Source organism: Haladaptatus sp. AB618 (assembly GCF_024136965.1).
Classification (GTDB): Archaea; Halobacteriota; Halobacteria; order Halobacteriales; family Haladaptataceae; genus Haladaptatus.
This window is the reverse complement of sequence record NZ_JAMYJX010000004.1, coordinates 1-57671: the sequence shown is the minus strand read 5'-3', so window position 1 is coordinate 57671 and position 57671 is coordinate 1. Positions and strand designations below refer to the sequence as shown.

General features: G+C 60.7%; 50 protein-coding genes and 2 pseudogenes. 27 read left to right on the top strand and 25 right to left on the bottom strand.

Annotation, left to right across the window (positions count from 1 at the left end):
* Positions 1–487 precede the first annotated feature (487 nt).
* Together NKF26_RS13645 and NKF26_RS13640 are read left to right on the top strand one after the other, a co-directional pair.
* Complete coding sequence (locus tag NKF26_RS13645) at positions 488–1321, top strand: proline dehydrogenase family protein (protein WP_253225636.1); 834 nt, start codon at positions 488–490, stop codon at positions 1319–1321.
* A gap of 1281 nt (positions 1322–2602) precedes the next feature.
* Positions 2603–2812 carry a hypothetical protein gene (locus NKF26_RS13640; protein WP_253225635.1) on the top strand — a complete coding sequence of 70 codons (210 nt, stop codon included), beginning with the start codon at positions 2603–2605 and terminating at the stop codon, positions 2810–2812.
* Positions 2813–2818: 6 nt separating this feature from the next.
* On the opposite strand, the gene NKF26_RS13635 is transcribed toward NKF26_RS13640, so the two are convergent.
* A complete protein-coding gene (locus NKF26_RS13635; protein ID WP_253234447.1) occupies positions 2819–3157 on the bottom strand; it encodes a DsrE family protein in 339 nt (112 codons plus the stop codon).
* Positions 3158–3400: 243 nt separating this feature from the next.
* On the opposite strand from NKF26_RS13635, the gene NKF26_RS13630 reads away from it, so the two are divergent.
* The 6 genes from NKF26_RS13630 (at position 3401) to NKF26_RS13605 (ending at position 11567) form a co-directional block, all read left to right on the top strand.
* Positions 3401–4684, top strand: a complete 1284-nt coding sequence (locus NKF26_RS13630) for a TIGR00341 family protein (RefSeq protein ID WP_253225633.1) — start codon at positions 3401–3403, stop codon at positions 4682–4684.
* Between the two features lie 104 nt (positions 4685–4788).
* Positions 4789–5388, top strand: a complete 600-nt coding sequence (locus tag NKF26_RS13625) for a nitroreductase family protein (RefSeq protein WP_253225632.1) — start codon at positions 4789–4791, stop codon at positions 5386–5388.
* A 490-nt stretch (positions 5389–5878) separates the two neighbouring features.
* Positions 5879–7291, top strand: coding sequence for an esterase-like activity of phytase family protein (locus tag NKF26_RS13620; RefSeq protein WP_253234446.1), 1413 nt, complete (start codon positions 5879–5881; stop codon positions 7289–7291).
* Between the two features lie 157 nt (positions 7292–7448).
* A complete protein-coding gene (locus tag NKF26_RS13615) occupies positions 7449–8978 on the top strand; it encodes a 2-isopropylmalate synthase (RefSeq protein WP_253225630.1) in 1530 nt (509 codons plus the stop codon).
* A 158-nt stretch (positions 8979–9136) separates the two neighbouring features.
* Complete coding sequence (locus tag NKF26_RS13610) at positions 9137–10123, top strand: bile acid:sodium symporter family protein (RefSeq protein WP_253225629.1); 987 nt, start codon at positions 9137–9139, stop codon at positions 10121–10123.
* A 145-nt stretch (positions 10124–10268) separates the two neighbouring features.
* On the top strand, positions 10269–11567 hold the full coding sequence (locus NKF26_RS13605) for an SGNH/GDSL hydrolase family protein (RefSeq protein ID WP_253234445.1): 1299 nt from the start codon (positions 10269–10271) through the stop codon (positions 11565–11567).
* Here the strand turns inward: NKF26_RS13605 and NKF26_RS24125 are convergent.
* The 6 genes from NKF26_RS24125 to NKF26_RS13580 all read right to left on the bottom strand — a co-directional run bounded on the left by NKF26_RS24125 (position 11539) and on the right by NKF26_RS13580 (position 15968).
* Complete coding sequence (locus tag NKF26_RS24125) at positions 11539–11667, bottom strand: hypothetical protein (protein WP_256487131.1); 129 nt, start codon at positions 11665–11667, stop codon at positions 11539–11541. The genes NKF26_RS13605 and NKF26_RS24125 overlap by 29 nt on opposite strands.
* Before the next feature lie 40 nt (positions 11668–11707).
* Positions 11708–12382, bottom strand: coding sequence for an ABC transporter permease (locus tag NKF26_RS13600; RefSeq protein ID WP_253225627.1), 675 nt, complete (start codon positions 12380–12382; stop codon positions 11708–11710).
* Between the two features lies 1 nt (position 12383).
* On the bottom strand, positions 12384–13391 hold the full coding sequence (locus NKF26_RS13595; protein ID WP_253225626.1) for an ABC transporter ATP-binding protein: 1008 nt from the start codon (positions 13389–13391) through the stop codon (positions 12384–12386).
* Entirely contained in the window at positions 13388–14116 is a 729-nt protein-coding gene (locus NKF26_RS13590; RefSeq protein ID WP_253225625.1) for an ABC transporter permease, read from the bottom strand. The genes NKF26_RS13595 and NKF26_RS13590 overlap by 4 nt, the downstream gene beginning before the upstream one ends.
* 46 nt (positions 14117–14162) lie before the next feature.
* Positions 14163–15116, bottom strand: coding sequence for a glycine betaine ABC transporter substrate-binding protein (locus NKF26_RS13585; RefSeq protein ID WP_253225624.1), 954 nt, complete (start codon positions 15114–15116; stop codon positions 14163–14165).
* 90 nt (positions 15117–15206) lie between these two features.
* Positions 15207–15968, bottom strand: a complete 762-nt coding sequence (locus NKF26_RS13580) for a carbon-nitrogen hydrolase family protein (RefSeq protein ID WP_253234444.1) — start codon at positions 15966–15968, stop codon at positions 15207–15209.
* Between the two features lie 176 nt (positions 15969–16144).
* Here NKF26_RS13580 and NKF26_RS13575 point away from each other — a divergent pair, with 176 nt between their 5' ends.
* The 13 genes and pseudogenes from NKF26_RS13575 (at position 16145) to NKF26_RS13515 (ending at position 30236) form a co-directional block, all read left to right on the top strand.
* Positions 16145–17251, top strand: coding sequence for an amidohydrolase family protein (locus NKF26_RS13575; protein WP_253225622.1), 1107 nt, complete (start codon positions 16145–16147; stop codon positions 17249–17251).
* Positions 17252–17261: 10 nt separating this feature from the next.
* Positions 17262–17732, top strand: a complete 471-nt coding sequence (locus tag NKF26_RS13570; RefSeq protein WP_253225621.1) for a Rieske (2Fe-2S) protein — start codon at positions 17262–17264, stop codon at positions 17730–17732.
* Position 17733: 1 nt separating this feature from the next.
* The gene (locus tag NKF26_RS13565; protein ID WP_253234443.1) at positions 17734–19053 is read left to right on the top strand and encodes an MmgE/PrpD family protein; all 1320 of its coding nucleotides are present in this window, start codon (positions 17734–17736) and stop codon (positions 19051–19053) included.
* 101 nt (positions 19054–19154) lie between these two features.
* Positions 19155–19859 carry a helix-turn-helix domain-containing protein gene (locus NKF26_RS13560; protein WP_253225619.1) on the top strand — a complete coding sequence of 235 codons (705 nt, stop codon included), beginning with the start codon at positions 19155–19157 and terminating at the stop codon, positions 19857–19859.
* A 231-nt stretch (positions 19860–20090) separates the two neighbouring features.
* Complete coding sequence (locus NKF26_RS13555) at positions 20091–20681, top strand: CoxG family protein (protein WP_253225618.1); 591 nt, start codon at positions 20091–20093, stop codon at positions 20679–20681.
* Positions 20678–21544 (top strand): xanthine dehydrogenase family protein subunit M, encoded by an 867-nt coding sequence (locus NKF26_RS13550; RefSeq protein WP_253225617.1) that lies wholly within the window; start codon positions 20678–20680, stop codon positions 21542–21544. Before NKF26_RS13555 ends, NKF26_RS13550 begins: the two co-directional genes overlap by 4 nt.
* 1 nt (position 21545) lies before the next feature.
* The gene (locus tag NKF26_RS13545; RefSeq protein WP_369682145.1) at positions 21546–22253 is read left to right on the top strand and encodes a (2Fe-2S)-binding protein; all 708 of its coding nucleotides are present in this window, start codon (positions 21546–21548) and stop codon (positions 22251–22253) included.
* Positions 22250–24739: an aerobic carbon-monoxide dehydrogenase large subunit gene (locus tag NKF26_RS13540; protein ID WP_253225616.1), complete on the top strand. Its 2490-nt coding sequence runs from the start codon at positions 22250–22252 to the stop codon at positions 24737–24739. Before NKF26_RS13545 ends, NKF26_RS13540 begins: the two co-directional genes overlap by 4 nt.
* A 66-nt stretch (positions 24740–24805) precedes the next feature.
* The gene (locus NKF26_RS13535) at positions 24806–25963 is read left to right on the top strand and encodes an XdhC family protein (RefSeq protein ID WP_253225615.1); all 1158 of its coding nucleotides are present in this window, start codon (positions 24806–24808) and stop codon (positions 25961–25963) included.
* Positions 25960–26751 (top strand): annotated as a pseudogene (locus NKF26_RS13530) (AAA family ATPase); the annotation flags it as partial. The gene NKF26_RS13535 and the pseudogene NKF26_RS13530, both read left to right, overlap by 4 nt.
* An 880-nt stretch (positions 26752–27631) precedes the next feature.
* Entirely contained in the window at positions 27632–28237 is a 606-nt protein-coding gene (locus NKF26_RS13525) for a VWA domain-containing protein (protein WP_253234442.1), read from the top strand.
* Complete coding sequence (locus NKF26_RS13520) at positions 28234–29097, top strand: DUF364 domain-containing protein (protein WP_253225614.1); 864 nt, start codon at positions 28234–28236, stop codon at positions 29095–29097. The genes NKF26_RS13525 and NKF26_RS13520 overlap by 4 nt, the downstream gene beginning before the upstream one ends.
* Entirely contained in the window at positions 29094–30236 is a 1143-nt protein-coding gene (locus NKF26_RS13515) for an XdhC family protein (protein ID WP_253234441.1), read from the top strand. The genes NKF26_RS13520 and NKF26_RS13515 overlap by 4 nt, the downstream gene beginning before the upstream one ends.
* 47 nt (positions 30237–30283) lie before the next feature.
* Here the strand turns inward: NKF26_RS13515 and NKF26_RS13510 are convergent, their stop codons facing one another.
* From NKF26_RS13510 to NKF26_RS13500, 3 genes are all read right to left on the bottom strand, one after another.
* Positions 30284–31681: an ATP-binding protein gene (locus tag NKF26_RS13510; RefSeq protein WP_253234440.1), complete on the bottom strand. Its 1398-nt coding sequence runs from the start codon at positions 31679–31681 to the stop codon at positions 30284–30286.
* Between the two features lie 351 nt (positions 31682–32032).
* The gene (locus NKF26_RS13505; protein WP_253225611.1) at positions 32033–32845 is read right to left on the bottom strand and encodes a hypothetical protein; all 813 of its coding nucleotides are present in this window, start codon (positions 32843–32845) and stop codon (positions 32033–32035) included.
* A gap of 101 nt (positions 32846–32946) precedes the next feature.
* Positions 32947–34029 carry a hypothetical protein gene (locus tag NKF26_RS13500; RefSeq protein ID WP_253225610.1) on the bottom strand — a complete coding sequence of 361 codons (1083 nt, stop codon included), beginning with the start codon at positions 34027–34029 and terminating at the stop codon, positions 32947–32949.
* Between the two features lie 194 nt (positions 34030–34223).
* On the opposite strand from NKF26_RS13500, the gene NKF26_RS13495 reads away from it, so the two are divergent.
* Positions 34224–34529: a MoaD/ThiS family protein gene (locus tag NKF26_RS13495; protein WP_253225609.1), complete on the top strand. Its 306-nt coding sequence runs from the start codon at positions 34224–34226 to the stop codon at positions 34527–34529.
* A gap of 15 nt (positions 34530–34544) precedes the next feature.
* Here NKF26_RS13495 and NKF26_RS13490 read toward each other — a convergent pair whose 3' ends face one another.
* Complete coding sequence (locus NKF26_RS13490) at positions 34545–35852, bottom strand: acetamidase/formamidase family protein (RefSeq protein WP_253225608.1); 1308 nt, start codon at positions 35850–35852, stop codon at positions 34545–34547.
* A 135-nt stretch (positions 35853–35987) separates the two neighbouring features.
* Positions 35988–36401, bottom strand: coding sequence for a cupin domain-containing protein (locus NKF26_RS13485; RefSeq protein ID WP_253225607.1), 414 nt, complete (start codon positions 36399–36401; stop codon positions 35988–35990).
* A 137-nt stretch (positions 36402–36538) separates the two neighbouring features.
* Here NKF26_RS13485 and NKF26_RS13480 point away from each other — a divergent pair, with 137 nt between their 5' ends.
* On the top strand, positions 36539–37372 hold the full coding sequence (locus tag NKF26_RS13480) for a phosphoenolpyruvate hydrolase family protein (protein ID WP_253225606.1): 834 nt from the start codon (positions 36539–36541) through the stop codon (positions 37370–37372).
* Position 37373: 1 nt separating this feature from the next.
* Positions 37374–38594, top strand: a complete 1221-nt coding sequence (locus tag NKF26_RS13475) for a Tm-1-like ATP-binding domain-containing protein (RefSeq protein WP_253225605.1) — start codon at positions 37374–37376, stop codon at positions 38592–38594.
* A 271-nt stretch (positions 38595–38865) separates the two neighbouring features.
* On the opposite strand, the gene gfo6 is transcribed toward NKF26_RS13475, so the two are convergent.
* From gfo6 to NKF26_RS13450, 5 genes are all read right to left on the bottom strand, one after another.
* Positions 38866–39936, bottom strand: coding sequence for a D-xylose 1-dehydrogenase Gfo6 (gene gfo6 / locus NKF26_RS13470; protein WP_253225604.1), 1071 nt, complete (start codon positions 39934–39936; stop codon positions 38866–38868).
* 429 nt (positions 39937–40365) lie between these two features.
* Entirely contained in the window at positions 40366–41463 is a 1098-nt protein-coding gene (locus tag NKF26_RS13465; RefSeq protein WP_253225603.1) for an ABC transporter ATP-binding protein, read from the bottom strand.
* Positions 41464–41496: 33 nt separating this feature from the next.
* A complete protein-coding gene (locus NKF26_RS13460; RefSeq protein ID WP_253225602.1) occupies positions 41497–42327 on the bottom strand; it encodes a carbohydrate ABC transporter permease in 831 nt (276 codons plus the stop codon).
* 1 nt (position 42328) lies between these two features.
* Entirely contained in the window at positions 42329–43249 is a 921-nt protein-coding gene (locus NKF26_RS13455; protein WP_253225601.1) for a carbohydrate ABC transporter permease, read from the bottom strand.
* Positions 43250–43260: 11 nt separating this feature from the next.
* Complete coding sequence (locus NKF26_RS13450) at positions 43261–44601, bottom strand: extracellular solute-binding protein (RefSeq protein ID WP_253225600.1); 1341 nt, start codon at positions 44599–44601, stop codon at positions 43261–43263.
* 315 nt (positions 44602–44916) lie between these two features.
* Between NKF26_RS13450 and NKF26_RS13445 the strand changes: the two genes are divergently transcribed.
* Positions 44917–45687, top strand: a complete 771-nt coding sequence (locus NKF26_RS13445) for an HpcH/HpaI aldolase/citrate lyase family protein (RefSeq protein WP_253225599.1) — start codon at positions 44917–44919, stop codon at positions 45685–45687.
* 236 nt (positions 45688–45923) lie between these two features.
* Here the strand turns inward: NKF26_RS13445 and dgoD are convergent, their stop codons facing one another.
* Positions 45924–47102, bottom strand: coding sequence for a galactonate dehydratase (gene dgoD / locus NKF26_RS13440; protein ID WP_253225598.1), 1179 nt, complete (start codon positions 47100–47102; stop codon positions 45924–45926).
* Between the two features lie 178 nt (positions 47103–47280).
* On the opposite strand from dgoD, the gene NKF26_RS13435 reads away from it, so the two are divergent.
* On the top strand, positions 47281–48045 hold the full coding sequence (locus tag NKF26_RS13435) for an IclR family transcriptional regulator (protein WP_253225597.1): 765 nt from the start codon (positions 47281–47283) through the stop codon (positions 48043–48045).
* Between the two features lie 29 nt (positions 48046–48074).
* Here the strand turns inward: NKF26_RS13435 and NKF26_RS13430 are convergent, their stop codons facing one another.
* From NKF26_RS13430 to NKF26_RS13400, 7 genes are all read right to left on the bottom strand, one after another.
* Positions 48075–49796, bottom strand: coding sequence for a glycoside hydrolase family 2 protein (locus NKF26_RS13430; RefSeq protein WP_253234439.1), 1722 nt, complete (start codon positions 49794–49796; stop codon positions 48075–48077).
* 25 nt (positions 49797–49821) lie between these two features.
* On the bottom strand, positions 49822–50520 hold the full coding sequence (locus NKF26_RS13425) for a hypothetical protein (RefSeq protein WP_253234438.1): 699 nt from the start codon (positions 50518–50520) through the stop codon (positions 49822–49824).
* Entirely contained in the window at positions 50517–51377 is an 861-nt protein-coding gene (locus NKF26_RS13420; RefSeq protein WP_253225594.1) for a carbohydrate ABC transporter permease, read from the bottom strand. Before NKF26_RS13420 ends, NKF26_RS13425 begins: the two co-directional genes overlap by 4 nt.
* Positions 51374–52297, bottom strand: a complete 924-nt coding sequence (locus tag NKF26_RS13415) for a carbohydrate ABC transporter permease (RefSeq protein WP_253225593.1) — start codon at positions 52295–52297, stop codon at positions 51374–51376. The genes NKF26_RS13420 and NKF26_RS13415 overlap by 4 nt, the downstream gene beginning before the upstream one ends.
* A complete protein-coding gene (locus NKF26_RS13410; protein ID WP_253225592.1) occupies positions 52287–53615 on the bottom strand; it encodes an extracellular solute-binding protein in 1329 nt (442 codons plus the stop codon). The genes NKF26_RS13415 and NKF26_RS13410 overlap by 11 nt, the downstream gene beginning before the upstream one ends.
* Positions 53616–53795: 180 nt before the next feature.
* Positions 53796–54935, bottom strand: coding sequence for an ABC transporter ATP-binding protein (locus tag NKF26_RS13405; RefSeq protein WP_253225591.1), 1140 nt, complete (start codon positions 54933–54935; stop codon positions 53796–53798).
* 162 nt (positions 54936–55097) lie between these two features.
* The gene (locus NKF26_RS13400; RefSeq protein ID WP_253225590.1) at positions 55098–56597 is read right to left on the bottom strand and encodes an alpha-N-arabinofuranosidase; all 1500 of its coding nucleotides are present in this window, start codon (positions 56595–56597) and stop codon (positions 55098–55100) included.
* A 554-nt stretch (positions 56598–57151) separates the two neighbouring features.
* Between NKF26_RS13400 and NKF26_RS13395 the strand changes: the two are divergent.
* A pseudogene (locus tag NKF26_RS13395) lies at positions 57152–57671 on the top strand (fumarylacetoacetate hydrolase); the annotation flags it as partial.

The window sequence follows — 57671 nt, the reverse complement described above, 5'->3', positions numbered from 1 at the left end:
AGCGTTCGCATTATGGGAACCACGTGTCGGCGGACACTCACGCCCGGGAAACCGCAGTCACATCTGGACACACGATCCGTGTAGTTCACAATGTTCGAACCAACCGTTCGCCCCATCAATTACAGACATATGTCTGTAATACCTATCGCGATACTCCCCCATTACCATTACAACCATATGTTTGTAATTATATCTGCGTTGTCCCACTGGAGTGCGTCGTGAGAGGGGACAATAACTGCACCATCCCGGTCATTCCCCGTGTTATTTCATACTATGTGAAAAGCCGTCGTCGAAGGGTGAACTCGACACCCTCGTCGGTGTCGGAACGAACCATCCAATGGTGAGTAGTACCATACCCCATGTGAACAGCTAACTAACTGAGTTCTATTATTGTGAACATCATGGTTTTACGGAGTTTCGTGGCAGTTATCGACCAATATTCGGTGAAATAGAATCATTTTTGCCACCCGAACGTCGAGTGGTGCACGTGATTCCACCGATAGCGAACAACTTCGTTGCTGGCGAGTCGCCCGAAGGAGCGCTGGAGTACGCCGCTGAGCTCAACGATCGAGGCATTAGCGCCATTCTCAACCTTCTCGGAGAACATTACCACGAGCGCTCGCCCGCGTTCGAGGACACCGAAGAGTATTGTCACCTGGCCGCGGAGATCGATGACCGCAACCTCGATGCGTCTATCAGCGTCAAGCCCAGTCAGGTCGGTCTCGACGTCGGCACGGGCGTCTTTGCCGAGAACTTAGAGCTCATCGTCGACCACGCCATCGACCACGACGTCTTCGTCTGGGTCGATATGGAGGACCACACGACGACTGATGCGACACTCGACGCCGTCGTGGAGAACGCCGACCGCGACGGGGGCGACGTGGGTGTCGCCATCCAGGCGAACCTCAAACGGACCGGCGACGACCTGGAGCGGTTGGCTCGGAGTGATGCCACCGTTCGCCTCGTCAAGGGTGCGTACGATGAACCCGCCTCGGTTGCGCACGCGGACAAATCGCGGGTAAACGAGGCGTATGAGGAGCACCTCGATTACCTCTTCAGCGAATTCGAGCACGTTTCCGTCGGTAGCCACGACCCACAAATGATCTCGCTCGCCCGGGACCTCCACGACGAGTACGGCACGCCCTACGAGATACAGATGCTCATGGGAGTCCGCGACGACGCGCAGGTCGACCTCGCGGATGACGGGGTACGCGTCGTTCAGTACGTTCCTTACGGGAGGAAATGGGCCCAGTACTTCTACCGCCGTGTCATGGAGCGTAAGGAAAACCTCCTCTTCGCCGCCCGCGCGATCCTCTCGTGACGATGCGTACCGGCCCAACCGACCTACCGCTTGACCGGCCTTCGAAACCGTGAGCCATAGGATTCGACAGGGGCAAGAGACGAACGGGTATTGTCGCCCACTGCTGATCAGAAAATTCGGCGTGAAGTGCCCCGATGACAGTCGATCAGATTCGACCGAGGCTTTGATGGGACAGACACTGAACTACGAGTCACGTCTGTTTCACGCCAGTCTGTTCATCGTGTCCCTGATCGCGGACAGTCGATAACTTTCCGCGGTGATATTTATATCTGATGTTTTCACGATTCAATTATACAATGTTTGGAGTCTACAAGATATTTCGTTTATTAATAAATGATTTCAGCGAGGATAGTATTGGAAGTCATCCATTTCAGTCGGTTCGGTACCCATCCACCCACATTACGACAACTGTCGACAGATAATTTTATGATTGACGAAACCAAAGTCGGAATCGATGCGTTACAAATGTAATCGTTGTGATTCAAGCGGCATCGTTCGGGACTGCGGAACCTGGTCATGCGAAAATTGTGGATACGTACCACCACATGGATCGGATTAGTACAAAGCAAAACCAATTGGGGTCGTAAACTCTCGAATTCGAGGCGGTTCTGAACACGAATTGCACGTCCTATGACTTTCCTACGCGACAGCAGAAGGACGAGGATCGTATTTAAATAAACTAGAGAATCCCGAATCTCTTTCGCTAATTATTCCGAATGTTTTTACACGTCATTGGCGTCACCATCACCGATAGACACCCGAAGAACCGAGTTCTGACCTCCGGATTGCACCCGATGAGGCTGACGTGATCGACGCAGCAATGCGATTCCTGATCGTGATTGCGTACAAATAGGGAGACGGACGGCTGTAACCGATTGGTACGGTCTCCCTCAAAAACGGATTACCTCTGGAGTCGACGATACGACGAGGAAACTGCCCGAAAGGCGGCCATTACCACGGTTCGTCCCGTCTCCCGTCAATACTCGGTCGTGAAGAAAATGCATCGATAGCTCACCGACGACGTAAGTCACCGGAAAACGTCGGATACGATGCTGAAGAGTGGGTTGGGCCGCGTTTGCAACGGTTCGTCCGTGAGCGGTTCGATGGCACATATTCGCGTACGAGTGCGTTCCAGCTACCCACAAAATATGGGAATTCTATTTTGGAACACACGAGGAGAGATCTTGAGAAGGTCCACCCGTGGGCGCGTTCTTCCTCACCACCTCTTCCATGGATACACCACCCCACAAGGGATTTGGCAACACGACAGATTGTAGTTCTATGAACCACACTGACGGAACCTCCCGACGGAAACAGGTCTGTATCGCCGGAGCGGCGGGTATCGCCGGCAGTATTCAGACCCTTCGTATTGCCCGAGGGGAGGGTGGTGCTATGGCCATCATCTCAGCGCTGTCCTTCTTAGTGGTGCTCGTACTCATCGGCTGGCAACTCTACAGGGAATCGAGTAGTTCGGATACGGATCGACTCTGATTTGGCTTACGGCTTGATGTAGGCGTATCCCTCGTGTTGAAGCCGCGTTAGTTCGCCAACGCCTGAGGGGACGAGTTCGACGCCATCGATCAAGTCCTCGCCGGTGATGTCAGTCCCGTCGATCGTGTTGTGACACTGTTTGAAACTGACCCCCCGATTGAGAAGGGTCTCTACTCGCTCCTGATACGGAGAGTCCTTCAGAAGGAGCGAGAGACCACCGCTGTTGGCGACGAGTACGACGGCGTCGAGGGAAATCGTGTCATCGTCGATCAGGTTGGCTATATTACCGAGGACTCGATCGTGTCGTTCGGGATCATCGTTCGAGTGATGGAATACCGATTTCATGTACGCAAGGATGCGGCAACGAGGAAAAAGAGACGGGATTTCGCCCAGACGGGGGCGTTGTGACGATACCACCTATCGGAGAGAACGGGCCGTGGAAACTACCGACCAATGACCCCCGTCCGAAGATGATGATTTCTGAACCCCTGAATCGGAATTCTCTCTCGAATAAGAAACCCAAACCGGGGACCGATACTGGATATATGTGTAGGAATTCGTATATATTGCACGGCGCGTAACAGATGTATGCGTCTCATCCAAGTTCTCATTCCGGAGGGGGACCGAGCGAACGTCCTTGCGGCGCTCGACGAGGAGGGGATCGATTATGCAGTCTGGGAAGAAACCGGTCGCGGCGACTTCGAAGCGCTCGTTTCGTTTCCGGTCCCCGACTCCGGCGTCGAACCCGTGCTCGATAGTCTGTACGCGGCCGGGATCAAGGAGAAATCGTATACTCTCGTCATGCCGACCGAGACGGTGGTCTCCGAACGAATCGGGGCGCTCAAGGACCGGTATCGGGGGTACCGTATCTCGCGTGACGAACTCGTTGCCCGGGCCGAGGACCTGGCCCCCGAATCCTCCACGTTTTTCATTTTCCTCATCGTGAGCACGCTGATAGCGACGACCGGGTTGCTCCTCAATTCCGCGGCGACTATTATCGGGGCGATGGTCATCGCGCCGCTCATGGGACCGGCGATTTCGGCCAGCGTCGGGGCCGTCCTCGCGGACAATGATATGACGAAACGGGGCGTGAGATTGCAAGTAACCGGTTTACTTGCCGCAATCGTGACTGCCGCAGTTCTTGGCCTGTTGTTGAAAGAGACGGTCTTCCTCCCGCCGACGGATATTCGAACGATTCCGCAGGTCCTCGAACGCACCTCGCCGAATTTCCTCTCGCTGTTTTTGGCACTCGGATCGGGTGTCGCCGGAGCGGTGAGCGTCATCCGGGGAGCGGGGTCGTCACTCGTCGGTGTCGCAATCGCAGTGGCGCTCATCCCTCCTGCCGCCACCGCGGGCCTCGGTCTCGCGTGGGGTGATCCCGGAATCGTCCTCACCGCTGGCGTTCTCGTGCTGGTGAACTTGCTCGCCATAAACCTCTCGGCGCTCATTCTGCTGTGGCTTGCGGGGTATCGCCCCGAAAAAGGAAAACACGAGATTCAGGCCCGACGGGCCGTTCGTACTCGAATCGCAACCGTCGTTGTCGGTCTCGTCCTCCTGTCCGTCGTCCTCGGCACCGTAACGTGGGCGTCGTTCGGAGTCGGAACCGTGAAGACCGACGTCAATACGGAGGTCAAGGCGATGTTCAACAGCGGCCAATTCGGTGACCTGGAGTTCGAGCAAGCGACCGTGAACTACGATATCGACGAGGTCCTCCTCGGCCATCCAGCGGACGTGACGGTCGTCGTGTCGTACGGGCCGAACGGGCAAATACCACCGGACGTCGCACAGCGAATCGATGAGCGGCTAACGAAAACGACCGGACACGAAGTCGTCGTACACGTCGAGTTAGTACAAGGACAGGATTCGACCTGACACGGGTCGAAAATCGGCGACCGTTCGTGTCCAATCCGGTTACACTCGTTGGCCCCGTTCGGTGCGAACAAGTACTATAGCGGCCAGTGTCGTACCCGTCTCACATGGACTACTACGAGGTCATCCGTCGTCGTCGGATGGTGCGGAACTTCCGTGACGACCCCCTGGAAGCGGAGACGGTCGAGCGAATCGTCACCGCCGGACTGCAAGGCCCGTCGGCCGGATTCAGTCAGGGATTCTCCTTCATCGCACTGGAGTCACCCGAAGACCGCAAGCGCTTCTGGGCGACCAACGAACACAACCCCCAACCCGAGCGCGTCCGCCGGGCACCGCTCGTGGTGGTGCCGTTCGCTTGCAAGGACGTCTATCTCGACAGGTACGCCGAACCGGACAAGGGACGAACCGACCGCGACGAGTCGTTCTGGCCGGTGCCGTACTGGTATATCGACACGGGGATGGCCGCCTTGAACGTCCTCCACGCCGCCGTCGCCGAAGGACTCGGAGCACTGTTTTTCGGCATCCCCACCGAGGACTGGTCGGCGCTCCGAGACGCGTTCGACGTCCCCGAGGCGTACGATCCCATCGGCGCTATCGTCGTCGGTCATCCCACGGACGACCGGATCGAGAGTTCCGCCGATACCCGACGACGGAAGGACGTCGAGGAACTCGTCCACGGCGGCAGTTGGAACGATCCGTTCCGCTGAGGAAGTCTGCCGACGAACGTCGCGTTATCGTGTCCGAACGACCTTTCGATGGGTAGCGGAACACCGTGTCGCGCCGAACTGATACCGATTCAACGTTGAAGGGATTCGCCGAAGCATCTCCACGGACGGTAGTTCATCGCATCCGCTCCAACGATCGGACGGTATCCGACATGATCCACGCCGTCTCGCTATCGGGTTCCTCGATACAGATCGCAAAGAACGAATCGCGGCCGTTATCGACGGTTATTCGGTACCCACTACTTACCAAATCTGGTTCACCGTCAAAAGACGGTTTAGGGGCGTTCACACTTGCCCTCAGAGTTAGCAGTAGATAACGGCAGTGGATTGTATCGCCGCCCAGCGAGCGGGAGATTTCGGGCACGGGTGGTGTGAACCGCTCTATAACACCTTCGTTGTCAAAGTTAGCCACTTAATTCCTATATTCGGAAAATATATATTTACATGTGTGTTCTTCGGCTCTCCCGATTTGATGCGCGAAGAAACCACGCGGCGACGGATGCTCGGTGGAATCGGACTGACCGGTGCGTACAGCGTCTTCGGAAATCGACTCCGGAGCTGGGGCCGGGACCACCACGAGCGGAAGAAGAAAGGAAACGACGGCAACACTCACGACGAGAACTGTGGTCGAATAACGAACGCCCGTGTCGAGGTCACATCGCTCGACATGTCCGGTCTGTCGCTCGGACACGTCACGTTCCGAAACGGCTCGACTCGTGGGAAGACGCTCGACCTCTTCGTCAGTCCCGGTAGTGGGGCCGCCGCTCCTGCCGACGGATCGACCGATCGTTTCTACGCGGTCGGCGACCGCGGACCGAACATCCACCACGATGATGCAAAGGAGGTTACCGGCCTCGATCCCTCGTTCTTCGGCGACCAGTCCGGCGGGAAGATATTCACGAACCCCGGTTATACGCCGTCGATCTACGAGATCGAACTCGGTCACGGAACGCCACGCGTCGTGAACACAATCGCGCTCGCGGACACGGACGGACACGACATCACCGCCATCAGCAACCCGTTGACCGTGACCGCCACCGAGGTCGCGTACTCGATGAACGGGGCACGCATCCCGTACGATCCGAACGGGATGGACGTCGAAGCGGTCGCCCAACTCACCGATGGTACCTTCTGGATCACCGAGGAGTACGCACCGAGCCTCGCACACGTCGCCGCCGACGGGAGGATACTCGACCGTATCGTCCCGGCGGGCGTGGACGCCGACCTCGCGGATGCCACCTATCCCGTGACGGGCGACCTCCCGGCGATCATTCGCCGCCGAAAGCTCAACCGTGGGATCGAAGGATTCGGCGTCACGCCCGACGAGAGCGCGATCTTCTTCGCGCTCCAGAGCCCGCTTGCAAACCCGGACGTCCACACGTCGAACACGTCTCGGAACGTCCGTATCTTCCGGTTCGATCTCGCTTCGAAATCGGTCACCGACGAGTACCTCTACCGACTCGATCTTCCGGGTACGTTCGAGAAGGACAACGCGGACGGTTCGCCCGACCAGCACGACGTGAAGGTCAGCGAACTCAAGGTTCTCGGCGAGGAGACCCTGCTCGTCCTCGAACGCGTGAGCGAGACGATGAAACTCTACCGAGTCGATCTCGACGGCGTCTCGACGGTGCCCGAGGCGTTCGACGACGTAGATACGACGCCGACGCTCGAATCGCTCGACGCTGCCGGTTTGGCGGACGCGGGCGTCGAAGCGGTCCCGAAGGACCTCGCGTTCGACACTGACGACTACGACGGCCTCCCGTCGAAGATCGAGGGTGTCGCCATCCTCGACGACCGGGAGTTCGTGCTGATGAACGACAGCGACTTCGGACTCGGCGATGCGACCCCGCAAGTCGTCCGCGTCCGTCACCACCGATCTCTGTAGGAGATCAGTCCGGATTTGCGAATTTCTCGAAGAGCGTCGGCATCACTCGTCCTCTCGGCACCGGAGACGGCATGCCCACGCGACTGGTTGCAATATCTGCCCATCTCGAACAGACTATATGCGTCTGAGTACCACACCAAAGTGGATATCATGACCAGTGATCGATTTATTCGGGGGCTCCCCCGAACTAACCCCACTATCTGATTCTGACGTACAGTTCCTCGATACCACGCTCCGCGACGGCGAACAAGCGCCGGGAATCTCGCTTACGCCGACGGACAAGGCAGAAATTGCCCGCAAGCTCGATGCGACTGGCATCAGTGTCATCGAAGCCGGGAGCGCTTGCACCGGAGAAGGTGAGAGAGAGACGATTTCGAGGGTAACCGACCTCGACCTCGACGCAATGGTGACGAGCTTCGCCCGCGGCGTCAAACACGACATCGATCTCGCGCTCGACTGCGGGGTCGACGGTGTGAACCTCGTCGTTCCCGCGAGCGACCGCCACATCGAGGGAAAGGTCGGGACCACGCGCGACGAAGTGATTCAAACGACTGTCGAACTCACCGAATACGCCAAGGATCACGGTCTCTGGCTGGAAGTCCTCGGTGAGGACGGCTCACGGGCCGACCTCGATTTCCTCGAACGATTGATGAGCGCGGGCATCGAGGCCGGTGCTGACCGAATCTGCTACTGTGATACGGTCGGACATGCGACCCCGGAAGGGGCCGCGGCCGCCGTTTCACGGTTGGCTCCGCTCGGTCCGACGAGCACCCATACCCACGACGATCTCGGGTTGGCGCTGGCGAACGCATTCGCGAGCATCGAGGCTGGAGCGGATCTCGTTCACGCGACCGTCAACGGGATCGGCGAGCGGGCGGGTAACGTCGCACTCGAAGAGGTTGCCGTCGCGCTCGATCACGGGTACGATATCGAAACGGTCGAAACCGCACGACTGTACGATCTCGCACAGACGGTCGCAACGGCAACCGACGTTCCGCTCGCACCGAACAAGGCCGTGGTCGGCGAAAACGCCTTCGCACACGAGTCCGGCATCCACACTGACGGGACGCTCAAGGACGAGGCGATGTACGAACCGTACCCGCCGGATACCGTCGGTCGTGAACGCCGACTCGTCCTCGGAAAACACGCCGGAAGGGCGGGTGTCCGTTCGGCACTCGACGAACACGGCGTCAGCGTGTCGGGTGACGAACTCAACACGATCGTGGAGCGAGTGAAGGCCATCGGCGAGCGAGGCCGACGCATCACCGACACCGACCTGCTCGCCATCGCCGACGAGGTACAAGGTCGTGAACGCGACCGACCGATCGAACTGCGGGATCTAACCGCCACTAGCGGAGGAGCGACACCAACCGCGAGCGTTCGACTGGCCGTCGACGGCGAGGAGCACGTTGCCAGTGGCGTCGGAAGCGGTCCCGTCGATGCCGCCATCACCGCCACTCGAAAGGCGCTCGACATCGACGCGACGCTCGAATCGTATCACGTCGACGCGATTACCGGTGGGACGAACGCACTCGTCACCGTGGAAGTCGAGGTGTCACACAACGACCACTCGGTGTCGGTGAACGCGAGCGATGCGGACATCACTCGGGCGAGCGTCACGGCCATGCTCGACGCCTTCAATCGGCTCCTCGAAACCGATCGGCGGGCCATCACGGTCGCCGAGTGACGATTCCAAGGACACCTTTTTCCGAATCGGACGATCAACAAGTCGTTCGTTCGTGTGACTACTGCCGGCAATTTTGAGACGTTTCGGCAGGAATAAACCCACGACAATAAATCGCAGGGTATGAATCGAAAACGACCATCGAATATCCAGGAGATACCATGAGCAGTCTGGACGTCGCAAAACGTGTGAGCGCTGTCGCGAACCGCTACTTCGTCGTCTGGGTGCTCGCGTTTTCCGCTATCGCGTTCGTAGTTCCACCGGCTTTCACGTGGATCGGTCCGTACATCACCCCCCTTCTCGGCATCATCATGCTCGGGATGGGAATCACGCTCCAACCGGCGGACTTCGAGCGCCTCTTCGACCGACCGCGTGACGTCATCATCGGTGCGCTCACCCAGTGGATCATCATGCCGACGGCGGCCTACCTCGTCGTCCTCGCCCTCTCGCTTCCCCCGGAACTCGCCCTCGGTGCCATCCTCGTCGGGGCGGCACCCGGCGGCACCGCCTCGAACGTAATGAGCTATCTCGGGGACGGGGACGTCGCCCTCTCCGTGGCGATCACGACCGTGACGACGCTCGCGGCACCCATCGTGATGCCCGCGTGGGTCGTCTTCCTCGCCGGGGAACAACTGAACGTCACCTTCGCGGATCTGTTCTTCAGCATCGTGCAGGTGGTTCTGATCCCCGTGATCGCCGGTTTCGCGCTACGGTACCTCCTCGACCGACGTGCCCCGTCGGTCGCGGAAGCGAGTATCGAGGTGTTCCCGGCGGTGAGCGTCGTCGCCATCGTCGCCATCGTCGCGGCCGTCGTCGGCCTCAGCCAGGAGACGATTGCGAGCGCCGGAGCAGTCGCGGTGGTTGCCGTCATCGCACACAACACGATCGGTCTCGGGTCCGGATACGGCGTCGGCCGTCTTACCGGTATGAGCGAAGAGCGGGTTCGGACCTGTGCGTTCGAGGTCGGACTGCAAAACAGCGGCCTCGCCGTCGCGCTCGCGACGGCGTTCTTCTCGCCTGCCGTAGCGCTCATCCCGGCGTTATTCAGTATCTGGCACAACGTCAGCGGCCCGGCGTTGGCATCCTACTTCTCACGGGGGAGTAACGCCGGATCGACGTCCCCGGCACCGGTATCCACCGACGACTGAGTGGATCGGTTCGATCGTTCGTGCCAACGAGGGACGTCGTCACCGTGACACCGTCAGCTAACGGCGTATATTACCAATTATGAATTTTAAAAATATAATAATTCATCTAATTGAATTTATTTCGGGATAGAGCTATACTCAGTGCATGTTCGAACGGAGAACATTCCTCAAGGCGGTTGGTGCAGCGACCGGTATCAGTGCGACCGGGGCGGACGTCTCCGGTGCGTGTGACTCACCGAGAAACGGTTCGCCGTCACACGGCCGTGGTGGCGCTCACGAACGGTTCGTGGGGGCGTGGAGCGGGTCGCCAGTCCCCCCGGGGCAGAGTGGCCTCTCACGGACCGGGTTCGAGGATCGAACGTTGCGGGAAATCGTCCATACCAGCGTCGGAGGATCAGCTGTTCGCATTCGACTCACGAACGAGTACGGGACGAAAGGCGTGACGATCGATGCGGCGACGGTCGGAATCCGCGATACCGGAGCAACCGTTCTGTCGAAGACGAACAGAACGGTAACGTTTGGGGGCGAGAAATCCGTCTTCATTCCGGCAGGGGCAGTCGTCTACAGTGATCCCATCGAATTGTCCGTCGAACCCGATCAGGACCTCGCCGTCAGTCTGTACGCATCGGCCGCTACTGGCCCCGCGACGTGGCATCCGCTCGCGCTCCACACGACGTACATCTCCCAACGGGGAAACCACACGGCCGACGCGGACGGTGACCAGTTCACGAACTCGACGCAATCGTGGTTTTTCCTCGGTGGTGTCGATGTGATCGCGCGGAAACCCACGAGCACGATCGTGGCGTTCGGCGATTCGATCACCGACGGATTCAACTCGACGCCGGGTGCGGATCACACCTGGCCCGATTACTTGGCACGACGGCTCACCGATCACCGGTCAGTGCATCGATCGATCGTTAACGCCGGTATCTCGGGTAATCGACTCCTTCACGATGCGAACCCGGGACTTTCGTTCGGCAACAACGCACTGGCGCGACTCGACCACGACGTCATCGCGCAACCGAACGTCTCCGACGTGATTATCCTCGAGGGAATCAACGACATCGGTCAATACCCTCCGGCAGTAACCGCCGAGCAGATGATCGCCGGACTGACGCAAATCGCCAAACGAGTGCACGCCAGCGGGAGCAACATCTTCGCCGGAACCCTCACGCCGACTCGGGGGGCGAAATACGGAAACAGATACGATTCGCCGGAGGGAGAGGCCAAACGGGAGATGGTGAATCGGTTTATCCGGACGACGGACGTATTCGATGGTGTCATCGATTTCGATGCCGCGATCCGCGACCCGGCCCAGCCAGATCGAATCCGTCCGGAATACGATAGCGGCGATCACCTGCATCCGAACGATGCTGGCTATCGTGCGATGGCCGACGCGGTCGATCTTTCGCTCTTCAAACGGACCCATCGACACACGAGGTGAGCAACCGAACGCGGCTTCCGTCCGCATCGTTCTCGAATTCGGCCCGGAGGAGGACCACGAACGATCCGATTCCGAGGATATCGTCGGCGGTTTTATCCATATTCCCCGGCAACTGGACGACTCGGTCGTAGAAGGGATGGTCAACCAGTTGCGACCGTCTGCTCTTGGACCGAATCGGTCCCCAGGTGTCGTTCGATGAGCGCAAAGAACAGATCCAACCCGACCGCGAGAAGGGCACCCGGAATGGCCCCCGCGAGGAGTTGCGGTGTATCGAAGAGGGAGATACCGGTGATCACCCACACTCCGAGTCCACCACCGCCGATGAAGAAGGCGAGATAGGCGGTTCCCACGTTCAGTACGGCGCTCGTTCGAATCCCGGCGAAGATGACGGGAAGCGCGAGCGGAAGTTTGATCTTCCGCAAGATTTGGTTCTCCGTCATGCCCATCCCACGAGCGGCCGCGACCGTGCTTTCGTCCACGTTTTCGAGACCGGTGACCGTGTTCGTGAGGATCGGCAACAGCGCGTAGACGAACAGACCGACGAGCGACGGGAGGAATCCGAGGCCGAGAAGCGGAAACACGAGCGCGATGATCGCGAGCGTCGGAATCGTCTGTGCGACGTTCCCGAGACTCATCACGACTCGTTTCACGGATTCGTTCCGCGTTGCGAGGATACCCAGTGGAATCGCGACGACGATCGCGAGCAGAACCGACACGAGGACGAGTTCCAGGTGTTGTTCCAACAAGGTCAGGAACGTATCGAGGTGCGAGAGGAGGTACGTGAGCGCCGAATCGAGTGTTCCGAGGACGCCCATACTACGCACCCACCTCGGTCGTCGTTCGCCAGTTTCTGATGTCCCGTTCGGTGATCAGACCGACGGTGTCACCGTCATCCACCACCTGTAACGCCTTCGTGTCCGTTTCGATCATCCGCGATAACGCGATCTCCGCACTATCGGTCGGTGATACCGTAACGTCCGGGAGAGCCACGGCTTCGGTGTCGGCCGCACCACCGTCGACAGCGGTAGGCTGAGCACCGCGGCCGTCGCTCTCCGGGCGCATTATCTCTTCGACGGGCGTTATCTGGAGTTCCTTGAGCGTCCGGTTGTCCCCGATGAACTCCTCGACGAAGTCGTTCGCGGGATTTTCCAGTATCTCTCGCGGAGTCCCGTACTGGACGAGTTCACCGACATCGAAGACGGCTATCTTGTCGCCCATCTTCAGCGCTTCATCGAGATCGTGTGTGACGAAGAGGATCGTCGTATCGATGCGTTCCTGGATTTCGAGGAATTCGTCCTGCAGTTCCGCCCGGGTGATCGGGTCCAGTGCACCGAACGGTTCGTCCATCAGGATCACGTCCGGGTCCGCGGCGAGCGCACGTGCGACACCGACCCGTTGCTGTTGCCCACCTGAGAGGGCGGTCGGATATTGGTCGCGGTACGTTCCCGGCGGCAGGTCCATCAGTTCGAGGAGTTCGTCGACACGATCGTCGATACGCTCCCGCTCCCACCCGCGAAGTTCCGGAACCGTCGCGATATTGTCCCCGACGGTCATGTGATCGAACAGGCCGATCTCCTGAATGACGTAGCCGATGTTTCGCCGGAGTTCGACCGTTTCCAACTCCTGGACGTCCCGTCCGTCGTAGTAGACCGTTCCCTCGGTCGGTTCTTCGAGTCGATTGACCAGGGTCATCGTCGTGGTTTTTCCACATCCCGAGGGGCCGACGAAAACCGTCGTGGTCCCGCGTTCGACTTCGAAGTTGATGTCCTCGATCGCAACCGTTTCGTCCGAATAGACTTTCGTGACGTTCTCGAATGTAATCATGCTTGTTGTCTCCTTTGTTGATTCGTCGCCGTCGTTCGTGCTACTGACCGCCGAATGAGGCGTGTGACGAGCGCCTGTTCGATGTCCTCACCGTTTCGGAGCCGGAACAGTTGTTCCAGCACGCCGAACCCGTAGTCGAACGCGAGTGCGAGCAACGAAACGGCGACCGTCGAGACGATGATCGCCGCCGGGTAGGCCTCGCTGATCCCGTTGAAAATCGGGTCGCCGAGGTTGTTCGCGCCGATGTATGCGCCGATCGCGGCGATACCGACGAGAATAACGACCGCGTTGCGGACACCGGCCATTATGACGGGAAGCGCCTGTGGGAGTTGGATCCGCAGGAGTCGCTGTCGCCGCGTCATTCCCATCCCTTTCCCCGCTTCGACGGTCGCGGAATCGACCTGCGTAAGCCCGACGTAGGTGTTCCGGACGATGGGGAGTTGTGCATAGAGTACCAGTGCGATAACGACGGGTACCTTTCCGATACCGACGAAGGGAATGAGCAGCCCGAAAAGGGCGATGCTCGGTATCGTCATCAGTATCCCTGCCGTCCAGAGGATGACTTTCCCGAGTCGGTCGTCGAACGTCGCGAGCGTGCCGAGTGGCACACCGATCAACAACGCAAGCCACACCGAGTCGACGACGACGATGATGTGGTTGATCAAAAGCTCCCAAAGGAGCGATCCGTTTTTCGAGAGATAGTCCACGGAGCTTTCGATCAGCATTGGGATGGCAGCGTGTGCGACCGTAGATTGAATACCGAACATGATTTCAGATGACCTCCTTCCGTCGTAAGTACTCCTTGGCGACCGTCTGTGGGTTCTTCTTCGCGATCGCCACCTGCTTGTTGAGACGCCGCATCACATCCGTCGTGAGGCCGTCACTGGCCTCGTTCAGTGGCGATCGAATCTCGGGATGGTTCTCCAACGTCTCGCTGTCCACGAGTGGTGCGGCGTTGTACACCGGGAAGTAGCCCTTGTCGTCTTCGAGCACTTGCAGATCGAACTGGATGATCCGCGGGTCGGTATTGAATCCGACGCCGACGTCGGCGGACCCCTTCCCGATGACTTGATACAGGAGTCCGGAACCGATGTTGTCCACGGTTACGTTTCCGAGGTCGTCCGCGAATCCATAATGTTTGCTCAGGCCCGGCCAGCCATCAGCCCGACTTTGGAATTCGGCGTTCAGGGCGACGGTCAGATTCGATCCGTCGTTCCCCAGAAAATCGGCGAAGTCGGACAGCGTCTCGACGCCCGTCTTCTTCGCCCAGTTCGGATTCGCGAGGATGACGTACGTATTGTTGAGTTGGGCACGCTGCAGAAACGTCAACCCGTGCTTCCGTTTGAACTCCGCTTTCACTTTTCGATACAACTTCCCTGGGTCGGAGATAACCGTATCGTGTTGTGGCGGGAGCGTCTGCCACGCTGTACCGGTGTACTCCCAATACAGTTGTACTTCTCCGGAGTCGAGTGCGCGAAAGTTCGTCGTCGTCCCACCGAGACCGATCTGATCGTTGATGGGGAGGTCGGTGTTCGAGGAGAGCGCCTCGTACGCGATGTATCCGAGAACTTCCTGTTCGGTGAACCGTTTGGAACTCACTTTGATCGACCCTCCCTTGAGTTCGGTCGCGAGGGTGAGACACCCCGAAAGCGCTCCGACACCTGCCGTGCCGGCAAGACCACCACCTGCCTTCAGGTATCTCCTTCGTGTGACTGACCGTGGCATACCCCGTCTTTGTACAAAGAGGGGCCTAATAATTGACCCGTACTAGTTCATCATTTATAAGCAACGACGGATTAGTCTATTCCTGACTCATCAACACTGCCGACTATTCCACACCGGATTCTTTTCGCGTGCCAGAGTGAGGGATTCCGGCGTTACTGGAGCGGAAACGACAGCACTCCCGTCGGTCGTCTTCGACACGATATCCCCCCGCGGCCCCACGATACAGCTTTCGCCTGCGTGTTTTCGACCGGCCTGTGTCCCGACGTGGTTCGACCCGACCACATAACACGTCCCATCGAGCGCTCGTGCCCGGCACAGTAACCGCCAGTCCCGTTCGAACGATTGTCGCCACGCCGCACTCACGGCGAGAACGTCACAGTGATCCCGTGCATACGTGAGGGAAAGTTCCGGGAAGTTCAGATCGTAACAGAGCAACAACCCGACCGTCCCGGCCGGAGTATCGACGGTCACCGGTTCCGTTCCGGCGTCGAAACAGTTCGCTTCGTCGCCCCACAATCGCCGTTTTCGGTAGGTCGCGAGAACGCCGTCTTCGCCGACGTAGACGAGCGAGTTGTACACCGTCCCGGTATCGACTTCGGGGATGCCGACGACGAGATCGACCCCCACGTCACGGACGACGTCCGTCAACCGGTCCGTAATCGGCCCCGGAACCGAGGTCCGATGGGTTGGTACCGCCGTAAGATCGTATCCGACCACACAGAGCTCCGGAAAGACGGCGAATTCGACGCTTTCGGGCAGTTTTCGGGCTAATTCCTCGATCGCTTCGATGTTCGTGTCCGGTCGACTGACCGTCGGCTCGAACTGGCACGTCGCGACCCGGGGAACCGTCATGGTTCCATCACCTCACGGGAACTTCGCATTGGTCGTGATAGAGTGGAGATCACAGTAGCCGTTCGCACCTACATCTCAAGGGCTTTTACCCACGTCGTGATTCGGGAGGGCACTTATACCCGTTACAAGTTCGCCCTGACCTATAACGGGACTTCGGAAGTCTGTTTTTTCAATCGATGACTAGACGACGAACGCAACAGTCCACCGATGGCGCACCGACGCTCATCGACTGCGACATCCACCAGCGATGGAAAGACGAATCGGAGATCATCCAATATCTCCCCGAACAGTACCAAGATCGAGGTCTCCAAGCGCCCGAAATCCTCTACGATAACGTCGCGGAATTCTCCCGACGGGATGCGATCCCGGACGACGGGAGCCATCCGGGTTCGGACATCCCGAAGATGAAAGAACAGCACCTCGAAGAGTTCGGAGTCGATTATGCGATCCTGACGGGGAACTCGTATCTCAACCTCACGGCCCTGCCGAACGACGATTACGCCGCCGAACTCGCCGTTGCGAGCAATCGATGGGCGATCGATCGGTGGCTTTCGGAGGGAGGACCCTTCGTCGGGTCGCTCCTGGCGGCACCACAGAAACCGAAACGGATGGCGGAAATGATCCGGAACCTCGGGCAACATCCGCGCGTCGTCCAAGTCGTCATGCCGATGGCGGCACAACTTCCGTACGGGCACGAGTACTACTGGCCGATGTACGAGGCCGCCGAAGAGATGGGGCTTCCGATCGCACTCCACCCGTACACGGAAGGACACGGTGTCACTCGACCACCGACCGGTGCCGGGTATCCACGCACGTATTTCGAGTGGCACACGCTCCTCGGAACGTACGCGATGGGCCAACTCGTCAGTCTCGTCGCGGAAGGCGTACTGCCGTCGTTCCCCGGTCTCGACTTCGTCGTCATCGAGGGCGGTCTCAGTTGGGTGCCACACTTCCTCTGGCGGATGGACAAGGACTGGAAAGCGCTCCGGGCACAGGTTCCGTACCTCGAAAAACCACCGAGCGAGTACGTCAAAGATCAGGTTCGATTCACGACACAACCGATCGAGGAACCCGACGACCCGAACCATCTGCTCCAAATCCTCGAGATGATGGACGCCACGGAGACGGTCATGTTCGCCAGCGATTATCCGCACTGGGATACGGATTCACCCCTCTACGCGCTGCCGCCGATGTCCGAGGAGATGGAGGCCGGGGTAATGGCCGGAAACGCACAGGAACTCTACGGGCTCCCGGACGATCCGGCGAGCATCCCGACCAAATGAGGTGTCATTCATGAAAAAGCGATTCGAAATCTGTCCCGTGTCCGAACTGCCCCCGGGTGAGCGAAAGATAACCGAGTTGAACAGTATCTCGGTTGGTGTGTTCAACGTCGATGGCGACTACTATGCGCTGAAAAACGATTGCCCGCATCAACGTGCGCCGCTCTGTATGGGAAAAGTGACCGGCACGACCTCAGTCGAACACACCGGGAAGGTGAACTGGGAGGACAACGGTCACATCCTCCGCTGTCCGTGGCACGGTTGGGAGTTCGACATCGAGACGGGGCGTTCCGTGTTCAATCCGCACAAGGTCCGTGCTCGTTCGTTCGAAGCGACCGTCGAGTCGACTGACGATGGCTCATCGGATACACCTGAGAGCACATCGGGGGCCAAAGATTGCGCCTGTGGTTCGAACGCTGACGAACCGCCGGTTGCCACCTACGAGGTCACCGTGGAAGACGAAGTCGTCGTCGTTTACCTCTGAGATGACGGACCATTCGGCGGACACGGATAGTGCAGTCACGTTCGTTCGATCGGCGACGTTGGAAGATGCCCCGGCGTCAGTGACGCAAGCAGTCAGGGTTCGAGTCCTCGACACGCTCGCCGCGATCACGGCCGGATATCGGCAAGCGGGAATCGATATCGTCCGTAACTACGCAGTGGATCGGTTCAGTGGGACGTCGACTGCTGCAACGCTCCTCGACGGCAGCGGGACGAAACTCCACCCGGAGGGCGCAACCCTCGCCAACGCGACAGCGGCGAACGCCCTGGATATCGACGACGGCCATCGCGAGGTGAAAGGTCATCCCGCCGCAGTCGTCGTCCCAGCGGCACTCGCCGTCGCGGAAGCCGTGGATGCGACCGTCGATGCGTTGCTCGATGCCGTCTACGTCGGGTACGAACTCGGCGTTCGGGCCGGATTGGCCATCCACGAGATCGACGGAGTGTACACCGGGACCGGATCGTGGGGTGCGATCGGTGCCGGTGCGGCCATTGCCCGTCTCCGAGGGTTCACCCGAGAACAAACGGCGCATGCGCTGGGGATCGCGGAGTACCACGCTCCCAGGACACCCATCATGCGCGGCGTCGAGCAACCGGGGATGACGAAGGACGGTATCGGATGGGGGTCGTACGTCGGAGCGGTATCGGCGCAACTCGCCGAATCGGGATTCACGGGATCCGGAACGGTCTTCGACGAAACGGATATCGACGCCGTTGACTCGCTCGGAGACGTTTTTCACGTCACGGAGGGGTATCTCAAACCGTATCCGTGCTGTCGATGGGTACAACCCGGCGTCGCGGCCGCGCTGTCGCTGTTGGAGACGACGGATATCGACCCGACGACTATCGAGGCGATTCGTGTTTTCACGTTCGAAGAGGCGACACACCTTCGAACGCGAACGCCGGACACACCGGAAGCGGCACAGTACTCGTATCCCTTCCCGATCGCGGCGGCACTCACCCGCGGACGGTTCACGCAGGAAGAGCATCGACCGGAAGCGCTGGCGGATTCTGCCATCGTGGCGCTCTCGAATTCCGTCGATATTCGTGTCGAGGAAGCGTTGAACGAACGGTTCCCGAGCGAGTGTTTGGCACGTATCGAAATCGACACCGAGCGCGAAACGTTTGCTTCCGGGGTTACCCGTCCTCCCGGCGCTCGGGAGCGACCGCTCTCGGACGAGACGAGGCGTGAAAAGGCCCGACGCCTCGTCGCTCCAACGCTCCCACGTTCGGCGATTGACGAAACCGAACGGCACCTTCGATCGGATACGTCCGTGGCGACGCTCCTCGAACCGTGGCGCTGAAACGGGAGAAGCCCTTGCCGACGGGTGGCTGAACCGTGTACCGGGACTGCCATGTGGTAACGAAGAGCACTTATGAGGGGTACCGCATTGTCTTCAGTACGATGTTAACCTCGGAGGTGCGCGTCCGGTACGAGGGTGATTGGACCGCCCAACTTGCAGAATATGATGTTTTCGGGGAATTTATCGCTTCGACGTTCCGCAACCATCGCTATATCGGAATGCTGGCACTGGAGACCAACGATTACGAGGGAACCGTCGAAGTCATTCGATCACACAAAATGGTCGATACCATCGACGTCGTCGAACGGTACCGAACGGGTGAGGGACGGTACGCAGCGACGATACTGCTCCGTGGTCGTCTCACCGAACTGACCCCGCTTCAGGCGCTCATGTACGAGGGATATCTCCCCATCGGCCCGACGAAACTCGAAAACGGCTGTGAATATTTCAATTTGCTTCTCGGGGACCGTGACGAGTTGACGACCGCGATCGAACTACTCTCGGAGTTTGGGAGCGTCTCGGTCGAACGAATCACGCGCGATTTTCGCCGGGAGATCATGCCGAGCCGTGCTGAATGGCAGGAACTCCTCGAATCCATCCCGCCCCGTCAACGTGAGTTTTTGAACACGTCCGTCGAGAACGGATATTTCGAAATCCCGCGGGAGGTGACGCTCGAAGAACTCGCGGAGGAGATGGACATCACGAAAACGACTGCATCGAACCACCTCCGCAAAGCCGAACGAACGCTGATCGCATTCGTCCTCCCATACATCAATCTCGCCGTCGGCGACGGTGATTCGCTGTAGTTGCTGTGATTCCCGACCTGATCTCCGCGAGATAGGAGCTTTCGAGTGGCACGCTTACCGTCGTTGATCGCTTCTTTGAACGATAGCTTCGGATACCTTGGTTCAACGGACAGTGTCGATTCGATGAGAGATGAGAAACGCGTGACGAGAATTATGCCACTAGGTAACACTTAACATTGTACGGGTTGGGTAGGAACACGAGTCTACGGACTCGGACAGGAGCATACAGGCATGGAGTTCGAGGGTGAATTCGAACTGGAGGGGGTAGAGCCGGAGGACGCCTGGGTCGTATTGTCGGATCCCGTCGCCGTTCGGGATGCGCTGAAGGGATGTCGCTACATCGTCCCGATGGAGGACGGCAACTTCGATTTCGACAATTACGAACCTGAGGAGGACGTCCCGACGTTGCCCGACGTCGATCCGGAGGTCGTTGCGGATCGAGCGTTCGTGGAAGGGGGCAAGTACGCGGCGTTGATGCAGATCGGCGTCGGGAGCGTGAAACCGCGATTCGAAACACGGGTCACCATCACCGAACGGGAGTATCCCAAAATGGTGGCAACCGGCGGTGGTGCCGCCTCGGACAGCAGTTTCGAGATGGAATCCGGAATGACCATCAGCGAGACCGACGCCGGGTCGAAGGTCGAGTGGTGGACGGGAGCCGACGTCTCCGGGCGAATTGCACAGTTGGGCGGCCGAGTGCTCAACCCGGTCGCCGACAAGATAGTGAGCCAGTTTTTCACGAACATCCAGCAGCAGATGTCGGACGTCGACGAGAGCGAACAGGGACGGAGTATCACGAACCGACTCAGGAACTTGCTATGAAAGCCGCACAATTCGAACATCACGAACCGACGACCGTCGACGAGGCGGTGGACCTCCTCGGCAGTCTCGACGAACCGACCATCCTCGCCGGGGGACAGAGCCTCGTTCCCCTGATGCGGTTTCGGCTGGCCCGACCGTCGACCGTCGTCGATCTGAACCGCATCGAGGATCTCGACTATCTTCGCGAGGAGGATGGGTATCTGAAGATCGGTGCCCTCACGCGGCACGTCGAGATCGAGGAATCGCCGCTCATCGCCGAGAAGTACGGCAGTTTTGCCGATACCGCACCGCTCGTCGCGGATCCGCAGATCCGCAACCGCGGAACGGTCGTCGGATCGGTTGCCCAATCGGACCCGAAGGGCGACTGGGCGACCGTACTGTTGGCTCACGAGGGAGACGTGGTCGCGCAGGGACCTGACGGCGAACGCGTCATCCCCGCGGACGAGTTCTTCCTCCTCCCCTACGACAACAACCTGGAGGAGGGGGAACTCGCCACCGAACTTCGAGTACCGGTGCCGCCGGACGACGAGGGGAGCGCGTATCACAAACTGAAACGGAAGGTCGGCGACTACGCGATGGTCGGAGTGGGTGCCCGTGTGAGAGTGGACGATGGCGTCATCACCGATGCGACCGTCGCACTGACGGCGGTCGACATCACGAACGTTTCCGTTCCCGACGCCGCCAAGGCGCTCGAAGACGAATCGCCCAGTGCCGACCTGTTCAAGCGGGCGGGTGAACTCGCCGCGGAGGCGTCGAATCCCGAAGCCGACGAACACGGGAGCGTCGAATACAAGGAAAACATGGTCCGAGTCCTCACGCAGCGGGCGCTTGCCGACGCAACGGAACGGGCGGGAGGGGACTGACATGAACCAGACGAAGGACATCACACTCACGATCAACGGAACCGAACACGAACTGAGCGTCGAGCCACGAGAGCTACTCGTACACGCGATTCGGGAGAACCTCGACCTGACCGGCACGCACATCGGCTGTGACACCGGGAACTGCGGGGCGTGTACGATCAACATGGACGGCGAAGCCTACAAGTCGTGTCTCCTCTTCGCCGTGCAAGCCGACGGAAGCGACATCACGACCGTCGAGGGAATGGGGAGCCTGGAGGAAGCGGGAATGGGAGAGAGCGATCTCCACCCGATTCAGGAGGGCTTCCGCCAGATGCACGGCCTCCAGTGTGGCTACTGCACGCCGGGCATGATCATGGCCGGAAAAGCCCTGCTGGACGAGAACCCGGACCCGACGGAGGCGGAGATTCGCGAGAAGATCAGCGGCAACCTCTGTCGATGCACGGGCTATCAAAATATCGTCAAGTCCATCGAGTACGCGGCGGACGTGCTCAACGGCCGCGAACCGTCGGAGTCGCCCGTCGAAAACGAACAGACGGACGCCGAGGCGGAGGCCACAGCGACGGACGGCGGCGAAGCGACCGACGATGGCAAGGTGACTGACGGCGGCAAGACGATGGGATGCGGGGCGGACTCCTGCTGCCGGGATTTGTCGGGGGACAGAACGACAGACGGGACCCGGACCGCGGACGACGGAGGTGACTCCCCATGAGCAGCGAGTTCGATCGCAGCGAAAAACCGGACGAGGGGTATCGACACGACGCCGACGGCGGCCCGCACCCCGAGGCCGACCACGGACACGGTCGTGGTGGCATGGGCCAGGAGGTAAAACGCAAGGAGGACCGACGGTTCATCACCGGCCGGGGCAACTACGTCGACGACATCAAGAAGGACGGGATGCTCCACTGCGAAATCGTCCGCAGTCCGTACGCCCACGCCCGGATAAACGACATCGATACCAGCGGGGCGGAAGCGCTCGATGGGGTCGTCGCGGTCCTCACCGCCGAGGACCTCGCGGCCCACGACCTCGCGACGATGCCGACCCTGATGTCCGACACGCAGGACGTCCTCGTCTCCGATAAAGTGAAATTCCAGTCGCAGGAGGTGGCGGCCGTCATCGCCGAGGATCGCTACATCGCCAAGGACGGGGCCGAGAAGGTGCGCGTCGATTACGAGACGCTCGACCCCGTCGTGGACGCGAAGGCGGCGATGGAGGAGGACGCGCCGCTGGTCCGCGACGACATCGAGGGACAGGAGAGCAATCACATCTTCACGTGGGAGACGGGGGACGAGGACGCGACGAAGGCCGCCTTCGACGATGCGGACGTCGTCGTCGAGCAGGACATGTACTACCAGCGTATCCACCCCGCACCCATCGAAACCTGCGGCTGTGTGGCCGACTGGGATACGGCCAACGAGAAGATGACCGTCCACATGACGTCCCAGGCACCCCACGCCCATCGGACGCTGTTCTCGATGGTTTCCGGAATCCCCGAGAACAAGATTCGAATCGTCAGTCCCGACGTGGGCGGCGGGTTCGGCAACAAGGTGCCCATCTACCCCGGCTACGTCGTCGCCGCCGCGGCGTCGTACGTCATCGGTCAGCCGGTGAAGTGGGTCGAAGAGCGGTCGGAGAACATCCAGACCACCGCCTTCGCCCGCGACTACGACATGACGGGTCGTATCGCGGCGACGGAGGACGGCATCATCGAGGGCGTCGACGTCGACGTGCTGGCGAACCACGGGGCCTACAACGCCGCGGCCCAACCCTCGAAGTTCCCGGCGGGCTTTTTCAAGATATTCACCGGGTCCTACGACATCGACGCCGCCCACGGCAAACTCGAAGGTATCTACACCAACACCGCACCGGGGGGAATCGCGTATCGGTGTTCCTTCCGCGTCACCGAGGCCATCTACCTCATCGAACGGATGGTGGACGTCCTCGCCGACGAACTCGACATGGACCCGGCGGAGGTCCGGCGGAAGAACTTCATCCCGAAGGATTCGTTCCCCTACGATAGCGCCACGGGATGGACCTACGACTCCGGCGACTACACGCGCGCCCTCGACAAGGCCTTGGAGGGAGTCGGCTACGAGGAACTCCTCGAAGAGCAACAGCGGCGCATCGACGAGGACGAGGAGAAGTTGCTCGGCATCGGACTCTCGACGTTCACCGAAATCGTCGGTGCCGGTCCGGGAAAGCAGTGTGACATCGTCGGCGTCGAGATGTTCGACTCCGCCGAGATTCGCGTTCATCCGACCGGGAAGGCGACGGTCGGCATCGGCGTCCAGACGCAGGGACAGGGCCACGAGACCACCTTCGCACAGATCGTCGCCGAGGAACTCGGTCTCGACGTGGACGACGTGACGATCGAACACGGCGACACCGACTCCGAACCGTACGGCCTCGGGACGTACGCCTCGCGGTCGACTCCGGTCGGCGGGGCCGCGACTGCGGTCGCGGCGCGGAAAGTGCGTGAAAAGGCAAAGAGCATCGCCGCTAACGAACTCGAAGTCGCCGAGGCGGACGTCGCGTGGGACCGAGATTCGGGGTCGTTCCACGTCGAAGGCGCTCCCGACCGGTCGATGTCGATAACGGAAATCGCCGCCGCCTCCTACATGAACTCTCCCGCGAATCAGGAACCGGGTCTGGAGGCGGTCGATTACTACGACCCGCCGAACATGACCTACCCGTTCGGGGCGTACGTCTGCGTCGTGGAGATCGACCGCGAAACCGGTCACCTCGACATCCAACAGTTCTACGCGCTCGACGACTGTGGGAACCGCATCAACCCGATGGTCATCGAGGGACAGGTCCACGGCGGCGTCGCACAGGGGATGGGAACCGCGCTCCTCGAACACGTCACCTACGACGAAAACGGCAACGTGACCGGGGGAGACTTCATGAACTACCTCCTCCCGACCGCCGCCGAAATTCCGCACATCGACACCGACTACACGGTCACGCCGTCGCCCCACCATCCGATCGGAGCGAAGGGCGTCGGCGAATCCCCGACCGTCGGGTCACCACCCGCTATCGTCAACGCCGCCGTCGATGCGTTGTCTCACGCGGGCGTCCGTCACGTGGATATGCCACTGACGCCCGACCGCGTTTGGGAGAAGTTGGACGAAGCGGGTCTCTCGTGTGAGCCAGCGGATCACGTCGATGTCGACACCGAAGAGGCCGATGCCGACTGATCCGGTCTCGGCGGCGACATCCTCTTTCGCACGCGACCCGTGTGTACTAGTAGCACGCATCAGAAGATGACGACAGACAGACCACCCGACGACGACCCGACCGAACGGGACGCCACCTCGCCCGAGAAGGTGGACCGACTGGCCAGCGAGTGGCGCGAAGCTGGCCGTTCGTTCGCCGTGGTGACCGTCGTCCGGCGAGAACCACCGGTCTCCGTGAACGTGGGTGACAGAGCGCTCGTGACGCCCGACGGGGAACTGGTGGGGTGGGTCGGTGGTGCCGCCTGCGCACAGTCGGTCGCCGTCCGCGAAGCCAAACGCGCCCTACGGACGGGAAAATCGGCGCTGTTAGGATTGGCACCTGACCCGGACACCGTCGCTCGTCCCGGCCTCGACGCGTTCCCGATGACGTGCCACAGCGGCGGCGTCCTCGAACTGTTCGTCGAACCGGTGATGCCGACACCGCGACTCGTGGTCATCGGCGACTCGCCGATGGCACGCTCACTCGCTCGACTCGCGGGCGACATGTCGTACGTGGTGACCGTCGTCGCCGATTCGGAGACCGGCCCTCGGGCGGACGAGACGATCACCCCCGACGACGAGGGTGTCGTCGAACGGATCGAGGGGGCTGAGGCTATCGTCGTCGCGACGATGGGGGCGTTCGACGAGAGCGGGATCGAAATCGGGCTTCGAGCGGGGGTTCCGTACGTCGGACTCGTCGCCAGCAGGAGACGGGCGAAGAACCTGTTCGAGGACGTGGCCGAGCGCCTCGGCGTCGACGCCGACGACGTCGCCGACGCGGTGGTCGTCCCCGCCGGTCTCGATCTGCGAGCCGAAACGCCCGAGGAGATCGCACTGAGCATCCTCGCGGAACTCGTGGCGGCCCGACGCGGTGCGACGGACCGTCCGCCCGTCCCGAGCGAGGGAATCGAAACCCGAACCGAAAGGGACGAAGCGGCGAACGACGGTGAGGAAGCGAACGCGGACGCGGATGAGAATGAGGGCGTGGACGAAAATGAGGACGTGGGCGAGGATGAGGGCGCGGATGCGAATGCGAAGAACGGGGAAACGGTGATCGATCCGGTCTGCGGCATGGACGTCGTCACGGACGAGGCCGCCGCGACGGTCGACCTCGACGGCGAGACCTACTACTTCTGTGGACAGGGATGCGCCGACGCGTTCGAAGACGACCCCGAACGCTTCCGCATGGAGGAGCGACTCAGATGAACGAACGAGCGGACGATGATCCGTTCGCCGACCTGACCCAAACCGACCTCGGGGAACGGTTTGCGGAGACGGGGTACGTGGCCGATGACGAACTGCTGACGACCGTCTTTTTGGCCCTCAAACTCGGCAAGCCGCTGCTCGTCGAGGGCGATCCGGGGAGCGGCAAGACCGAACTCGGGAAGGCGCTCGCCGACGGGTTCGACACGGAACTCATCCGCCTCCAGTGTTACGAGGGACTGACCGCCGAGAGCACGCTGTACGAGTGGAACTACACGAAGCAGTTGCTGGCGATTCGATCGGGTGAGCGATCGATCGACGAAACGAACTCCGTCTTCGATTCGGGGTTCCTCCTCGAACGCCCGCTGTTGCAGGCGCTCACACACGATGGCGTCACGCCGCCGGTACTCCTCATCGACGAAATCGACAGATCGGACGAAGAGTTCGAGGCGTTCCTCCTCGAACTGCTCTCCGACTATCAGGTCAGCATTTCGGAGTACGGCACCGTTACCGCCCAACGACCCCCTATCGTCGTCATCACATCGAATCGGACACGGAGGGTGAGCGATGCACTCAAACGACGGTGTCTCTCCCTCCACGTCGAACCACCGTCGTTCGAAGCGGAGTGCCAAATCGTCCGGCGGAACGTTCCCCACCTCGACGCCACCGTCGCCAGCGAGGTGTGTGGTATCGTCCGGCGTCTCCGTGAGGAGTCGTTCCTCACGGGACCGGGCGTCGCCGAGACGCTCGACTGGGCGCGAGCGGTCGCAACCCTCCGGAGCGATGCGGAGATGGAGAATCTCAGTGCCACGACAGTCGAGCGAACGCTCATCGAACTCCGAGCGGAGGCGGCCGAGCGTGCACTCGTCGATACCGACCACCTTGACCGACTGGTGACCGCCGCCAGCGAAGCGGGCCGACGAAACGGGACGGAAACGGATCGAGTCCCGGCGACGGTCGGTGAACGTCGTCCGGACTTCGTCGGCGCACGCGACCACGTCATCACACAGGTCGTCCGCTTCGCACGGACGCTCCGATTTCACGGCGTCGACGTACCCGTCGACGGGTCGCTTTCGGCGGTCGAAGCGCTCGCGGCGACGGGGTTCACCGACCGAGGCCGCGTCCGCGCCGCGACGCACGCAACGCTCGTCTCCGACCCGCACGACAGCGAGGTGTTCGACGAGCGTTTCCCCGTATTCTGGTACCGTCTCAAGACCGGTCTCGAAGCGATTGCCACGGCGGATGACATGAGTCGCCCCATCGAATCCGGTCGGCCATCCGAACATCCACCCGCCGACGCTTCCACGGACTCCGAGTCGAAGGAACTGCTCGAAGATGCTCTCGGCGATGTGGGGAAGGAGACTCCCTCCGAGTCGGCGATCAGAACGCGGAGAATCGCCGACGAGACCGAGAGCCCCCTCGAACGATTCCTCGATGACCACCGTTCGGGGACGTTCAGCGCGAGCGGTGAAGGGCAAGAGGTCGAAGACGAGGGAAACGGCGACCGTGCTTGGACGACAGTAACGCGGTTCGAACGCGCCCTGGCGACGCTCTCGGGACGACGGTGGCACCCGGACCGAACCGGGTACGCCATCGACGCGCGACGACTGCTTCGAGAGAGCCTTTCGACGGGCGGCGTCCCCCCCGTCGCTTCCGACGCGGGACCGGCGGGTGAGCGAGGTCCGCGCGTGCGTCCTCGTGGACGTGAGTCGGTCGGTTCTCGATGCGATCGACCGGGGGTTCCTCCTCACGTTTCTGGAGTCACTCGTACGTGACTGTCGGTCAGTCAGAATCTTCTTCTTCGATACGGACATCGGGGAGGTAACTGACGTCTTCGAACGGGCCGACGACGATCCGGCAACCGCGCTCGAACACGCCGAGGTGGTGTGGGGCGGCGGCACGAAAATCGGCGCGTCGCTGTCGACACTCCTGACACGGTGGCCGACCGCCATCGACTATCGGACGGCGACGCTCGTCGTTAGCGACGGCCTCGACGTGGGTGACATCGACGACCTCGAAGCGGCGATGGCACGGCTTTCCCTTCGCTCGGGGTCGATTCTGTGGCTGAACCCGCTCGCCGCCTCACCGGCGTACGAACCGACCTGTCGGGGAATGGCCGCCGTCCTCCCATACGTCGACGGCCTGTTCGCCTTCGCCGGTCCGCAGGACGTGGCGGAGGTCGCGCGGCAACTCGACCGATACGGACCGCGCGGGCCGATGGGCTTCGAATACGATTTCCGCGAGCGAGTCGCGGGGGGAGGTGTCACTGCTGGATGACCGAACCGCGCGATACCGACCTCGTGGACCGAATCTATGCCAGCGTTCAGGGGACGGCGACGACCGCGACGGCTCCGCGCGTGACCGTCGGCGAGCGCGTTGTTCTCGTCGAACTCACGCACCCCGACCACGGTCACCTCGCGGGGGTCGCCCATCGGCCGCGGGGCGAGCGCCCGGAATCGTGGCCCGAGAACGTTTCCGCGCTCGCATCGCTGGCGACCGACGGGAACATCGACGGAAAGGTACGCCGAGCCGTGGGTATCGCGACGCTGAACGCCCTCTCCGCCCCCGAAGTCGAGTGGCAATCGGGCGACCCGATGGCGTCCCTCGACGACGCCGTCGCCACGATCGCCACGGTCGGCCTGTTCCGTCCAGCGTTCCGGAAGTTCAGCGCCGTCGACGTACGCGTGGTCGAACGCGAGCCACCTGATTCCGTCACGTCGCCGGACGACGTGACCGTCGATCTGTTCCCGCCGGACGAGTGTGAGACGGCGTTTGCGGGTGCGGACGTCTGCTTTATCACCGGGTCGACGCTGGTGTACGGGGGATTGGATCGCTATCTCTCGGCACTGAGATCCGCCGACGTGCCGCTCGTCGTCCTCGTGGGTGCGACGGCATCGTTCGTCCCCGGTCCGGCCTTCGATGCCGGTGTCGACCTCGTGGCAGGGGCGCGAGTGCGAAATCCGACGAGCGTTCGAGCGAGTGTGCGAGCGGGAGACTGCGGGACCGACCTGCACGACAGCGGACTGGAGAAGGTGTACGTCGCCCGAAGCGCGGTGCTGCCGGGGCTCGGACTGGACGGCGAACAACCGGACGAAACGAACGAAAGACCATCCGAAACAGGACAATCAAAACCATGAACAAAACCGACAACGATTGGAGTACACCGGAGAACGAAGTGTTACAACGAGCCCGTGAACTCGTGGAACGCGGCGACCGAGGCGTCCTTGCTACCGTCGTCGACGTCGAAGGGAGCGCGTATCGTCGCCCGGGAGCGAAGATGCTCGTCTCCGAGGACGGGACGGAAGTCGGCCACATCACCGCTGGCTGTCTGGAAGACGAGGTTCAGCGTCTCGCCGCGGACGTGCTCGCATCCGGGGAACCGCGCCTGGAGACGTACGACCTGATGCCCGAAGCGGACGACGACGTCTGGGGACTCGGCGTCGGGTGTAACGGCGTCATCGACATCCTCCTCGAACCGCTCGACGAGGGCTATCGACCCGTCCTCGATGCCGTCGGTGACGGCCGCGACCTCGGCGTCGTCACCGTCACCGACGGTCCGGGCGACCTGGTCGGAACGCGGGCGTACTACGACCCCGAAGCGGACGGTTTCGACGTGGACGACGACGCGGAGTTCAGTTTCGATCCCCTTCAGGAGGTCGTCGCTCCCCTCCTCGCCGATGGTACCTCGGAAACCGTCGTCGTCGATGACGTCTCGATTTTCGTCGACAGCCACCGCTCGCCCGACGACCTCGTGGTCGTCGGCACCGGAAACGATGTTCGACCGATCATCGAACTCGGGACGATGGCGGACTTCCGCGTAACGGTCGTCGGCTTCAGGGGAGCAACGGCGACGTCCGACCGCTTCCCGAACGCCGCCGACGTGCGTTCCACGTCCCCCGCACGGATCCGTGACACGCTCAACTTCGACGCGGACACCTACGTCGTCGTCGCCACCCACAACTTCGTCGACGACCGGATCGTCGTCGACGAACTCCTTCGGACCAAAGTGCCGTACATCGGTCTCATGGGTCCCCACGAGCGGTTCGAAGAGATGCTCGATGACTTCAAAACGGAAGGGAAAACGTTCAGCAGCGACGAGCTAACACGGTTGTTCACTCCAGTGGGACTCGACCTCGGTGGCGGGTCGCCGTATCAAATCGCGCTCAGTATCGTCTCGGAAATCGTCGCCGTGCGTAACGACCGAGACCCGAAGCACCTCAGGGAACGCGAGGGAACGATCCACGACCGGGTGACGCCGTCGATGGATACCGATTGAGCGATGCCCCGTGGAATGCCTCGATTTGACCGACGAAAGGCCTCCGTTCACTCGTTCTGCGCGACGTGGTGAGTCACGTCGTCGAGCGTGAACAACCGTACGTCGTCTCTCTCGGACACCGCCTCACGAACCGATCGTGTCGCGCCATTTCGCGTAAAGAGGGCGTATTTTCTTGTGGGAGTCTCACCCGAATCCGGTGACCAGCGAATTTCTTCCGCGTGGGTTTCGAGTGATGCGAGCGCGCTGTAGTCGAGCGGCGCGGCCGTGAATTTGCACTCTCCGGCGACCATCGTTCCATCCGTGGTGAATCCGACGGCATCGACCTCGTGATTCTTGTACCACCATCGGCCGATGTCGAGAAACGTCTTCTCCGGGTACAGGCGAGGGAGCGCTTCTTGACACAGTACTTCGAACTCGGGGCTGACGAAGTCAGGGAGTTCCGGTTCGATCACGGCCTCGTAAGCGTCTCCACCCAACCGTTCGTACCGATCTTCGTTCCCGTAAACGAACCGGAACCAGAACCGAAACAGTGGATCGAGAATACGGTAGCGGCCACGACGCGATTTCGACTTTTCCTCGGTCAGTGGTACCTCCCGTTCGATGAGGCGGAGCCGTTCTAACTTCTGGGTGTACGTCGAAATCTGTTTTCCGTCGATGCCCACCGCCTGTGCGATCTCGTTCGATGCCGTCTTCCCGGCCGCAATTGCGGTGAGGATCGCGAAGTACCGATTCGGGTTCGTGAGTTCGGTTCGCAGGACGTACTCCGGTTCGTTGTGGAGATACCCCCGCTGTGAAAGGATTTCGTCCGTGAGAACCGTTCCGAGGTCGTGATCGAGTTCGATACCGTCGAGATAGTACGGAACGCCGCCGAAGATGCCCCACGTATAGATTCTCTCTTCCGGCGAGTAGCTGGTCGGGACGAACTCCTGCGCGGCAGTGAAGTCGAGGGGTCGAAGATCCAACCGCTCCGTGAATCGGCCATACAGAGGACTGTTACCCAACAGCGTCGCCTCTTCCATCATACTGATCGACGATCCAACCAAGATGAGTGTCCCCGCGGTATCCCGAAACCGCTGATCCCACAGCCGTTGAATGACCGAGGGAAGACTTTCGTCGGCATCGATGAGGTATGGGAATTCATCGAGAACGACGATTCCGTCTCGGTCACCAAGGTAGCCGAGGAGAGCCTCCCAATTTTGCTTGATCTGAGTAATGCCCGGGAACGATTCCGACGCGACATCGACGAACTCGTCGAGTTGTATTTGGGGTGTCGTCTCCGTCGCTTGGTACAGGACCGCGTCGTCTCTCCCCGCGAGCGAGTGCTGCACCAGTTGCGTTTTCCCGAGACGACGACGGCCGAAAACGACGACCATTTCGGCTTCACCGGAGGTGTAGCAGTCCCGTAACCGTGACAGTTCGGCCTCCCGATTCACGAATCGATCCATGAGCTACCTCGTTCCCGTAGCAGGATAATACTTCCGAATAGCCTAAATAGAAATAGCCTAATTGAAAATTGGCTATTTGGAAAGAGGTTATTTCGGTCGTCGAATGACGGTAGAAGCAGTACTAGATTCGTCTTAACGGGTGCACCATCCGGTTTTGCACGCTCATCGATGCAGAAGACACGGAGCATGACAGGTCGGGGGCCTTCCAAAGCCCTCCAGGCAAACACGACGTTCACCCCGACCAGCCGTATTATTAATACTGACCAACAATAACGGTTTTCGACGTTTCTTGACAAACGAGCCCGCATCCTGACCGGGGAATCATCGATACGGACGAAAAATGGCGAGTAACTACTTCGCCGATTCGGATTCCCGCTGGCGATTCGAATACGTACTCACCTCGTGTGAATCGGGGTCGTCGTGCGTCGTTCGGGAGTCGGTTTCCCGGGAACGAGCAGTCCGTCTATCAGTGGTGGTTCCCCGGGAGTCGTCGCGGTCGACGTGGGCACCATCCGATCCCTCGAATTCGAGCGTGATCGGTCGGGCAATCCGTCGGAGCACGCCGGAGATACGACGTTGAAGACGGGTCAGCCCATCCGAGTCCGTGGATGGGGAAATCCGGAACTCGCTCCCGACTCGCGTAACGGCATCCCGATCCAGCAGTCGGTCGATGGCCGCATCGACGACCTCGTCGTTAGCTTCGATCGATTCGCCGAGTTCGCGGCGCGTTTGCGGCCGGTCGTCGAGAATATCGTAGATGCGTTTGGCGACGTACTCGCCGTACACGTCGTGGCCGTCTCGGTTCGTCTCGGGGACGGTCGCCCCCTCGTGACGAACCGTCTGTACGGCGTTGAGGACGAACCAAGCCCCGACGACGAGGAACGCGGCCGGGAACAACACGGTTTCGTCGTCGAACACGGACAACGCGACACCGCTGAGAAGCAACTGCACTCCGAAACCAGCGTGCGTCACGGATTTTCGGAGGTCGTAGGCGTCCGAAAAAAGATCGGTGAGACCGGCGCTGACGGTTGCGAAGGCCGTCGTTGCTAACTGGGGAGCCGTCGATTCGAGGAAGAAGTGAAAGATGGCGAGCGCGGCGAGCCAAGAGAAAACGGCTCGCAGCGTGAGACGTTCGCGGAGGGCATCGCCGAAAGCGGTGGACATCCGTCGAACGATTGGATGGCTGTCAGTTAAATCCTTCCCAACGACTGCTGGCCCGTGGGGACACCGACCGGCGGAGATGGTTCGAAGTTTTAGAGAGGGCGTCAGTTGTACGTGGTGTGGACGCCATCGCTCGGGCCACCGGCCGACAGATGATCGAACTCGTTCGTCGGAGTGGTTCCATCGGCCCACGCCATCAGACCATCGATTTCGACGTCGAGGCCGTCGTACGAACCGAATCGGCGGGACTGCGATTCGATGTAGTTCGCCAGTTCACCGCTCTTTGCCGTCTCTTCGTCGGGATACGTGTCCGCAAACGTGAGGTGGGTCGTCTCGCTCCCGAATCGCCACGATTTGAGTTCGCCCGTGATGACGTCCTTTCGGAAGCCGCGAGAGGTCGACCCGTCCATCGCCTCCGGATAGCACCAGAGCGCGTGTGGGTCGTCGACGACCCCGAGCATCGACGACACGTACTCGTTACCGTCGGCGTAGTGGCTCGTCTCCGTCGTTGCCGCGTCGATGATCGCTTTGGCGTTATCGACCGAATCACCCTCGATCATCGGGGACATCATTAGCAGGGCGTCTTCCGAGACCGCGTAGACTCGGTTCGTACCGTAGAGGTCGAACCCGCGATACCGTTCCCGGTCCGACCGAGTAGTTCGCGTTGTCGTACTGTTTCGCGTTGTCGTCGCGGCACCCCGTGACGTCGTTGCGGGCGACTCCCCGTCGCTGGCGAGTTTCTCGCCGACCGTCTCCGGATCGAACGATCCGAGGGCCAGTTCCGCGACGAAGTCGAGCGTTATCGAGGTGTCGACGTCAGCCACGTCGACGTAGTCGCTGGGGATGGAACGCAACATCTCCTTTTCGAGTCGGGAGTAAGCGTTCTCGTGCATCGAATTTCGGTGGTCACGGATCGCTGTGACGTCGAAATACAGGACGCCATAGCCATCCCGCAGCGGGGTCTTCGACGGGTCGGGGAGCCACTGCGCGAAATCCGATGACGGAGTTTTCCCCGACTGGTCCGTCGTAGGCTGATTCGATGTGGACTGATCCGCTGTGGATCGTTCGGCCGGACCGCTCCCACCATCGGACGACAGGCCGCCGAGACACCCGGCGATCGACGCGAGCGTTCCGCTACTAACTGCGAGGCCTGCCGACTTGAGGAGGGTTCGTCGTGAACGGGACATCGGCTACAAATGTAGCCCCAATGTCATAAGTTTTCTCCACGCCCTCCGGCAATTAGTGTCCATAATTGAGATCGGGAAATAATCCTCAAATCGGTTCGATTCGAGCGAGAGTGACCGTATAAACGCAAGCAAGACCCCTTTCAGATCTTTTTCGGCGCGCATCACTTTTCGTGTCCACCATCGTAGCGTGTTGCATGCGCATCACCGTGTACGGCCCGCTCCGAAGTGCAACGGGTGAGAAAACCGTTCCCCTCGCGTTCGACGGTGGAACCGTCGAAGAGGCACTCGTTGCCTTCGTCGAGGACTACCCCCGAGCCGAGACGCACCTTTACGCGTCCGACGGGCAACTCCGGGCCAGTGCCCGTTTCTCGGTGAACGGGGAGCGCGTCGATTCGGACGACCGTTGTCCGGCCGATGCGGAGCTGACGGTATTTCCCGCCGTGCAGGGGGGTGCCGATAGCGGTGACGGTTTCCGTGCCGGACACGAGACACCGTCGTGAAAAGAAACACCGAACTCAGTAGTCGTACTGTGCCCGAACCAAATCGGCGAGACCGCGGTCTTCGAGGCGGTCCATCGGTGCCAGCATCGTCAATTGGACGACACCGGGCAAACGCCCGATTTCGACACCGCCGGTGAACGTACACCGCGCTCGCACTTCGCCTTCGGTCATATCGAGAAGCGCTCCGGCACGTTCGAAGGCGTTGTCAGTCGCGTCGTTGATCGTCGCACCGCTGCCGACCACCTGTAACGGACCCATGTCGTGGATCGTTTCGACGTCGTAGTCGGCGGCGAGTCGTTCGCCGCGTTCGAGTTCCGTTTCGGTGTACGGCTTGCTGATGTACGGAAGGTCGGCCTCGTTCGGGAGCAAAAGCGGGCCGTCGATATCGAGGCCTTTGATGACTTCGACCCCGATTTCGGCGCGGCCGCTCACGTCGGTGGTGTGGAGAGACAGTTCACCGTCGCCCTGGTTGGCGTGCATATCGCCGACGTAGATGCCGCCCCCGTCGACTTTGACGGGACAAATGAGGACGGCACCCTCGCGGACCGCGTTGATATCCATGTGGCCGTCGGTTCGGTCGGCGAGTTCGTCCTCGTCGGCAAGCCCCCAATCGTGCTCCGCACCGATGAGGAACTGGCCGAAGTCACCCGCATTGTGTGAATCCGGCATCTCGATCGGCGGTGTCGTTCCGATGTTGCCGATGAACGGGCGGAGATGGCCGAGCGTTCCCGCCATCTCCGATGGCTCGTACAGCAGGATAGGGTGTTGCCGGGAGTTCTCGGGTAGCGCCATCGCCTCGTCGGCCCGATTCGCCAGGTCATCAGCGCCGCTCTCCCCGACGGTCAGTCCCACCGTCCGGTCGTCATCGAAAACCACCGTATAGCCGTACTCGAAACCGAACGAGGATGCGTTCGCTCCGCATTCGGCACACTTGATCGACCCCTCACCCGTCCCTTCCACGATGCTCTCCGGCCACTTGGTTCCACACTCCGGACATTTGTGATCGACGAACGGGTCGTCACCGAACGCCCCCTCACGCTCACGCATGCTGCCGGTACTCGTCGCGATGCTCGTCACTTCGATGCGCTCTATCGAGAGGGCAATCGCGTCGCCGACCTCCGCGTTCTCGACGCGAATCGGGCGTGTCACCTCGTGTCCGCCCCGAAACTCCGGGGTGATCATCGGCCCCCAGCAAGCCGGTGGCGTATGTGTTTTGATCGTGCCGCCATCCGCAACGGTTCCCGCCCACTCCTGATCCGGCCCAACGAGACCGAGCGTATACTGGTCGACAGACAGTTCCTGTTGGACTTCTTTCTGTGCCATGGTGCTCGCCTCCTATCTTGGGCCGCTAATAGCATAAACGATCGTGAAAATTTTCGGGCGGCGACGTATCGTACTCAGTACTCGACGGAATGGATCGTAACTCCGACCGAGAAAACGGTGTGGAAAACGGGAGTATCAGTCGTCCCGGCTAGGGATCTCACCGGCGGGCACGATTTTGCACTCCGGGAGGTCGGCCAAGACGTCCTCCGGACCGGGTGGCGAGTACACCGCCAGGAGTTGCAGCGGTTGCCAACCGGTGTTTATCGTTCCGTGTTCGGTTCCGGCGGGGATGAAAATCATTTCACCGGGACCGACCTCACGCGTTTCGTCCTCGACGGTTTGTTCTCCCTCCCCACTGATGATGTAGAGGATCTCGTCGCTGTCCGGGTGCGTGTGTAACTCGTGCCCTTTCCCCGGCGCTAGCTGGACGCTCCCGGCGCTGAATCGCTCGGATCCGTTGACGTCGGGAGTGGCCATCCATTTGAGCGTTCCCCAATCGAACATCTGGGTCGGTACGTCCTCGCTGCTGACGAAGTTCTCGTCTGTCATTGCCCCAGGAAACGATCGACGTTCATCACGATAGTTGTATCGCGGCGACGGTCCGTAGTAGCGGTCGATAGTCCACGCGCGACAACCTTCGGTGGTGAGTATCTTGAATACCGTGCTCGATGTAGATTGGGAGGGCTATGAAATTCACACGCGAGGAGTCGCTCGCGCGACTCGAAGAGACGGTATCCCGAGGCGAACCGATCATCGGAGCGGGTGCGGGAACCGGCATTTCGGCGAAGTTCGCGGAACGAGGCGGCGTCGATATGCTCATCATCTACAACTCGGGGCGGTATCGGATGAACGGCCGAGGCTCCCTCGCGGGACTGCTCCCGTACGGCGATGCCAACGAAATCGTCGTGGAGATGGGTCACGAGGTCCTGCCCGTCGTCGAGGACACGCCGGTCCTCGCGGGGGTCAACGGAACCGACCCGTTCCGCCAGATGGACGTCTTCATCGAGGACCTGAAACGTCGCGGATTCTCGGGCGTCCAGAACTTCCCGACGGTCGGACTCATCGACGAAGGAAGCCAGTTCCGGCAGAACATCGAGGAGACGGGGATGGGTTACGATAAAGAGGTGGACATGATCGAGGAGGCCGCCGAGCAGGACATGTTGACCTGTCCGTACGTGTTCACCGAGGAGCAAGCCCGCGAAATGACCGAGGTGGGTGCCGACGTCATCGTTTCGCACATGGGTCTCACCACCTCCGGCGACATCGGTGCGGAGACGTCGCTGGATCTGGACGACGCCGCGGAACGCGTTCAGGCCCATCACGACGCCGCGAAAGCGGTCAACGAGGACGTCATGGTCATCTGCCACGGCGGTCCGATAGCGTGGCCGGACGACGCCGAGTACGTGCTCAACGAGACGGAGGGCGTCGTCGGGTTCTTCGGCGCATCGAGCCTGGAACGCCTGCCGACCGAGGAGGCGATTCGGAACCAAGCGCGGGAGTTCAAAGGGATAGAGTTCTAGCATGGCGGTCGTACTCATCGGGACGCTGGACACCAAGGGGGAAGAACTGGATTTCGCACGGGAGATCATCGAAGCGCACGACATCGACGTCCACCTGATCGACGTCGGGGTGATGGAAGACCCGGATATCGAACCGGACACGTCGGCTCACGAGGTCGCCGAGGCGGCAGGGACAAGTCTCGAACACCTTCGAGAGGAAGCCGACCGGGGGGAAGCCATCGAGACGATGGGTGACGGCGCTGCTGCCATCGCGTCTCGGCTCCACGACGATGGACTCCTCGAAGGGGTCGTCGGACTCGGCGGATCGGGAAACACCTCCATCGCAACCACGGCGATGCGTGCGCTGCCCGTCGGAATCCCGAAACTGATGGTCTCGACGATGGCCTCGGGCGACACGGAGCCGTACGTCGGCGCGAAGGACGTGATGATGCTGTACTCCGTCGCCGACATCGAAGGCCTCAATCAGCTCTCCCGACGCGTGATATCGAACGCGGCGCTCGCGATGGTCGGCATGGTGGCCAATGAACCCGACATCTCGATCAGTGAAAGGCCGACGGTCGGGATCACCATGTTCGGGGTGACGACGCCGTGCGTGCATACGGCACGCGAATATTTGGAGTCTGAGGGGTACGAAACGATCGTCTTTCACGCGACCGGAACCGGCGGCCGCGCGATGGAGGAGTTGGTTCGCCAGGGCCTCATCGACGGTGTGCTCGACATCACGACCACCGAATGGGCCGACGAACTCGTCGGCGGTGTGCTCAGTGCCGGGGAAACACGCCTCGACGCCGCCGCCGAGACGGGTATCCCGCAGGTCGTCTCGGTGGGTGCGCTCGACATGGTCAACTTCGGTCCACGGGATTCCGTGCCGGACGTCTTCGAGGACCGAAAGTTCCACATCCACAATCCCCAAGTGACGCTGATGCGGACGACGCCCGAGGAAAACGCCGAACTCGGCGAGATCATCGCGGGGAAACTGAACGCGGCCACCGGGCCGACCGCGTTGTTTCTCCCGCTCGATGGGGTCTCGATCATCGACGTCGAAGGGGAGGATTTCTACGATCCGGAGGCGGATTCGAGGCTGTTCGACGCCCTGCGGGAGAACCTCGACGACGACGTGGAACTGATCGAACTCGACGCCGCGATCAACGACGACGAATTCGCGACGGCTACCGCCACGAAACTCGACGAGTATCTGCGGACGGCCGACGGCGGTCAGTGAACGACCGCCCCATACACCCCCTCGGTACGGCGAATCGATGAGCTACCGGATGCCGTGAAACAGTATGCGAGCAGGAGTGGAACGGCCGAACTGAACGACCATCGGAGAATGGTTCTGGGAAACCTTTTTAACTCCCCCATGCTATTTTTGAATAGATAGATTATTCTATACTATCTTGAATCATGGTTACTTCGATCAAACGAGGAGAGACATCCCAGAGAGTACCGTGCTCCCGGACCATCGACGAACTGCGGACGGAAAACGGGCGTGCTTACAGTTGGATCGTTTCGTCTCGGTCGGCAGCGTCGTGGATCGCTGCGATGGTTCGCATATCCAGCAGTCCGTGGCGACCGTCGGCGTAAACGTCCCCTCCGGCGAGAATCTGATTCGCGAAGTAGTCGAACTCCTCTTCCATCTGGTCGGCCGATTCCACCGTGGCTTCGTACGTCCGATCGTCCGTGGTGACGGTGAGCGTGGTCTCCATGTGGAACGCCGGTTTCAACGTGAGTTCACCCTCAGTTCCCACGATATCGAGGCTGGTGGTGTCGAAGGCGTTCTGGCTCGCGCCGAACGCGGCGTGCGTCCCGTCGTCGTACCTGACGCCGAACGTCACCCGCTCGTCGGGAACGTCGGCGAACGCCTCGTGTTCCGAACTCATCATCGACTGGACCGCAACGGGGTCGGCGTCGAGAACGAACCGGGCGGTGTTGAGCGGGTAAATCCCGAGATCCATCACGGAGGTTCCGTACCCTGTAAGCTCCGAGTTCAGCCGCCACTGATCGGGATCGGCGTTCATCTCCAACAGCGGTTGCGCGTTCATCCCCTGCACCAATCGCGGGTCGCCGATACAACCGTCCGCGACGATGCGGCGTGCCAGCCTCACCACGGGTTCGGTGTGCATCCGGTAGGCGACCATGAGCGTCACGCCCGCATCGTCACAGGCGTCGACCATCGCCTCCGCGTCCTCGACGGTCGCCTCCATCGGTTTCTCGCAGAGCACGTCCTTGCCGTGTCGAGCGGCAGCCTCGACGTACTCCCTGTGGTAGGAGTTGGGCGTGGCGATGTAGACGGCGTCGTACGACTCCGTCGCCTCGCCATCAACGAACTCGTCGTAGGTCATCGACGCTTCGACCGTCTCGACGTCCGACGCGACCCGTTCCGCCTTCTCGATGCTTCCGCTGACGACGGCGGTGACGGTGCAGAGATCGGAGTCGGCCACGGCCGGGATGACGAAGTCGTTCGTCCACCACCCGAGGCCGACCAGCGCGAATCGGACGGTTCCGTCGTCCACCGTTTGCCAATCCCTCGATCCGGGGGCATCGAAGTGCTCCTGTAGTTCCATATCGACTACTCCCACGCCGCTCCCATAATAGTTCATGTTGCCCCGTGAACGAACGCGATATGGTATCGTACACGGATCGGATGAGGAGTGGCTTCGATATCGTCGGACCCGTACACTCACCGCCCATGAGAGACGTCGTCACAAAATCGAACGAATCAAAGATCATTACATGAATAAGACTGTAATGTACGTCGCGCCGAATCGGGGGATACGGTACGGTATCCTTGGATAGAGATCGATAGCCGGACGATCCACCGAGATATCCGACAATATCGAAGGAGGGATGGAAACGTCCCTCGGACCGATACCGCGTCGTACCCGAATCGGTCGTGACGAACGGGAATCGAATCCGACGATCCGAAAAAGAGTGGGTATCGCCCGTAAACATCGGCGAGATCGATTTGGACGAACCTTCACCTCGTTCGACGGTCAACGGGTGGACTGGACGTTCCGCTCCGATGTGCGTTCGATGAGATCACCGCGTTCGTCGAAGAAGTTGACGTCGCCGAAGTCGAATTCGAGCGCCAGCGTGTCACCTTCCTCGGCGATCCCGTCGTTCGACTGCGTGAACGTCACCTCGCGGCCGTCGAAATCACAGATGAGGTACGTGGCCGACCCGCGCATCTCGACGAGGTCCACCTCGACGATGAGGTGATCGTCGGACGCGACGTCGGAGGCGGGAACGAGGTCGGCGTCCTCCGGCCGGACCGCCATCGAATCGGCTCCGTCCGGCACGGTGCTCGGTGCCTCGGGGTAGGATACGCCTTCGATACGGAGGGTTCCAGCATCGCTCACCACGTCGAAGAAGTTCATCACCGGGTTGCCGATGAAATCCGCGACGAAGCGGTTGGCTGGCTTCCGATACACCGTCTCGGGCGTATCGACCTGCTGGAGTCGTCCCTCGTTCATGATGGCGATACGGTCGGCCAGCACCATCGCTTCCTCCTGATCGTGGGTGACGAACATCGTCGTCACGCCCGTCTGATCCTGGAGGCGTTTGAGCTCCTTCTGAAGTCCGGTACGGAGCTTCTGGTCGAGCTTCGAGAACGGTTCGTCGAGCAGGAAGGCCCGCGGTTCGCGAACCAACGCGCGACCGATGGCGACACGCTGTTGTTGGCCGCCGGAGAGTTCGCTCGGTTTCCGGTCGAGCAGTTCCTCGATGTCGAGCATGCTCGCGGTGCGTTCGACGCGGTCCTCGATGGTTCCGGAATCGGCTCCGGCGGCACGAAGCGGCGACGAGATGTTCTTTCGGACGGTCATGTGCGGGTAGAGGGCGACTTCCTGAAACACCATGGCGAAGTCGCGCTCGGCCGGTGCTCGGTCGTTCACCCGTTCGCCGTCGACGACGATGTCCCCGCTGGTGGCGGTTTCGAGTCCGGCGGTCATCCGAAGGGTCGTACTCTTGCCGCACCCGGACGGGCCCAACAGCACGAGGAATTCCCCGTCGGCTAGCGTGAGCGAGAAATCGTTGACGGCGACTACGTCTTCGTACTCCTTTCTGAGGTCGTCTAATTCGGTTTGTGTCATGTTTGATGTCGATGTGTAATCGGTTGATGGATGCTATTCGAGGCTGAATCCGGCGACGAGTCGGTCCTGCGCGATGAACGTCAGCACGAGCAGCGGCGTCATCGCCACCACCGTCGCGGCCCCCATCCGCCCCCAGAGGATGCCGCGGGTGGTGACGAATCCTGCCAAATAGATGGGCACCGTCTGTGCCTTGCTCGTGGTGGTGAGCACCAGCGCCAGTACGTACTCGTTCCACATCAGGATGGCCGTGAGGATGGCGGCGCTGGAGATGCCCGGTGCGGCCAGCGGCAGGACGACCCGCCGCCACGTTTGGATGCGCGACCACCCATCGACGCGACTCGCCTCCTCCAACTCCTCGGGGATGTTCTGGAAGAAGATGAGCAGTATCCACGTCGATATCGGGATGCCGACGGTGAGGTACGCCACGATGAGCGACTGCCAGGTGTTGATCCAACCGAAGCCGAGGAACAGGGTGTACATCGGAATCGCCACCGCGATTGGGGGCAAAAAGCGCATGCTGAGCGCGAAGAAACTGACCTGCCCGTCACCCGGGTCGTACCGAGTGAGCGAGTAGGCGGCCAACGCACCGACCACGACCGAGACCGACGTGCTGACGCCGGTTACGATCACGCTGTTCCGGATGTACGTGAGCATGTTTCCGCTGGTGAATATCTTATAGTAGTGTTCGAGCGTGAGCTTCGCCGGAATCAAGCGCGGCGGGTCGGTCCGGGGGTTGACCGCGAGGCCGGTGAAGAGGTCCCATAGGATGGGACCCCACACCCAGACCAACCAGAGCGCGACGAGCGTGTAGATGCTGACGCGGACGAACCGGTCAGAGTAATCGTGAAGCGTCGCGAGTCGCATCTCAGTCCTCCTCCGGGCTGATCAGCCCTTCCGCGACCGATTTGAACAGCACGAACGCCGTGAGGAACATCAACAGCCAGTAGAGCACGCCAGATGCGCTGGCGACGCCGAGTTGGAAGAAGCGAAACCCGTAGTTGTAGGTCATCATGGCGATGGTCTCCGTGTACGCCCCCGGTCCGCCCTGCGTGAGCACCTGAACCTTGGGAAACACCTTGAACGCACGCACGATCCTGAGCAGCATGACGACCACGATGGCGGTCCGCATCTGGGGGAGCGTGATCCACTTGAACTGCTGCCACTTGCTCATCCCGTCCACCTCCGCGGCCTCGTAGTAGACGTCGGGGATGGACTGGAGCGCGGCGGTGAACACCAACACGAACAGCGGTGTCCACATCCACACGTCGGCGACGATGAGCGCCACGCGCGACCACGGCCGGGAAGCGATCCAATCGATGTTGAGACCCAGCAGATGGTTCACCATGCCGTAACTCGGGCTGAACAGCATCCGCCACGTCAGCCCGGTGATGATGGGGCTCATGATCATCGGCGGGATGCTGAGCGTCACGAGCAGTTGGCGTCGCTCGATGTACGCGCTGTAAAGCAGGAGCGACACGCCGAGGCCGAGGAGGAATTCGATGGCGACGGAGACGACGACGAAGATGACGGTGAACCCCGTCGCGTTGAGGAAGCGAGGGTCCGAAAGCACCGTTCCGTAGTTGGCGATGCCGACGAACGCCGCGCGCTCCCCGGCCTGCGTGAACCCGAACAGGCTGTCGTAGATCATCTGGGCGAACGGGTAGATGGCGACCATCGCCAACAGAACGATTGCGGGAGCGACGAACAGCCACGCGATGAGCCGTTCGTCGTCCCGGTCACGGCTGAAGCCGTTCCACCAGTTCGAGAGGGTGTTCGATGTGCTCATGGCGACGATACTCACTCACCCATGATGTTCTTCCACTTGTCGTTGATGTTCTTCATCGTCTTCTCGGCTCCCGGCCCGCCCGAGAGCGACTGGCTGATCTGAACCTGCATCGCGTCGCCGAGTCGCTGATACTTGGGATTACGTGGGCGGAGCGATGGCGTCCGGATACCCGGATTCTCCTCCGGGTCGTAGTACTGGGACTGGGGGAATCGCTCCTTTATCTGCTTGGTGTATGACGACGCTCTGGTGGGCGTCACGCCGTGTTGCTTGTAGGCGTATTTGTCCATCTTCTTCGAGGTGGCCCACTGGGCGAACACGAACGCCGCGTTCTTGCGTTTCTGTTCCGAGAAGGAATTGATGAGGATACCCCATCCACCGAGGTTGGGATAGCCGCCGGGGGTAAGGGAGACGCGGACGCCGTCCTCCCAACCGTACTTATCGACGAACTTCTTCGTCGCCGTTCCCCACTGTTCGACGGCCCACGTCTTCCCGGAAAGGAACTGGTCGCGGCTCTGGGTGTAGCCGGTCGAGAGGGGGTTCAACGCCCAATCCTTCTGCTTCAACATCTGTTCGAGTCCCTTGACGGCACCCTTCTCGTCCAGCCGGGGCTTCCCGTCCTCGGTGAGCATACGCTGTTGGCCCGTTTCGGCCGCGAACCGGTTGGGGTAGTAGTAGACGAGGTTCCACCCGCGCTTTCCTTCGAGTCCCATCGGCCACCCCTTGTCGTGCATGAACTTCGCGACGCGGTTGAAGTGGTCGTAGTCCTCGTATCCCTTCGGGAACGGCGGAAGTATCTCCTCGTCGTGTTTCCGTTTGTACTCCTTCGCGTGTTTTTCGAGGACGTCCTTGCGGACGGTCAGATCCATGATGTCGCCGTACCACGGCAACCCGTATTTCTTCCCCTTCCATTGACCGTAGGACTGGGCGAAGATGTCGAGGTGGTCGTCGTACGCGTAATTCGACATCCCGAGGTTCGAGTTGTTCAGATATTTATCGAGCGGTTCGACGAACTCGGGACTCATCAGCGACCCGGTCCAGATAACGTCGGAGATGAACGCGTCGAACGACGCCTGACGGGACCGAAGCTGATTCTGGAGCTTCGACAGCATCTCGCTCTGGGCGTACGACGTGACGTTGATGGTCACGTCGTGATCCTTCTCGAACTTCTTGGCCATATCCTGCCACGCCTCCGTATAGAGCGAACTGGTGGCGAACGTTATCTTCGCCCCCTTGTACTCGTCGGTATCACCACCTCCGCCACCGCTCCCGCCTCCGAGGCATCCGGCTAGCCCGACGGCACCGGCCGTGCCGACCGTTTTCAGATACAGTCGTCTGCTCTCTGCTGTAGACACTGGCTTTCCACCAACCATGCAATGAGATATATTAGCATACACTAATATTTGTTACGGATAGGGTATTTATAACGATAATCGTCGTCACGTCCGACGTTATCGGATCACTACTTCGGGACTGACCCCCGTCGAAACCGGACTATCGACATCGAGACGACGATATGAACGAAACGTCACGCGAGGGGGACGAAAAACGGCTCTTTCGGCGCATCCGAGAATATCGAAACGACGTCATAGCCTTCAACACCCCGGAAAACAGTCAATTCTATTCGATCCTACGCAATATTTATTGCAGTCGGGGGGCGTACTAGTAATATGTCCGCAGATTCGTTTCGCCAGAGACTGCTCAGTGGAGAGTGTGTCGTCGGTACGTTCCAATTGCTCGATTCGACGATGGTCTCGGAGATGATCGGCGTCGCAGGAATGGATTTCGTCGTCTACGACCAGGAACACGGACCGTTGACGGCAGAGACGACGCTCGAACTCTCGACCGCCGCGCAGAACGAGGACGTCGCACCGATCGTCCGCGTCCGCGAAAACACGGAATCGGAGATTCAGCGCGCGCTCGACATCGGCACCGCAGGCGTACAAGTTCCGCAAGTGGAGACGCGCGAAGAGGCCGAAGCGGCCGTCGAGGCGGCCCGATTCGGCCCACTCGGAAGCCGGGGTCTCTCCCAGTACGTCCGCGCGGGGGACTACGTCGGCGGCGAATCGTACACCGAGGACCAGAACGACGAGACGCTTCTGGTCATCCAAGTCGAGGGGGAACGCGGCGTCGAGAACATCGACGAGATACTGCAGGTCGACGGGATCGACGTCGTCTTCCTCGGGCCATACGACCTCTCGCAGTCGCTGGGGATTCCGGGACAGGTGACGGACGACCGTGTCGAGGACCTCATGCGACGGGTGTGTGAGCGCGCCGCCGAAACGGAGACCGTCGTGGGCGCGTTCGCCGACGACGCGGAGACCGCAAACAAGTGGATGGACGCCGGGGTTCAGTACCTCACCCTCGGCGTCGAAGTCGGGCTCTTCACCGAGCATCTCAGCGACGTCGTCGCCGACGTGGACGTTCCTCGAACGGAATAACGAACGCACGGAGTCACGCCCGAGAAGTGGGCGAGTGCTCACGGGCGGATTCGTGGGACGGAGTGACGGTTTTCGAAAAACGGTAGCACCGGAGTCGAACGATCCGATTCGGAACGGGACGATTTCTGAATCGGTATGATTCGATAGCCGATTCGGTACGGTTCGACATCGGATTCGGTACGGTTTACCGTTCGATGTTCGACGTTACTTCGAACGGTTCGCCGGTCGGTAACCCATCAGTCTACCAACGAACGGGTTTCCCAGTTCTTTTCGAAGAGGTTGATGGTGTGTACCTCGTCCTTCGCGCCCGTGTAGGAGTGTTCCTCGACGACGTCCATGTCGAGTTCGACGCCCAGTCCGGGTCGCTGTGGGATCTCGATGTGGCCGTCCTCGACGACGACGGGGTCGACGAGGAGGTCGTTGACCCACTCGACGTCGTACGTCTGGAAGACCTCCTGAATCATGAAGTTCGGAACCGCGGCGTCGACGTGCGCCGAAATCGCCGTCGCGACCGGCCCCTGTGGGTTGTGCGGTGCAAAGCTGACGTGCTCCGCCTCGGCCTGCGCGGCGATCTTCTTCGCCTCCGTGATGCCGCCGGTGTTCATGATGTCCGGCTGGACGATATCGACGTCCGTGTTCGCCAGCAGGTCGCGGAACTCGTACTTCGTCATCAGCCGCTCGCCGGTCGCGATGGGAATCGGCGACTTCGCGGCCACCTTTCCGAGGCTGTTGATGGAGTCCGGGGGGCACGGCTCTTCGAACCACGTGGGATGGAACTCCGAGAGGGCATTTGCGACTTCGACAGCCTGTCCGGCCGTGAACCGACCGTGGCCTTCGATGAGGAGGTCCACGTCCGGACCGACGGCTTCCCGCACCGCGCCGACGACATCGACGGCGTGGTTGAACGTCTCGCGGTCCATCCGTTGCCACGACTTTCCGAACGGGTCGAACTTCATGGCGTCGTAGCCGTCGGCGACGACCTGCTCTGCGGCTTCCCGCCACGTATCGGTGTCGTCAGTCGTCTCGGTGTACCACCCGTTGGCGTACGCCCTGATCCTGTCGCCGTGGACGTTCCCGCCGAGGAGTTCGTACACGGGGCGGTCGAGCACCTTACCCTTGATGTCCCAACACGCCATATCGATAGCCGAACAGACGGTCGTGTTGACGACGTTCTTCGAGAACCACTCGTCGCGGTACATCTCCAGCCAGAGCCGTTCGGTGGAGAACGGGTCCTCGCCGATGAAGAAGTCGCTCATCTCCTCGATGGCGGCAGCGACCGTCTCGGGTTTGTCATGCGTCGTCGCCTCTGCGAGCCCCTGAATCCCTTTGTTGGTGTCCAAATGGACGAACACCCAGGGTTTCCATGGGTTGGCTACGACATACGTTGCCACGTCGGTAATGCGCAGTTCCGACATACCTCTTCCTTTTGCGAAGACCGTAATAATACTTATCCCTCGGTCGTCCGCATGGAGTATGTCCGCGAAACGGATCGTCCATCGGGGACGAACTTCCGGAATGACCGATCATCTTCCTCCCCGGAACTCGTCCGATATTAGCGGAAAATTATTTAAAAGATGGCTATCTTCGTAAAATATGGGCATCGAATCAAGCACGAAAATCAAATCGACCGCGACCGCGTTCGGCATCGTCGAGTACCTCAAGGAGTTGGAAGGCGCGACCCTGAGCGAGGTAGTGGACCACTTCGAGATGCCGACGAGTACCGTTCACGACCACCTTCAGACGCTGACCGAACTCGGATACGTACTGAACGACGACGGCACCTACAGGATCGGAACGAAGTTCCTCGAACTGGGTGGATACGCACGGATCAATTCGCGCATCTTCCAGGTTTCGGAGTCGGAGTTACAGAACTTGGCCGTCGAGACTGGCGAGCACGCCAATCTGATGGTCGAGGAGAACGGGATGGGCGTCTTCCTGATGAAGCAGAAAGGGAGCGAGGCGATCAAAATAGATACGTACGAAGGGATGCGCGTGTACCTCCACACGACCGCGATGGGAAAGGCGATACTGGCGTTCATGGACGACTCCCGGCGTGAAGACATCCTCACCCAGCACGGGCTTCCACGAGTCACCGAACACTCCATCGGGAGTCGGGACGTCCTCGAAGACGAACTCGACGCGATTCGAGAACGGGGATACGCGACGGACGACGAGGAACGACTCAACGGGATTCGATGCATCGCAGCGCCGGTGATGACCGACTCGGGGCGGGTCGCCGGAGCGGTCAGCATCTCGGCACCGAAGAACAGGATGCAGGGAACCGTGTACGAGGAGACGTTTCCGAAGAAAATCCTCGGGACGGCCAACATCATCGAGGTGAACATGAGACACATGTGAGGACGAAACGGGGCGACCCGCCGCAATCGTCACGAGGTGCGTTCGAAGGCCGCGACCTGCTCGTTGATTTCGCGGAGTCGCTTGGCGTCGAACTTGGGTTCGCGGTCGTAGGTGTACAGTCCGTTGGTTTCCTGTTCGACATCGTAGAGTTGCGTGTAACAGAACGCCCACATCGCCTCGTTTTCGAGCAACGTCTCGGTCAGGCCTCGGTAGCGTTCGAAGAACTCCGACTCGTCCTCGGGGCGGTCGCCGTATCCCCACCCGTCCTCGGCCTGCGGGTTCCACCAGATGCCGCCATACTCGCTCACGTAGCTCAAATCGTCGCTCCACTCGGTGTGGCTGTGGCCGGTCGGTTCGACCGGGCCGTCGATCTCGCCGTAAGTTTCGCGAAAGGTTTCCGGGTCCTGTTCGTAGTCGTGGGCATCGACGAGGTCGGTTTCGACGTGATACCACCCGCTGGTGTCGATGACCGGTCTCGTCGGGTCCAACCGCTTCGTGACACGGTACACCGTCCGCAGGAGGTCGTCGTTCTGGTGGGATTGCGTTTCGTTGAACGGCGTCCATCCGACGAGCGCAGGGTGGTTGTAATCGCGTCGAACGACTTCCAGCCACTCCTGGAGGAACGGTCCCAGCGTTTCGGAACGGCCGTGGTCCATCCCCCAGTTCGCGTGTTCGTCCCAGACGAGGTATCCCAACCGGTCCGCGTGGTAGAGGAACCGCGGTTCGAACACCTTCTCGTGGAGACGAGCACCGTCGAACCCGAGTTCCTGCGCGCGTTCGATATCGCTCCGGAGCGCCTCGTCGGACGGGGCGGTGTAGATTCCGTCCGGGTAGTAGCCCTGGTCGAGCACCAGTCGCTGGAACACCGGTTCGCCGTTGAGGTACACACGGTCGTCCCCGACCGTCACCGACCGGAGGCCGAAATAACTCTCCACGACGTCGGTGGTCTCACCGTCCACGACGAGTTTCACCGTCAGATCGTAGAGGTTCGGATCGTCGGGCGTCCAGCGGTGTGTCTCGTCGAGCGGCAGCGAAATCGCGGCGTAGGTACCGTCGGTCCTCACGGTCGTTTCGCCCACGACGCGGTCGTCGAACGTGGCGGTGGCGGTGAGCGTCCCCGCCCGAACTGTCCCCGCCAACTCGACGTCGGCGTGCAACGTGTCGTTCTCGGGGTCGGGTTGGAATCGAAGGCTCTCCACGTACGTCTCCGGAACCGGTTCCAGCCACACCGTTTGCCAGATACCCGTCACTCGCGTGTACTTCACGCCGCTGGAGGCGTACTCCTGACTCTGCTTTCCGGCGGGTTGGAGCGTCGAACGGACGTCGTCCTCCGCACAGACCGTCACGACGTTCGTTCCCGGTTCGACGGCATCGGTGACGTCGAACGCGAAGGGGGTGTAACCGCCGCGATGCGTCCCGACGGACGTCCCGTTGACCCAGACTTCCGTCTCGTAATCGACCGCACCGAACCGCAGGAACAATCGTCCGTCGAGAAACCGTTCCGGAACCTCGATTGCCCGTCGATACCACACGGCGTCCATGAAATCCGTGTGTTCGACGCCGGACAGTTCGCTTTCCGGCGCGAACGGTACCGTAATCGTCTCCGCCAGCGAGTCCGCTTCGGGGAGTCCTCGGGCGCGGCCGCTCGCTCCGCCGTCGATTTCGAACTCCCATTCGCCGTTCAGATTGCGCCACCGCTCGCGTCGCCGCTGGGGGCGCGGATACTCCGGCCGTGGTACGGAATCGTCCATCACGTTCGTTTCACGTGATACCGTATTAATTGTTGTTCCCGGCGGCGAGTGATACGTCGCCGTTGGCCGGACGGTCGGTATCGGCTGAGTGGTCGCTCTCGCCGACGGTCGGCGGCGAACTGCCATCACCATCCACGACTTGCAGGTGGAAGCTGAACAGGAGCGCGGGGACGATGATGACCGTCCCGACGATGGACGCGATGCCGACGAGAACGATACCGGCCATCGTCACCACGCTCATCGCGGAGCGTAGCGGGTCGTGTATCACCCATCCGTAACCGCCGCTCACCGCCTCCACGAACCCGTCGCCGTCGGACAGGCGAGCGATGGTCGTCAGTACCACCAACAGGAGGAAGAAGACCAGATACACCCCGGCAATCGAGAGGAGGAGGGACCGAACCGACCCGGTTTCGACGTACCGGACGATGTACAGCGCCGTACCCGCCACGAGGAGGACGGGGACGAAACTCATCAGCGTCACGTTCACTCCCTGACGGCGCAGCGAGTTCGTGACGACCCCCCACCGCGGCCGGTCGCCGTTCCGTAGCGACCGAATCGCCGAGAATGCACCGAGCGTGGCGACCCCCGACGTGACGACAGGTATCGACGCGACGACCCAGCAGACGCTCACGACCACGAGCCACGTGCTGTTGTGGTAGACGAACGCCGCCGTCCGCCGGAGCGAGCGTCGGTATCGTTCCACGCTCGTGTGGGGAGCGATCATCCGGTCGCCCCCTGAAACTGCACCGCCTCGATGATCCTGTCCTGCAACAACAGGAACAGGATGAACAGCGGGAGCGCGGCGATGACGCCGGAAGCCATGGTGAGTCCCGGTTGGAACGTGAAGGTGTCCCGAAGCACCACCAGTCCGAGCGGGAGCGTGAACGAACTCTGGCTTTGAAGCACCACCACCGGCCAGACGAACTGGTTCCAGTTGAACACGAAGACGAAGATTGCCAGCGCGGACAGTATCGGCTTCGAAATCGGGAGGATGATGTGGGCGTAAATCTGGAAGTTGGAGAAGCCGTCCAATCGGGCGGCCTCGTCGTACTCGTCGGGGATGTCCCGGAAGAACTGATAGAGCAGGAAGACCCCGAGCGGGTTCGCCACCGCGGGAAGGATCACGCCGAGGAGGCTACTGACCAGCCCCAAGTCCGCGACGATGGTGAACAGCGGCACCAGGTTCACGTAGAACGGGACGAGGAAACTGGCGACGATGATGCTCAACAGTATCGACTGTCCCGGCCAGTCCAACCGCGTGAGCGAGAACGCGATCATCGAATCGACGATGAGGACGAGCACCGTCGCCACGGTCGCGACGATGAACGTGTTGATCACCCACGGAACGATCAGCGACCCGTCGAGCAGGGCCGTGTAGTTCGCGAAGGTGATCTTCGGCGGGATGAGGTGCGGCGTCGAACTGATGGCGATGCTCTCGGGTTGGAGGGACAGCGACAGCATGTAGATGTACGGGAGCAGGAAGAGGAACGCGACGCCGTACAATCCGACGTGGACCGCGATAGTACGCACCGTGATGGTGGATCCGATACGACTCGTCCGGCCGACGTTCGAGTTGCTCATGCTGAATCACTCCCGATGTATCGGTAGTTGACGTAGGAGACCCCGACGAGGATGGCGAACAGGAGATATCCGATCGCCGCGGCGTAGCCGAACCGCTGCTGGCTGAACGCCGCGTTGTAGAGGTAGAACACCAGCGTCGTCGTCGATTCGTTCGGTCCGCCGTTGGTCATCACGTACGGTTGTCCGAACACCTGAAACTGCTGGATGAACTGGATGATGATGACGAACGCGATGGCGTTGCGCATCTGTGGAAGGGTGATGTCGCGAAACGCCCGCCACGTCCCCGCACCGTCGAGTTTCGCCGCCTCGTACAGGCGCTCCGGGACGTTCTGCCGTGCGGCCAGCAGGATGACGAAGTTGAACCCGAGGAGCCACCAGTCGGTGACCACGGCGAGTATCGGCATCGCCAGTCTCGGCGAACCGAGCCAATCGGGGGGACTGTCCATCACGAAGCCGAGATAGTAGTTGACTGGGCCGAACCCGGTCGCCAGGAACAGCGACCAGACGATACCGACGATGGAGACGGTGAGGATGTACGGGCTGAAGTAGATCGTCCGCAGGTACCGCCGTCCGAACACCTTCCGGTTCACCCCGAGGGCCAACGCCAGACTCAGGACCACCATCGTCGGGACGGTGAGGACGACGAAGTAGACGGTGTTCGACAGCGCATTCCAGAACGCCGGGTCTCCGAACATCGCGGCGTAGTTTCCGAGGCCGACGAACTGGGACTCCGAGGGGAAGAGGGGGTCCCATTCGAAGAGGCTCATGTACAGGCCCTGTAATAGCGGATAGAGGAGGAACAAGCAGAAGAAGGCGAGATACGGGAGGGAAAACAGGATTCCGTCGATCGTCTCCCGCCGTCCGAGGCTCTCTCTCAACCGATTCCGCCCGCCGCTTCCGAATCTGTCCTTAATCGACATCGTTGATCAACCGTTGAATCGAGTTCGCTCCACGTTGCATTCCCGCCTTCGGTGACACGTTGTGCGCGTAGATGTCCGGGAAGAAGCTCCACGTCGAGGAGTTGTTGACGTTGAACGGCGTCCGTGGGAGGTAGGCCAATCGGTCGTTGTTCGCCATCTGGAAGAACTTGGAGAGCGATTTCGGCCACAACGGCGAATTCCGTAACGCCTTCGAGTGCAACGCGTCCTTTGCGGCCGGTAAATGCCCGGCCCGAGTTCCCCACACGGGATTTTTCTGCGTTATCCACTCGGCCGCCTTCACCGCGACCCGCGTTTTCCGCTCGTCCCGATGTGGATTTCGGGGCAGAATAACCGTGTGGCTTCCGGATTGGGTAACGTTCCGTTTCTTCTCGGGTGCCACGAACGGTTTGAACATGCTCCAATCGAACCCGTCGAGCGACTCCAAAACCGCCGCGTACCACGTCCCGTTCATCGTCATCGCCATCTTGTTATCCTGGAACGCGATGTCAGCCCTGTTTTCCGAGGCGTTCGGGATGTCCCACCCGTACTTCCCGGTTATGTCGCCGAACAACTGGGCGGTTCCCATCCCGGCGTCGTCGTCGAACGTCACCGTGGAGAGGTCATCGGTGAAGAGGTGACCGCCGCGCTGTTCGTCGAAGGCGATGAACGTCCGAAGCATCCCTATCGGGTCCAGGTACGGGGTGGGAGCGAACGCGTGTGCGTCCGTTTTCTTCGTGATCGTATCGCAGGCGTGCTCGAACTCCTCGAAGTTCGTCGGCGGCGAGTCCGGATCGAGACCGGCCTTCTCGAAGAGCGACCGATTGTAGTAGATTCCGATCGGGTGCGCATCGAGCGGGAGCGACAACTGATCGCCGTCGAAACGCATGCGCTCCCACAGCGTCGGAACGTACTTGTCCGCCGTGGAATCGCTCAGATACGGGTTGTAGGGGACGAGCATCCGTTGGAACCGACCCATCAACGCTTGATGCATGATGGCGATGTCCGGTCCCTTGTCCGCGACCAGCGCGGTGTACAACTTCGTGTAGTAGTCGTCCCACGGGATTCGTTGGCGGTCGATCCGGACGTTTCCGATCGGTTGCTCGTCGTTGAACCGGTCCACGATCGACTTCATCGTCGCTCCGTCGCCGCCGCTGAATAGCGTCCAAAACTGGATCGTCGTCCCTGACGTGTCGGCCGAGTTCCCCAGGATTACACTCCGTGAATTACACCCGGACAGTCCGACGGTACCAGCCAAGCCGACGCCTCCGAGGAGTTGTCGTCTTGTTAACGCACTGTTCGCTCCCTCTGTGGATGGCATGGTATTAATTATTGTTAAGAAATGGTTTAAGTATTTTGTATGATTATATATTATATGGATTCATTAGAGGATTTGGACCGTGGAATCCACGAAGCCCACCGTACGATAGCCAGCGTCACACACGCTGCTGTTCGGGTGTTCCAATCGATCTATGCGTCCTGTTCCAGTGCTCCAATCGGTCTACGCGTCCTGTTTCGTGGTTTCCGTGGGGGTAGTGCGGACGGCGTTCCGTCCGACGAAGACGTTCTCGCCGGTCGCCCTATCGAAGACGTGCAGGTCCGACTCGTCGAAGGAAACACGTAGCCTGTCGCCCTCCTCGTAATCGACTTCGCCCAGAACGCGCATCGTGAACTCCGTCTCGCCGCTTCGCAGGTAGAGATAGTTGTCGTCCCCGACCGGTTCCCGCACTTCGAGGACGGCATCGATTCCGTTATCGTCGTCGGTTTGGGCGAACGCCATGTGCTCGGGTCGGATGCCGAGAATCAGGTCGTCGTTCGTACTTCGGTCCACGATTCGTTCGGCGAACGACCGTGAAACCGAGTACTCGATATCGTGCCCGACGAGGGTCGAATCCTGCAACCGAACGTCGAAGAAGTTCATCGACGGACTGCCGATGAATTCGGCGACGAACGTGTTCTTCGGCCGGGTGAACACGTCCCTCGGCGTGCCGACCTGTTGTAACTCCCCGTGATTCAGGATGACGACCCTGTCGCTCATCGTCATCGCTTCCTCCTGGTCGTGGGTGACGTACACCGTGGTCGTCTCCAACTCCTCCTGAATCCGCTGGAGTTCGGTGCGCATGTGCGTCCGGAGTTTCGCGTCGAGGTTCGACAGCGGTTCGTCCATCAGGAACGCCGCCGGGTCGCGGACGATGGCGCGACCGGTCGCAACCCGTTGTTGCTGGCCGCCGGAGAGTTCGCTCGGTTTCTTGTCCAACTGATCCCCGATACCCATCATCTCGGTGGCTTCCTGCACCCGCCGCTGAATCTCCTCGTCGGACTTGTCCGAGTTGAGTTTCAACCCGTAGGAGATGTTCTGTTCGACGGTCATATGCGGGTACAGCGCGTAGTTCTGGAACACCATCGCGATGTCGCGGTCCTGCGGCGGTACGTCGTTGATCCGATGGTCGCCGATGGAGATGGTACCGTCCGTAATGGACTCCAATCCGGCTATCATCCGAAGGATGGTCGACTTTCCGGACCCCGACGGGCCGACGATAGTGATGAACTCGCCGTCCTGAATGGTGAGATCGAATCCGTCTACCGCGACGATATCGCCTCCGTACCGTTTACCCACGTCTTCGAGATGTATCCCGCTCATGAGTAGCTATATCACTGTCTATAATGTATATACTTTTCCTAAGTTATCAACCTCAGTAGTTGTTTATACAATGACGGTGGAAATTAGGCGCAGAGGGCAATAGGGGTCGTCAGGACTGCCCCAGTCACGGTGCGAGCGACACGAGAGACCGACGGCGGTCGATCAACGGACGGAGATTCCAGCGACCGTCGATGCCGCCAATTCCGCGGTCAGCACCCCGTCTTCGACCGAAACGTCGAGGTCCGTCGCTTCGAATTCCGCCGCGTTGTCGACCGTGACTTCCGTGTTCGGCTGTTGATCGGCGAACAAGACTTTCGCGTCGATATGATCCGGATTTCGAGCGACCCCTTCGAGGGCGATTTCGACGGTCCGGGACCCGCGACAGTCGAGGTTCGTCACGGTGACGTAGGTGCCGTCCTCGTCCGTCGATGCGGACGCGTTGATCAACGGGAGGTCAGTACCGCCGTCGAGTTCCCGTGTCGGCGTATCGACCGACGTTCGAACGGCGTCGTTCCCCTTGTGAGGGGCGTAGAGGTCGAAGACGCGGTACGTCGGTCGCTTCCACGCGGCGTCGCCGTCCGTTTCGATGAGACACTGAAGGACGTTGACCGTCTGGGCGATGTTCGCCATCGTCATCACGTCGCTGTTCTCGTTGAACACGTCGAGGACGGCCGCGGCCGAAAGCGCGTCGAGGACGGTACCGGGCTGTTCGAGGCCGCTTTCCGGAACCGATTCGGGGTGCCACGCTCCCCACTCGTCGATGATGACGCCGATGTCACGGGTGGTCGCCACCGCGTCGATGGCCGCGGCGATGCGTTCGATGTGCCCCTCTATTTCGAGCGCTTCCGCGAGGAACCGGTCGTATCGGTCCTCGTCGGCCTCCGCGACGGAGAACGACCGCCCGTAGTAGTGATGGAGCGTGAGGTGGTCGAGGGGGAACTCGACACCCCAGCTACTGCTCCCGATTTCGTCCATGAACCGACGGTTCCACTCGTGGTTCTCGAACCCACAGGCGATGAGTTCGAGGTTGTGGTCGAGCATCAGTTTGTCCATACTCCCGACGTAGGTCGCGTACCGACGATACTCGCGGGCGTACTGTTCGGGGGTCATCTGGCCGCCGCACCCCCAATTCTCGTTTCCGAGTCCCCAGTATCGCACGCCGTACGGTTCTTCGTGCCCGTTCCCGCGGCGGCGGTCCGCGAGTTCAGTGTCGCCGTCGTAGTTGCAGTACTCGACCCAATCCGCGGCCTCCTGCGGGTTACCCGAACCCACGTTGGCGGCCATGTACGGTTCGGTGTCGATGTGTTCACAGAGTTCGAGGAATTCGTCGGTGCCGAACGCGTTGGATTCCTCGGGACGTTCGTCGGTGTCCTGTGACCAGAAGAGGTTCCGACGCCGCGGCCGTTCCTCCCGCGGACCGACGCCGTCCTCCCAGTGATAGTCGTCGGCGAAACAACCGCCGGGCCAGCGAAGCACCGGAATGTCGAGGTCGGAGAGGAGCGAAACGACATCCTCGCGGAAGCCGTCCTCCTCGTCAGCCTCACCGTGCCAGATTCCGTCGTAGATGCATCGTCCGAGGTGTTCCGAGAAGTGGCCGTGTATCTCGGGAGCGATGCGGTCGATAACCGCCGCTGTGTGAACTGTGACGCGAGCGTCTGTCATACACTTCGATGATATTTATTCGGTGCGTCATAAATGAATCGGTTATCGAGCAAAAATATGTCCATTTCTCCAAACAAAATGGTCGGAGGAGTCCGTGAGACGGCCATTCCGGTCACCGATTCGGGATGGCGGATCGGGAGCGATACTGCGGGGAGCGTACGATTTTCTCGGATATCGTTGTACGTGATTGCCGCGTGCGTGGTCCGGAACGAACCCCTGTCGAACCCTTCGGGAACACCGAAACACGACTCGAACGGTTGACATCCGCAAGTCACCGTCGCGTTGTATCACTGAACAACATCAGTTTTCGGTACTCACACACAGCTAATTCCGATACTATCGGATCGTAGGCGTCCACCATGGAAATCGTATTCGGAACCGTGTTCGTGACCGAAAACGCGGTACCATTACAGTACTATTTTCGTAATACCGAGGTACGTAGACGCACCGTATTCTTCCGATATTGTCGGAACACGATCGATGAATCCATATTTTCATCACCTGTATATATTTTGGGAGAAAGTTATTTCAACACCATCCGCTCATCTCTCTGTATGCGCTATTACCGACTCCCCAGCGGAGAGCGTGCAGCGACAGATATCCTCGTCGCGATGGACGACGAAGGAACCGCCTACGACCTCACGTCGGCCTCGCCAGACCTCGGTTCGTTCCGGGCGCTGGCCCGTGCCGCGAACGCGAGCGGCGAAACCATCGACACCATCGCCCGTAATCGTCTCGACGATGCCGACCGAATCGAGGACGATGCCCTCGCGGATGCGCTTCAACCGGTCGTCGCCGAGGAGGTTTGGGCGGCGGGCGTCACGTACCAAATCAGCGAGGAGGCGCGCAAAGCCGAGAGCGGCAAGCCCGAGGTGTACATCGACGTCTACGACAGCGACCGCCCGGAGCTATTCATGAAGGCCACTCCGTCACGTACCGTCGGCCCCTCGGAAGCCATCGGGGTGCGCGGCGATTCGGGATGGGACGTCCCGGAACCCGAACTCGGGGTCGTGCTCCACCGCGGGGAAATCGTCGGCTACACCATCGGCAACGACGTCTCCAGCCGCGACATCG

Coding starts and splice junctions, on each gene's coding strand:
- NKF26_RS13595 (WP_253225626.1), bottom strand. CDS start 13,391: ATGATTACATTCGAGAACGTCACGAAAGTCTATTCGGACGAAACGGTT.
- NKF26_RS13630 (WP_253225633.1), top strand. CDS start 3,401: ATGCGTCTCATCCAAGTTCTCATTCCGGAGGGGGACCGAGCGAACGTC.
- NKF26_RS13555 (WP_253225618.1), top strand. CDS start 20,091: ATGGAGTTCGAGGGTGAATTCGAACTGGAGGGGGTAGAGCCGGAGGAC.
- NKF26_RS13535 (WP_253225615.1), top strand. CDS start 24,806: ATGACGACAGACAGACCACCCGACGACGACCCGACCGAACGGGACGCC.
- gfo6 (WP_253225604.1), bottom strand. CDS start 39,936: ATGGAACTACAGGAGCACTTCGATGCCCCCGGATCGAGGGATTGGCAA.
- NKF26_RS13430 (WP_253234439.1), bottom strand. CDS start 49,796: ATGGACGATTCCGTACCACGGCCGGAGTATCCGCGCCCCCAGCGGCGA.
- NKF26_RS13485 (WP_253225607.1), bottom strand. CDS start 36,401: ATGACAGACGAGAACTTCGTCAGCAGCGAGGACGTACCGACCCAGATG.
- NKF26_RS13570 (WP_253225621.1), top strand. CDS start 17,262: ATGAAAAAGCGATTCGAAATCTGTCCCGTGTCCGAACTGCCCCCGGGT.
- NKF26_RS13565 (WP_253234443.1), top strand. CDS start 17,734: ATGACGGACCATTCGGCGGACACGGATAGTGCAGTCACGTTCGTTCGA.
- NKF26_RS13500 (WP_253225610.1), bottom strand. CDS start 34,029: ATGTCCCGTTCACGACGAACCCTCCTCAAGTCGGCAGGCCTCGCAGTT.
- NKF26_RS13505 (WP_253225611.1), bottom strand. CDS start 32,845: ATGTCCACCGCTTTCGGCGATGCCCTCCGCGAACGTCTCACGCTGCGA.
- NKF26_RS13600 (WP_253225627.1), bottom strand. CDS start 12,382: ATGGGCGTCCTCGGAACACTCGATTCGGCGCTCACGTACCTCCTCTCG.
- NKF26_RS13465 (WP_253225603.1), bottom strand. CDS start 41,463: ATGACACAAACCGAATTAGACGACCTCAGAAAGGAGTACGAAGACGTA.
- NKF26_RS13605 (WP_253234445.1), top strand. CDS start 10,269: ATGTTCGAACGGAGAACATTCCTCAAGGCGGTTGGTGCAGCGACCGGT.
- NKF26_RS24125 (WP_256487131.1), bottom strand. CDS start 11,667: ATGGATAAAACCGCCGACGATATCCTCGGAATCGGATCGTTCGTGGTC.
- NKF26_RS13575 (WP_253225622.1), top strand. CDS start 16,145: ATGACTAGACGACGAACGCAACAGTCCACCGATGGCGCACCGACGCTC.
- NKF26_RS13520 (WP_253225614.1), top strand. CDS start 28,234: ATGACCGAACCGCGCGATACCGACCTCGTGGACCGAATCTATGCCAGC.
- NKF26_RS13495 (WP_253225609.1), top strand. CDS start 34,224: ATGCGCATCACCGTGTACGGCCCGCTCCGAAGTGCAACGGGTGAGAAA.
- NKF26_RS13415 (WP_253225593.1), bottom strand. CDS start 52,297: ATGTCGATTAAGGACAGATTCGGAAGCGGCGGGCGGAATCGGTTGAGA.
- NKF26_RS13400 (WP_253225590.1), bottom strand. CDS start 56,597: ATGACAGACGCTCGCGTCACAGTTCACACAGCGGCGGTTATCGACCGC.
- NKF26_RS13475 (WP_253225605.1), top strand. CDS start 37,374: ATGGCGGTCGTACTCATCGGGACGCTGGACACCAAGGGGGAAGAACTG.
- NKF26_RS13455 (WP_253225601.1), bottom strand. CDS start 43,249: ATGAGCACATCGAACACCCTCTCGAACTGGTGGAACGGCTTCAGCCGT.
- NKF26_RS13540 (WP_253225616.1), top strand. CDS start 22,250: ATGAGCAGCGAGTTCGATCGCAGCGAAAAACCGGACGAGGGGTATCGA.
- NKF26_RS13425 (WP_253234438.1), bottom strand. CDS start 50,520: ATGATCGCTCCCCACACGAGCGTGGAACGATACCGACGCTCGCTCCGG.
- NKF26_RS13550 (WP_253225617.1), top strand. CDS start 20,678: ATGAAAGCCGCACAATTCGAACATCACGAACCGACGACCGTCGACGAG.
- NKF26_RS13635 (WP_253234447.1), bottom strand. CDS start 3,157: ATGAAATCGGTATTCCATCACTCGAACGATGATCCCGAACGACACGAT.
- NKF26_RS13620 (WP_253234446.1), top strand. CDS start 5,879: ATGCGCGAAGAAACCACGCGGCGACGGATGCTCGGTGGAATCGGACTG.
- NKF26_RS13625 (WP_253225632.1), top strand. CDS start 4,789: ATGGACTACTACGAGGTCATCCGTCGTCGTCGGATGGTGCGGAACTTC.
- NKF26_RS13580 (WP_253234444.1), bottom strand. CDS start 15,968: ATGACGGTTCCCCGGGTCGCGACGTGCCAGTTCGAGCCGACGGTCAGT.
- NKF26_RS13405 (WP_253225591.1), bottom strand. CDS start 54,935: ATGAGCGGGATACATCTCGAAGACGTGGGTAAACGGTACGGAGGCGAT.
- NKF26_RS13610 (WP_253225629.1), top strand. CDS start 9,137: ATGAGCAGTCTGGACGTCGCAAAACGTGTGAGCGCTGTCGCGAACCGC.
- NKF26_RS13445 (WP_253225599.1), top strand. CDS start 44,917: ATGTCCGCAGATTCGTTTCGCCAGAGACTGCTCAGTGGAGAGTGTGTC.
- NKF26_RS13545 (WP_369682145.1), top strand. CDS start 21,546: ATGAACCAGACGAAGGACATCACACTCACGATCAACGGAACCGAACAC.
- NKF26_RS13640 (WP_253225635.1), top strand. CDS start 2,603: ATGAACCACACTGACGGAACCTCCCGACGGAAACAGGTCTGTATCGCC.
- NKF26_RS13460 (WP_253225602.1), bottom strand. CDS start 42,327: ATGCGACTCGCGACGCTTCACGATTACTCTGACCGGTTCGTCCGCGTC.
- NKF26_RS13560 (WP_253225619.1), top strand. CDS start 19,155: ATGTTAACCTCGGAGGTGCGCGTCCGGTACGAGGGTGATTGGACCGCC.
- NKF26_RS13490 (WP_253225608.1), bottom strand. CDS start 35,852: ATGGCACAGAAAGAAGTCCAACAGGAACTGTCTGTCGACCAGTATACG.
- NKF26_RS13585 (WP_253225624.1), bottom strand. CDS start 15,116: ATGCCACGGTCAGTCACACGAAGGAGATACCTGAAGGCAGGTGGTGGT.
- NKF26_RS13480 (WP_253225606.1), top strand. CDS start 36,539: ATGAAATTCACACGCGAGGAGTCGCTCGCGCGACTCGAAGAGACGGTA.
- NKF26_RS13510 (WP_253234440.1), bottom strand. CDS start 31,681: ATGGATCGATTCGTGAATCGGGAGGCCGAACTGTCACGGTTACGGGAC.
- NKF26_RS13410 (WP_253225592.1), bottom strand. CDS start 53,615: ATGCCATCCACAGAGGGAGCGAACAGTGCGTTAACAAGACGACAACTC.
- NKF26_RS13420 (WP_253225594.1), bottom strand. CDS start 51,377: ATGAGCAACTCGAACGTCGGCCGGACGAGTCGTATCGGATCCACCATC.
- dgoD (WP_253225598.1), bottom strand. CDS start 47,102: ATGTCGGAACTGCGCATTACCGACGTGGCAACGTATGTCGTAGCCAAC.
- NKF26_RS13435 (WP_253225597.1), top strand. CDS start 47,281: ATGGGCATCGAATCAAGCACGAAAATCAAATCGACCGCGACCGCGTTC.
- NKF26_RS13515 (WP_253234441.1), top strand. CDS start 29,094: ATGAACAAAACCGACAACGATTGGAGTACACCGGAGAACGAAGTGTTA.
- NKF26_RS13590 (WP_253225625.1), bottom strand. CDS start 14,116: ATGCTGATCGAAAGCTCCGTGGACTATCTCTCGAAAAACGGATCGCTC.